This is a genomic window from Clostridium akagii DSM 12554, assembly GCF_000686725.1.
GTDB lineage: Bacteria > Bacillota > Clostridia > Clostridiales > Clostridiaceae > Clostridium_I > Clostridium_I akagii.
This window is the reverse complement of sequence record NZ_JMLK01000008.1, coordinates 1-57,671: the sequence shown is the minus strand read 5'-3', so window position 1 is coordinate 57,671 and position 57,671 is coordinate 1. Positions and strand designations below refer to the sequence as shown.

General features: G+C 30.7%; 58 protein-coding genes and 3 tRNA genes (1 of these 61 running past the window's edge). 47 read left to right on the top strand and 14 right to left on the bottom strand.

Features of this window, described 5'->3' with window-relative positions:
• Window positions 1-24 carry the 5' end (the start) of a spermidine/putrescine ABC transporter ATP-binding protein gene (potA, locus tag BR66_RS0104315; protein ID WP_026881809.1) on the bottom strand. Its footprint begins 1,023 nt before the window's first position, so the window shows 24 of its 1,047 coding nt (coding positions 1-24); the start codon lies at window positions 22-24; the stop codon falls past the left edge of the window.
• Window positions 25-61: 37 nt separating this feature from the next.
• On the bottom strand, window positions 62-601 hold the full coding sequence (locus BR66_RS0104310; protein WP_026881808.1) for a cupin domain-containing protein: 540 nt from the start codon (window positions 599-601) through the stop codon (window positions 62-64).
• A gap of 195 nt (window positions 602-796) precedes the next feature.
• Between BR66_RS0104310 and BR66_RS0104305 the strand changes: the two genes are divergently transcribed.
• From BR66_RS0104305 to BR66_RS0104275, 7 genes are all read left to right on the top strand, one after another.
• Window positions 797-1,486 (top strand): response regulator transcription factor, encoded by a 690-nt coding sequence (locus tag BR66_RS0104305; RefSeq protein WP_026881807.1) that lies wholly within the window; start codon window positions 797-799, stop codon window positions 1,484-1,486.
• Window positions 1,487-1,519: 33 nt separating this feature from the next.
• A complete protein-coding gene (locus tag BR66_RS0104300) occupies window positions 1,520-2,416 on the top strand; it encodes an ABC transporter ATP-binding protein (RefSeq protein ID WP_026881806.1) in 897 nt (298 codons plus the stop codon).
• 21 nt (window positions 2,417-2,437) lie between these two features.
• Window positions 2,438-3,445 carry an ABC transporter permease subunit gene (locus BR66_RS0104295; RefSeq protein WP_341350060.1) on the top strand — a complete coding sequence of 336 codons (1,008 nt, stop codon included), beginning with the start codon at window positions 2,438-2,440 and terminating at the stop codon, window positions 3,443-3,445.
• Window positions 3,446-3,458: 13 nt separating this feature from the next.
• Complete coding sequence (locus BR66_RS0104290; RefSeq protein WP_026881804.1) at window positions 3,459-4,253, top strand: SGNH/GDSL hydrolase family protein; 795 nt, start codon at window positions 3,459-3,461, stop codon at window positions 4,251-4,253.
• 97 nt (window positions 4,254-4,350) lie between these two features.
• Window positions 4,351-5,271: an ABC transporter ATP-binding protein gene (locus BR66_RS0104285; protein ID WP_026881803.1), complete on the top strand. Its 921-nt coding sequence runs from the start codon at window positions 4,351-4,353 to the stop codon at window positions 5,269-5,271.
• Window positions 5,271-6,065 (top strand): ABC transporter permease, encoded by a 795-nt coding sequence (locus tag BR66_RS0104280; RefSeq protein ID WP_026881802.1) that lies wholly within the window; start codon window positions 5,271-5,273, stop codon window positions 6,063-6,065. Before BR66_RS0104285 ends, BR66_RS0104280 begins: the two co-directional genes overlap by 1 nt.
• A 276-nt stretch (window positions 6,066-6,341) precedes the next feature.
• A complete protein-coding gene (locus BR66_RS0104275; RefSeq protein ID WP_278246798.1) occupies window positions 6,342-7,058 on the top strand; it encodes a sensor histidine kinase in 717 nt (238 codons plus the stop codon).
• Between the two features lie 165 nt (window positions 7,059-7,223).
• Here BR66_RS0104275 and asd read toward each other — a convergent pair whose 3' ends face one another.
• The gene (gene asd, locus BR66_RS0104270) at window positions 7,224-8,303 is read right to left on the bottom strand and encodes an aspartate-semialdehyde dehydrogenase (RefSeq protein WP_026881800.1); all 1,080 of its coding nucleotides are present in this window, start codon (window positions 8,301-8,303) and stop codon (window positions 7,224-7,226) included.
• Between the two features lie 169 nt (window positions 8,304-8,472).
• Complete coding sequence (locus BR66_RS0104265) at window positions 8,473-10,560, bottom strand: glutamine synthetase III family protein (protein WP_026881799.1); 2,088 nt, start codon at window positions 10,558-10,560, stop codon at window positions 8,473-8,475.
• A gap of 353 nt (window positions 10,561-10,913) precedes the next feature.
• On the opposite strand from BR66_RS0104265, the gene murI reads away from it, so the two are divergent.
• From murI to BR66_RS0104240, 5 genes are all read left to right on the top strand, one after another.
• On the top strand, window positions 10,914-11,687 hold the full coding sequence (gene murI, locus BR66_RS0104260) for a glutamate racemase (protein ID WP_026881798.1): 774 nt from the start codon (window positions 10,914-10,916) through the stop codon (window positions 11,685-11,687).
• A 116-nt stretch (window positions 11,688-11,803) separates the two neighbouring features.
• The gene (locus BR66_RS0104255; protein WP_026881797.1) at window positions 11,804-12,319 is read left to right on the top strand and encodes a peptidylprolyl isomerase; all 516 of its coding nucleotides are present in this window, start codon (window positions 11,804-11,806) and stop codon (window positions 12,317-12,319) included.
• A 158-nt stretch (window positions 12,320-12,477) separates the two neighbouring features.
• Window positions 12,478-12,858, top strand: a complete 381-nt coding sequence (locus BR66_RS0104250) for a DUF3783 domain-containing protein (protein ID WP_026881796.1) — start codon at window positions 12,478-12,480, stop codon at window positions 12,856-12,858.
• Window positions 12,859-12,884: 26 nt separating this feature from the next.
• Complete coding sequence (locus BR66_RS0104245; RefSeq protein WP_026881795.1) at window positions 12,885-13,568, top strand: helix-turn-helix domain-containing protein; 684 nt, start codon at window positions 12,885-12,887, stop codon at window positions 13,566-13,568.
• Between the two features lie 197 nt (window positions 13,569-13,765).
• Window positions 13,766-15,565, top strand: coding sequence for a heme NO-binding domain-containing protein (locus BR66_RS0104240; RefSeq protein ID WP_026881794.1), 1,800 nt, complete (start codon window positions 13,766-13,768; stop codon window positions 15,563-15,565).
• A 146-nt stretch (window positions 15,566-15,711) separates the two neighbouring features.
• On the opposite strand, the gene BR66_RS0104235 is transcribed toward BR66_RS0104240, so the two are convergent.
• Both BR66_RS0104235 and BR66_RS0104230 read right to left on the bottom strand, forming a co-directional pair.
• Entirely contained in the window at window positions 15,712-16,611 is a 900-nt protein-coding gene (locus BR66_RS0104235; RefSeq protein ID WP_156946228.1) for a radical SAM protein, read from the bottom strand.
• A 64-nt stretch (window positions 16,612-16,675) separates the two neighbouring features.
• Window positions 16,676-17,734 (bottom strand): YkvI family membrane protein, encoded by a 1,059-nt coding sequence (locus tag BR66_RS0104230; protein WP_026881792.1) that lies wholly within the window; start codon window positions 17,732-17,734, stop codon window positions 16,676-16,678.
• 205 nt (window positions 17,735-17,939) lie between these two features.
• Between BR66_RS0104230 and BR66_RS0104225 the strand changes: the two genes are divergently transcribed.
• From BR66_RS0104225 to BR66_RS0104185, 9 genes are all read left to right on the top strand, one after another.
• The gene (locus BR66_RS0104225; protein ID WP_026881791.1) at window positions 17,940-19,079 is read left to right on the top strand and encodes a hypothetical protein; all 1,140 of its coding nucleotides are present in this window, start codon (window positions 17,940-17,942) and stop codon (window positions 19,077-19,079) included.
• Window positions 19,080-19,201: 122 nt separating this feature from the next.
• A complete protein-coding gene (mnmL, locus tag BR66_RS0104220; RefSeq protein WP_026881790.1) occupies window positions 19,202-20,140 on the top strand; it encodes a tRNA modification radical SAM protein MnmL/YtqA in 939 nt (312 codons plus the stop codon).
• Between the two features lie 87 nt (window positions 20,141-20,227).
• Window positions 20,228-21,337 carry an ABC transporter ATP-binding protein gene (locus tag BR66_RS0104215; RefSeq protein WP_026881789.1) on the top strand — a complete coding sequence of 370 codons (1,110 nt, stop codon included), beginning with the start codon at window positions 20,228-20,230 and terminating at the stop codon, window positions 21,335-21,337.
• 10 nt (window positions 21,338-21,347) lie between these two features.
• A complete protein-coding gene (locus tag BR66_RS0104210) occupies window positions 21,348-22,304 on the top strand; it encodes a PucR family transcriptional regulator (RefSeq protein ID WP_026881788.1) in 957 nt (318 codons plus the stop codon).
• A 175-nt stretch (window positions 22,305-22,479) separates the two neighbouring features.
• The gene (locus BR66_RS0104205) at window positions 22,480-23,184 is read left to right on the top strand and encodes a 2-phosphosulfolactate phosphatase family protein (RefSeq protein ID WP_026881787.1); all 705 of its coding nucleotides are present in this window, start codon (window positions 22,480-22,482) and stop codon (window positions 23,182-23,184) included.
• Window positions 23,185-23,242: 58 nt separating this feature from the next.
• Window positions 23,243-23,755: a sigma-70 family RNA polymerase sigma factor gene (locus tag BR66_RS0104200; protein WP_026881786.1), complete on the top strand. Its 513-nt coding sequence runs from the start codon at window positions 23,243-23,245 to the stop codon at window positions 23,753-23,755.
• On the top strand, window positions 23,752-24,210 hold the full coding sequence (locus BR66_RS0104195) for a hypothetical protein (RefSeq protein WP_026881785.1): 459 nt from the start codon (window positions 23,752-23,754) through the stop codon (window positions 24,208-24,210). The genes BR66_RS0104200 and BR66_RS0104195 overlap by 4 nt, the downstream gene beginning before the upstream one ends.
• Window positions 24,191-24,715, top strand: a complete 525-nt coding sequence (locus BR66_RS0104190; protein WP_026881784.1) for a hypothetical protein — start codon at window positions 24,191-24,193, stop codon at window positions 24,713-24,715. Before BR66_RS0104195 ends, BR66_RS0104190 begins: the two co-directional genes overlap by 20 nt.
• Entirely contained in the window at window positions 24,708-25,016 is a 309-nt protein-coding gene (locus BR66_RS0104185) for a LiaF transmembrane domain-containing protein (RefSeq protein WP_026881783.1), read from the top strand. Before BR66_RS0104190 ends, BR66_RS0104185 begins: the two co-directional genes overlap by 8 nt.
• Window positions 25,017-25,432: 416 nt before the next feature.
• On the opposite strand, the gene BR66_RS0104180 is transcribed toward BR66_RS0104185, so the two are convergent.
• On the bottom strand, window positions 25,433-26,986 hold the full coding sequence (locus BR66_RS0104180; RefSeq protein ID WP_026881782.1) for an ABC-F family ATP-binding cassette domain-containing protein: 1,554 nt from the start codon (window positions 26,984-26,986) through the stop codon (window positions 25,433-25,435).
• Between the two features lie 420 nt (window positions 26,987-27,406).
• On the opposite strand from BR66_RS0104180, the gene BR66_RS0104175 reads away from it, so the two are divergent.
• A complete protein-coding gene (locus tag BR66_RS0104175; RefSeq protein WP_026881781.1) occupies window positions 27,407-28,582 on the top strand; it encodes a class I SAM-dependent rRNA methyltransferase in 1,176 nt (391 codons plus the stop codon).
• A 33-nt stretch (window positions 28,583-28,615) separates the two neighbouring features.
• Here BR66_RS0104175 and BR66_RS0104170 read toward each other — a convergent pair whose 3' ends face one another.
• Entirely contained in the window at window positions 28,616-29,734 is a 1,119-nt protein-coding gene (locus BR66_RS0104170; protein ID WP_026881780.1) for a 4-hydroxybutyrate dehydrogenase, read from the bottom strand.
• Between the two features lie 139 nt (window positions 29,735-29,873).
• Here BR66_RS0104170 and BR66_RS0104165 point away from each other — a divergent pair, with 139 nt between their 5' ends.
• Complete coding sequence (locus BR66_RS0104165) at window positions 29,874-30,770, top strand: LysR family transcriptional regulator (protein ID WP_026881779.1); 897 nt, start codon at window positions 29,874-29,876, stop codon at window positions 30,768-30,770.
• Between the two features lie 26 nt (window positions 30,771-30,796).
• Here the strand turns inward: BR66_RS0104165 and BR66_RS0104160 are convergent, their stop codons facing one another.
• From BR66_RS0104160 to BR66_RS0104140, 5 genes are all read right to left on the bottom strand, one after another.
• Window positions 30,797-31,225: an SH3 domain-containing protein gene (locus tag BR66_RS0104160; RefSeq protein ID WP_026881778.1), complete on the bottom strand. Its 429-nt coding sequence runs from the start codon at window positions 31,223-31,225 to the stop codon at window positions 30,797-30,799.
• A gap of 135 nt (window positions 31,226-31,360) precedes the next feature.
• Window positions 31,361-32,014, bottom strand: a complete 654-nt coding sequence (locus tag BR66_RS0104155) for an HAD family hydrolase (protein WP_026881777.1) — start codon at window positions 32,012-32,014, stop codon at window positions 31,361-31,363.
• 57 nt (window positions 32,015-32,071) lie between these two features.
• On the bottom strand, window positions 32,072-32,590 hold the full coding sequence (locus BR66_RS0104150) for a phosphatase PAP2 family protein (RefSeq protein ID WP_026881776.1): 519 nt from the start codon (window positions 32,588-32,590) through the stop codon (window positions 32,072-32,074).
• A 129-nt stretch (window positions 32,591-32,719) separates the two neighbouring features.
• A complete protein-coding gene (locus BR66_RS0104145) occupies window positions 32,720-34,072 on the bottom strand; it encodes a [Fe-Fe] hydrogenase large subunit C-terminal domain-containing protein (RefSeq protein WP_026881775.1) in 1,353 nt (450 codons plus the stop codon).
• A 260-nt stretch (window positions 34,073-34,332) separates the two neighbouring features.
• Window positions 34,333-34,408: transfer RNA gene (locus BR66_RS0104140), tRNA-Pro, on the bottom strand.
• A 217-nt stretch (window positions 34,409-34,625) separates the two neighbouring features.
• Here BR66_RS0104140 and BR66_RS0104135 point away from each other — a divergent pair.
• From BR66_RS0104135 to BR66_RS0104125, 3 genes are read left to right on the top strand one after another with little or no spacing between them, the layout of a single operon-like run.
• Window positions 34,626-35,006 (top strand): GntR family transcriptional regulator, encoded by a 381-nt coding sequence (locus BR66_RS0104135; RefSeq protein ID WP_026881774.1) that lies wholly within the window; start codon window positions 34,626-34,628, stop codon window positions 35,004-35,006.
• Window positions 34,990-35,685, top strand: coding sequence for an ABC transporter ATP-binding protein (locus BR66_RS0104130; RefSeq protein WP_026881773.1), 696 nt, complete (start codon window positions 34,990-34,992; stop codon window positions 35,683-35,685). The genes BR66_RS0104135 and BR66_RS0104130 overlap by 17 nt, the downstream gene beginning before the upstream one ends.
• Entirely contained in the window at window positions 35,685-36,467 is a 783-nt protein-coding gene (locus BR66_RS0104125; RefSeq protein ID WP_026881772.1) for a hypothetical protein, read from the top strand. Before BR66_RS0104130 ends, BR66_RS0104125 begins: the two co-directional genes overlap by 1 nt.
• A gap of 133 nt (window positions 36,468-36,600) precedes the next feature.
• Here BR66_RS0104125 and murC read toward each other — a convergent pair whose 3' ends face one another.
• On the bottom strand, window positions 36,601-37,977 hold the full coding sequence (gene murC / locus BR66_RS0104120; protein ID WP_026881771.1) for a UDP-N-acetylmuramate--L-alanine ligase: 1,377 nt from the start codon (window positions 37,975-37,977) through the stop codon (window positions 36,601-36,603).
• Between the two features lie 252 nt (window positions 37,978-38,229).
• On the opposite strand from murC, the gene purR reads away from it, so the two are divergent.
• The 21 genes from purR to BR66_RS0104015 all read left to right on the top strand — a co-directional run bounded on the left by purR (window position 38,230) and on the right by BR66_RS0104015 (window position 57,671).
• Window positions 38,230-39,048 carry a pur operon repressor gene (gene purR / locus BR66_RS0104115; RefSeq protein WP_026881770.1) on the top strand — a complete coding sequence of 273 codons (819 nt, stop codon included), beginning with the start codon at window positions 38,230-38,232 and terminating at the stop codon, window positions 39,046-39,048.
• A gap of 101 nt (window positions 39,049-39,149) precedes the next feature.
• The gene (gene spoVG / locus BR66_RS0104110; protein WP_026881769.1) at window positions 39,150-39,479 is read left to right on the top strand and encodes a septation regulator SpoVG; all 330 of its coding nucleotides are present in this window, start codon (window positions 39,150-39,152) and stop codon (window positions 39,477-39,479) included.
• A gap of 186 nt (window positions 39,480-39,665) precedes the next feature.
• The gene (gene glmU / locus BR66_RS0104105) at window positions 39,666-41,033 is read left to right on the top strand and encodes a bifunctional UDP-N-acetylglucosamine diphosphorylase/glucosamine-1-phosphate N-acetyltransferase GlmU (RefSeq protein WP_026881768.1); all 1,368 of its coding nucleotides are present in this window, start codon (window positions 39,666-39,668) and stop codon (window positions 41,031-41,033) included.
• A gap of 20 nt (window positions 41,034-41,053) precedes the next feature.
• Window positions 41,054-42,025: a ribose-phosphate diphosphokinase gene (locus tag BR66_RS0104100; RefSeq protein ID WP_026881767.1), complete on the top strand. Its 972-nt coding sequence runs from the start codon at window positions 41,054-41,056 to the stop codon at window positions 42,023-42,025.
• 159 nt (window positions 42,026-42,184) lie between these two features.
• Window positions 42,185-42,871: a response regulator transcription factor gene (locus tag BR66_RS0104095; RefSeq protein WP_026881766.1), complete on the top strand. Its 687-nt coding sequence runs from the start codon at window positions 42,185-42,187 to the stop codon at window positions 42,869-42,871.
• A 3-nt stretch (window positions 42,872-42,874) separates the two neighbouring features.
• Window positions 42,875-44,290 (top strand): HAMP domain-containing sensor histidine kinase, encoded by a 1,416-nt coding sequence (locus BR66_RS0104090; protein ID WP_026881765.1) that lies wholly within the window; start codon window positions 42,875-42,877, stop codon window positions 44,288-44,290.
• A 29-nt stretch (window positions 44,291-44,319) separates the two neighbouring features.
• Window positions 44,320-45,513, top strand: coding sequence for a S1C family serine protease (locus tag BR66_RS0104085; protein ID WP_026881764.1), 1,194 nt, complete (start codon window positions 44,320-44,322; stop codon window positions 45,511-45,513).
• A 143-nt stretch (window positions 45,514-45,656) separates the two neighbouring features.
• Entirely contained in the window at window positions 45,657-46,226 is a 570-nt protein-coding gene (gene pth / locus BR66_RS0104080) for an aminoacyl-tRNA hydrolase (protein WP_026881763.1), read from the top strand.
• Between the two features lie 11 nt (window positions 46,227-46,237).
• Window positions 46,238-49,756, top strand: a complete 3,519-nt coding sequence (gene mfd / locus BR66_RS0104075) for a transcription-repair coupling factor (protein WP_026881762.1) — start codon at window positions 46,238-46,240, stop codon at window positions 49,754-49,756.
• Between the two features lie 60 nt (window positions 49,757-49,816).
• On the top strand, window positions 49,817-50,839 hold the full coding sequence (locus BR66_RS0104070; RefSeq protein ID WP_026881761.1) for a peptidylprolyl isomerase: 1,023 nt from the start codon (window positions 49,817-49,819) through the stop codon (window positions 50,837-50,839).
• A 297-nt stretch (window positions 50,840-51,136) separates the two neighbouring features.
• Window positions 51,137-51,691, top strand: a complete 555-nt coding sequence (gene spoVT / locus BR66_RS0104065) for a stage V sporulation protein T (RefSeq protein ID WP_026881760.1) — start codon at window positions 51,137-51,139, stop codon at window positions 51,689-51,691.
• Between the two features lie 115 nt (window positions 51,692-51,806).
• On the top strand, window positions 51,807-53,345 hold the full coding sequence (locus BR66_RS0104060) for a putative polysaccharide biosynthesis protein (RefSeq protein WP_026881759.1): 1,539 nt from the start codon (window positions 51,807-51,809) through the stop codon (window positions 53,343-53,345).
• Between the two features lie 42 nt (window positions 53,346-53,387).
• On the top strand, window positions 53,388-54,839 hold the full coding sequence (gene yabN / locus BR66_RS0104055; RefSeq protein WP_026881758.1) for a bifunctional methyltransferase/pyrophosphohydrolase YabN: 1,452 nt from the start codon (window positions 53,388-53,390) through the stop codon (window positions 54,837-54,839).
• A 111-nt stretch (window positions 54,840-54,950) separates the two neighbouring features.
• Window positions 54,951-55,226, top strand: a complete 276-nt coding sequence (locus BR66_RS0104050; protein ID WP_026881757.1) for an HU family DNA-binding protein — start codon at window positions 54,951-54,953, stop codon at window positions 55,224-55,226.
• Between the two features lie 94 nt (window positions 55,227-55,320).
• Window positions 55,321-55,581 (top strand): RNA-binding S4 domain-containing protein, encoded by a 261-nt coding sequence (locus tag BR66_RS0104045; RefSeq protein WP_026881756.1) that lies wholly within the window; start codon window positions 55,321-55,323, stop codon window positions 55,579-55,581.
• Between the two features lie 64 nt (window positions 55,582-55,645).
• Window positions 55,646-55,927 (top strand): sporulation protein YabP, encoded by a 282-nt coding sequence (gene yabP, locus BR66_RS0104040; RefSeq protein WP_026881755.1) that lies wholly within the window; start codon window positions 55,646-55,648, stop codon window positions 55,925-55,927.
• A 4-nt stretch (window positions 55,928-55,931) separates the two neighbouring features.
• Window positions 55,932-56,333 carry a spore cortex biosynthesis protein YabQ gene (yabQ, locus tag BR66_RS0104035; protein WP_026881754.1) on the top strand — a complete coding sequence of 134 codons (402 nt, stop codon included), beginning with the start codon at window positions 55,932-55,934 and terminating at the stop codon, window positions 56,331-56,333.
• Between the two features lie 81 nt (window positions 56,334-56,414).
• Window positions 56,415-56,693: an FtsB family cell division protein gene (locus BR66_RS0104030; protein WP_035795482.1), complete on the top strand. Its 279-nt coding sequence runs from the start codon at window positions 56,415-56,417 to the stop codon at window positions 56,691-56,693.
• A 158-nt stretch (window positions 56,694-56,851) separates the two neighbouring features.
• Window positions 56,852-57,349 (top strand): S1 RNA-binding domain-containing protein, encoded by a 498-nt coding sequence (locus BR66_RS0104025; protein ID WP_026881752.1) that lies wholly within the window; start codon window positions 56,852-56,854, stop codon window positions 57,347-57,349.
• A 149-nt stretch (window positions 57,350-57,498) separates the two neighbouring features.
• Window positions 57,499-57,588, top strand: a tRNA-Leu gene (locus BR66_RS0104020).
• 7 nt (window positions 57,589-57,595) lie between these two features.
• Window positions 57,596-57,671, top strand: a tRNA-Met gene (locus BR66_RS0104015).

The window sequence follows — 57,671 nt, the reverse complement described above, 5'->3', positions numbered from 1 at the left end:
TTCTATCAATATATCTTTTTCCATAATTGTAAAGTCACACCTCTCTTATTAAAATTAAAAGTTAGAAGGATGGAGGATTGCTTATCCAAATAATTTTCGCAAGTTTTTTTCCTGCATTGGATATTTGATGGTTAACCTTAGGTTTAAAATAAAAGCTTTCACCAGTTTTAACTTTATACTTCTTATTGCCAAGTCTAAGCTCTATAGTTCCTTTCAAAACATACCCGAATTCTTCACCTTCATGGGGTTCATCTTCGGTATAAGCACCATTTTCTTCTAAAGTAAGTATAATTGGTTCCATGGAATCCTTTTGCGAATTGGAAACAAGCCATATCAAATTGTATTTAAGGTTATCGTCGGAGGTTTCATTAGTATCCTCTTTTGTGAAAACTACTTTTTCTTGATGATTCTCACTAAAAAATTCAGTAAGATTAGTTCCTAGAACATCAAGTAAATCAATAAGAGTGGCAATTGAGGGGGAAGTTAAGTCCCGTTCTACTTGAGATATAAATCCCTTGGACAGTTCGCATCTGTTAGCTAGCTCTTCTTGAGTCAGTTGTTTTTCTATTCTAAGGCTTTTTATTTTTTCTCCAATTTCCATATTTTCACCTGCTAATTAATTTTCATTTTGATAATAGTATATGTAAACTACAAGTTTAAATATACTAAACTTACAAATAGTAATTATACAAAAAAAGTAATAAAAAATCAATAAAAACTTTTTATTTGCTTATAACTATGGGATAATTATATATGTATTAATATAGAAAAAGTGGCTTATAGAGGAGTAATATAAATGTTAGATAATATTAAAATATTAATAGTTGAAGATGATGAAAATATTAATAGACTCTTAGGTGATATGTTGCATAAAAACAAATATATTACTAAAGCAGCCTATTCTGGTACAGAAGCACTTATATATTTAGAAAATAATGAATGGGACATGGTTATTCTTGATTTGATGCTACCAGGAATTAAAGGAGAAGATTTACTAGTAAAAATAAGAAAACATAAACAGATGCCCGTAATAATAATATCTGCCAAAGAAGGAAAAGATGTTAGGATTAACACTTTAAAAATGGGAGCAGATGATTTTATATCAAAACCTTTTGATGTAGATGAGGTTTGTGCTAGGATTGATTCAAGCATTAGAAGATATAAAGAATTTTCTAGTGCCTCAATATTCAATGGTATATTTAAATACAAGGAGATTTCTTTAAATAAAGATAATAGAGAAGTTTTTGTAAATGAAGTAAAAGCACCGCTCACTTCAATAGAATTTGAAATATTAAGTCTTTTAATTACTTATCCAAGGAAAGTTTTCTCTAAGGCAAATGTTTTTGAAAGTGTTTGGAAATCAGAATATTTATGTGATGACAACACAATTAATGTTCATATTAGTAATTTAAGAAGCAAGCTCAATAAAGCAGGAGCCACAAATGATTATATCCAGACAGTTTGGGGAATTGGATATAAAATTTAGAAAGTTAAGATAAATAGAAAAAGAGGGGTTAATATGGAAGAAGTATTATTACTGGATAATGTTCATAAAACAATAAATGGCAGGGAAATTATAAAGGGTATAAGCTTTTCAATTAAAGCAGGAGAGGTTTTGGGATTTCTTGGACCCAATGGATCAGGTAAATCTACCACACTTAGAATGATTGTAGGACTTTCAAAGCCTACTGAAGGCCAGATAAAGATATGTGGTAATTCAATTGTTAAGAACTATGTTAAAGCTATGAGTAATGTGGGCTGCATAATAGAAGGGCCTGATTTATATAATTACATGACGGGCTGGGACAACTTAGAGATGCTTGCAGTGATGAATAAAAATATATCAAAACAAGATATCATAAGCGCTGCTACTATTGTAGGAATGGAAAAACATTTGAAAGAAAAAGTTGGTACATATTCCTTGGGAATGAAACAAAGAATGGGAGTTGCACAAGCCATTATGAATAAGCCAAGGCTTCTTATTTTAGATGAACCAACCAATGGGCTAGACCCATCTGGAATAAATGAATTCAGAAATCTAATAAATAGATTTGCCAAAGAAGAAAATATGGCTGTTCTAATTTCAAGTCATCTTATGTCAGAAATTGAATTGATTTGTGACAATGTTTCTATAATAAAAAATGGCGCCATTTTAAAAAATGCAGTGGTAAAAGAACTTTTAAATAGCCAAGAGGTATTTTGGATATTAGATGATAACAAAAAAGCTATGGACATATTAAATGAATCTTGGGGAATAAATTCAAAAATAGATGGGGATAAACTTGTTGCATCAATGGATAAATCTATTATAAGTGAAATAAATGCTTCATTCATAAGGGAAGGATTAAAATTGAAATTTGTAGATAATAGACATAAGACTTTAGAGGATCTGTTCCTAAATATTACAGAGAACTAAAACATAATTAATGATTAGGGGATGATAGAATTGATAAAGCTTATTTCAAATGAAATAAAAAAAATAATGCTGAAAAAAAAATTACTATTAGTTTTAGCAATACTATTAGTAGAGATAATAGCATTTGCTTATGGGGAAAACAACACAAATAAGAAAACTCAAGCGAATTTTACCAAAAGTCAAAGCGCAAATTATAATTGGAATCCAATTATAAAGCAGCAAATTCAGACTCTTAATAATAAACTTAACTTCAAAAACCTTAAGGATTCAGATAGAAAAAGCATAGAAATACAAATTGATCAATACAACTATTATTTAAAAAATAATATAAATCCACTGGGAACTTCTGCTGCAAAATTTACAGGGACCTTAATGCAGGAGTCGGCTACCATGTTATTACCACTACTCATTATAATATTTGCAGGAGATAGTGTTTCAGGAGAATTTTCAGGAAGAACAATTAAAGTGCTACTAACAAGGGCTGTTCCAAGGTGGAAGATACTTATGAGCAAATTCTTATCAATTATTATAATATCAGCAGTAGTAGTGGTTGAAACTGCGGTGATATCATTGATCGTTTCCAAAATAACATTTCATAACTGGGGTTTTATGGAGCCACTTGCTACAGGATTTAAAGTTTCTGGTGGTAAAATTGATGCCTCGAACATAATGGAGATATATCAATGGCAATATTTATTACTGATTTATTCCTTAGGATTTTTCATAGCAATTGTTATTGCTAGTATATCTTTTTCTATATCAATTTTTGTAAAAAATACAGCTGCCTCTATAAGCATAATGATGGCAGCACTAATAGGGGGAAGTATTTTGCAGTTATTTATAGATGATTGGCCATTTGCAAAATATTTTTTCTCAGTAAACCTTAGATTGCCTCAGTATCTTACAGGATCATTTAAAGTTGTAGATGGTATGAACCTTACATTTTCTATGATTGTGTTATCTGTATGGGCAGTGGTAGCAGTAATAGCAGGGATATTGGTATTTTATAAACAAGATGTACTGGTATAAAGGGGGGAGCTAAATGATAAAAAAATTAATGCTTAGAATCATAACAATAGTTGGGATTATAGTTATAATAACAGCTATCATTGGGATAATAACTTCCATCTATATAACCACAAGACCAATGGATAAAACTGCTGTGAAAGATAAAACAACGAAAGAAACTATAAAACCCACGGGAAAACCTAAAAATAATGTATATAATATTTTATCCATGGGTGATTCTATTGCAAACGGTACTGGGGATGAAACCGGTAGAGGCTTTGCAGATTATTATGCGGATAGTTATAAAAAAGATACAAAACAAACTGTTAATGTTAATAATATTGCGGTTAATGGGGATGTGTCAGATGGACTGAGTCAAATTGTTAGAAATAAAGAGACTTCGCCTATAATTCAAAGCTCTAACCTAATATTTATATCCATAGGTGGAAATGAAATAAAACAATTTGCAACTTCAGATGATATATCTTCACTGGCAGGGATAAAAACTGTAGAGAATCATTACCTAAGTAATTTAGGGAATGTATTAAAAAAAATACGAAGTGAAAATAGTAAATGTATGATTGTGTTCATAGGGTTGTATAATCCATTTGGAGATGACATAACCCAAGATAAATTAGAGTTACTAGATGATTGGAATTATGAAACTCAAAAACTTGTTTCAGATGATAGTAACGCTGTATATATACCAACCTATGATCTATTTAAGTACAATATGAAAAAGTATTTAACCATAGATAACTTTCATCCAAATAGTGAAGGGTATAGGGCTATAGCTAGAAGAATAGGCGAAACTTTGAAAAACAAGTGACAAGTTGAAAATTAAGACTTTCTTAAGGGTTTTCTTTATAATTGCTTATTATTTAGTGATTATAATGAAGATAGGTTAAAGAGAAAGGGGAAAATTAATGAATGAGTTTGCAATTAAAACTATAAATTTAAGTAAAAAGTTTGGTAATGCCTTTGTTGTGGAAAATTTAAGTATTAATATTAAAGTAGGTGAAATCTACGGCTTTATTGGGAAAAATGGAGCTGGAAAAACTACGACTATAAGAATGATAACAGGTGTTGCGGCTCCTAGTAGTGGAGAAATTCAATTGTTCAATAACCATGAGCAATCCAAGAAAGATGCAGCAAGAAAAAGAATAGGGGTTTTAATTGATCAGCCAGCACTTTACCCTAATATGACGTATTATGAAAATCTTGAAGTTAACAGGCTACAACGAGGAATTCCAGGAAGAGAGTGTATAGAAGAAGTATCAGATCTACTAGGACTCGAAGAGTATGAAAATAAGAAAGTGAAAAATTATTCACTTGGCATGAAACAAAAATTAGGAATGGCTATTGCCTTGCTAGGTAATCCTGAATTATTAATACTAGATGAACCTATAAATGGATTAGATCCAGTTGCTATTGTAGAAATTAGAGAGTTATTAAAGACGTTAAGAAAAGAAAGAAATATGACTATATTAATTTCAAGCCATAATCTAGGGGAACTATATCAACTGGCAACATGTTTTGGAATTATACATAAGGGAAGACTTTTGGAGGAACTTACATTAAAAGAACTTGATGAAAAATGTAAAATAAGTTTAAATATTAAGGTGGATGATACAAATAAAGCAGTTTTAATTTTGGAAAATCAGCTTAACACACAAAATTTTAAAGTGCTCCAGGACAACACAATAAAACTCTACGATTATGTAGATGATGTAAAAACAGTATCTAAAATATTAACTAGTAACGGTGTTAATATCGAGCAGCTTGTATCAGCAGGGGATAGTTTAGAAGACTATTTCGTGAATTTGATAGGAGGTGCAAGTAGATAATGTATAACTTAATTAGAGCTGAGTTTTATAAGTTAAAGTGCGATAAAACATACAGAAGTATATTAGTGATAACTGGATTATTAATGGGAGTATGCATAATGTTAATGGTCACCAAAGCTGGGGCAGGAACTATAATTAGTCTTAATGATATTTATGGATTTAATATTAATAAATTTAAAGATATAAATAAACCAACTGTACTGGGTATTTTTAATTCGGCCCAAGGATTTAGTCCAGTGCTTCAGATATTAGTTGTATTTTTCGTGACAAGTTTTGTTTTAAATGAATATAATTATGGAACATTTAAAAATTCAATATCCCTTGGAAGTAGCAGAATAAAAATATATATATCTAAATTAATGATTATATCTTTTGGAATATTAATTATAACTTTTTTTATGTTATTTGGTTCAGCTTTAGCTGGGACTGTTTTTGGCAAAGCATCTGGATTTTTTAATTATAATACAATTTCACAAATGTTTAAATCAATCTTATTAAGTTGGTTTATATTTACGGCTATGGCATCACTTTATATGTGTTTTTCAATAATCGTTAAAAGTAAAGCTATAGTAACAGCAGCTGCGATAGTTATATTGTTTAGTGAACCCTTAATTGTAATAATGACTAATCATATTAATTACGGGGATTACTTGCCTTCATTTTTATTGATGAAGATATGTAGTATGCCATTATATGGACAAGCAGTATATAATATAGTGCTAACTTCTATTATATGGATTATCATTACAAGTATAATTGGAATATTCATATTTAAAAATCAGGATGTGAAGTGAGAAAAATGTAAGGAAGCATGAAAATATATAATAATATGAAATTATTATTATTTTTATGATGCCTAATATAAGAAGGTGAATTAAATAATCCTAATTCCGTTAATTTTAATAATTTGTGCTAACTTTACAATTATATTTTTACTTAAAAGAGAAATAAAAAGTATTACAAGAGAGTTAAATGATTACAACAAGGATATTTCTCATAAAAAGATATCAGTTTGTCTTTTTGACAAAGATATTGAAAGCTTATCTGTTAGTATAAATAAAAACATAGATTTGAATATAGAGGCACAGGCCAGACAAAAGAATATAGAAGAGGATATAAAGAAATCAATTGCAAATATTTCTCATGATTTAAGGACTCCACTCACCTCAGTCATTGGATATATACAGATGATAAAAAAAAATGATTTAACTAAAGATGAGCAAGATAGATATTTGGATATTGCACTTAACAGATCAAAATCACTTCATAGATTGTTGAATGATTTTTTTGAACTTTCAGTTATAGAGTCACCTGAGTATAAACTCCAAAATGAGATTGTAGACATAAATAATGTTCTTTGCGAGATGTTAACTTCATTTTATGAAGACTTTACAAGCAAGGGTATAGTCCCTGAAATAAATATGCCAGATAAAAATGTAGCTGTTATGGCAAATGATGAGGCTATAAGGCGCGTAATAGAAAACTTAATAGTAAACATGATAAAGTATTCAGAAGGCAAGGCTAACATCAATTTGGAGGCTAATGGCGATGATGTAGTACTATACACATCCAATGCAGCATTAAATATTAGAGAAGAAGATGTGAATTCAATCTTTGATAGGTTTTATAATGGAGATATTTCTAGAACAAATAGCAATTCTACAGGCCTTGGTCTAACCATAGTAAAAAGTCTTATGGAAAAAATGGGTGGCAAGATTCACGCAGAGCTAAAGCAGGGTAAACTATATATTTATTGCAAGTGGAAAATATATAGGTTGCCTAAATAGGAACAAAATATAATTATTAGAAATAAAGGGGTAATATGAGTAGATTTATCTACTCATATTACCCCTCATTGATTCTTCGGCGTCAGCCGAAAATCTTCATCAAATTATCACTTGTCACTATCAATATAGTAACCAGATTCCTACTACTTTGAACCATCTACTCGGTTAGTCCAAGTATCCTTCTCTATAAAGCAATTCTGCAGTTAGTAGAGCACCACCTGCTGCGCCTCGAAGTGTATTGTGAGAAAGACACACAAATTTATAATCGAATAGAGAATCTTCTCTTAGACGTCCAACTTCAACGCCCATTCCTTTCTCCATTTCACGGTCAAGTTTTGGTTGAGGTCTAAACTCATCTTCAAAGTAAGTTATGAACTGCCTTGGTGCTGTAGGAAGTTCTAGAAGTTGAGGTTTTCCTTTAAAAGTTTTAAAGCAATTGAGTATTTCCTCTTTGGAAGGTTTTTTCTCAAATGAAACAAATACTGCAGCAAGATGGCCATCAGAGACTGGAACTCTAATGCATTGCGAAGTAATAATTGGAGTTTTAGTGCAAACTATTTTATTACCTTCAATATGACCCCAAATTTTTAGTGGTTCACCCTCGCTTTTCTCTTCCTCCCCAGGAATGAAAGGAATAACATTATCAAGTATCTCAGGCATTTCTTTAAAAGTTTTTCCACTTCCTGATATTGCTTGATAAGTACAGGCAAGAATTTTAGTAGGGTGGAATTTTAAAAGAGCACTTATAGCAGGAACATAACTCTGAATTGAGCAGTTTGGTTTAACTATAATGAAGCCTTTTTTTGTACCTAATCTTTCTCTTTGCTTAGGGATTATTTCAAGATGCTCAGGATTTATTTCTGGAATAACCATAGGCACATCTTCTGTAAATCTATGAGCTGAATTATTAGATACAACAGGAACTTCATGTTTTGCATAAGCTTCTTCTATTTTTTTAATCTCTGTTTTATCCATGTCTACAGCACAAAATACAAAGTCAACTTCTTTGGAGATTGTATCTATTTCATAAACGTTTTTTACAACAAAATCTTTAATATATTCGGGCATAGGGATATTCATTTTCCATCTGTCATTTACCGTACTAAAATAAGTTTTTCCAGCAGAACGTTTACTTGCAGCTACCACTGTAACTTCAAAATATGGATGATCTTTAAGAAGCGTTACAAACCTTTGACCAACAAGACCGGTAGCACCTAAGAGACCTACTTTTAATTTTCTGTTCATTATTGAATCCCTCCAAATCATTTTCTATTAATAATTATACACTAAAATCATAATTTAGTGGTTGCAAAATGTGGTGTTAATATTGTAAATAGTGCTATGGTTTTTTGATAAATTTAAAAAAGGGATTCATACTCGGGGGAGAGTATGAATCCCTTTTGTATATATTATATTAAACTGTGAATAAAAGTTCACCATAAGTTGGTAATGGCCAGAACTCGCTATCAACTATAGTTTCAAGTTCATCAGCAACTTCTCTTACTTTTCCCATCTTTTCGAATACATCAAATTTATAGAAGTGACCTATAGCATAAGTATCTCCAGATAAACTTTCTGCTTTTGCTACTGATTCTTCAAGAAGTCCTATATTATTCTTTAATGAAGCACCTAGCGTTGCTACTTCAGTTAATAATTCAGTTTGAACACTTGTAGTAACTCCAGCGGCTTTTACAGCAGCAATTGATCCAGCAAGGCTAGTTTCAAATTTAATAACAGCAGGTAAAATTTGACGTTTTGCTATTAAAAGTGTTGTAGCAGCTTCTATGCTAATTGTTGTTGAATAGTTTTCAAGTGTAACCTCATAACGTGAATGTAATTCAGCTTTACTTAAAACTCCAAATTTTTCAAATACGGCTACATTTTTATCAGATATTAATGCTTTTGCTGCTTCTACAGTAGTCTTTATATTTGGAAGACCTCTTTTTTCAGCTTCTGCTACCCATTCATCTGAATATCCGTTTCCGTTGAATATGATTTTTTTATGATCTTTAACATTTTCAGTTAATATAGCTTGGATCTCAGCTTTAACATCAGTAGCTTTCTCAAGTCTGTCCGCTATTTCAGAAAGAACCTCAGCAACTACTGTATTTAATGCAATGTTACAGTCAGCAATATTACCTGATGAAGGAACCATTCTAAATTCAAATCTATTACCTGTGAATGCAAATGGTGATGTTCTATTTCTGTCAGTTGGATCTATATGAAGTACTGGAAGTGTAGCTACTCCAAGATTTAAATCAGGTGCAAATTTTGAATCAGTAGCAGTACCTTTCTCAAGTTGTTCTATTATATCTTCTAATTGATCTCCTAAGAATATAGAAACAATTGCAGGAGGAGCTTCATTAGCACCTAGACGATGGTCATTACCAGCATTTGCAGCGGATACTCTTAACAAATCAGAATATTCATCAACAGCTTTTATAACAGCAGTTAAAAATACTAAAAATTGAGTGTTTTCGTTTGGAGTTTTACCTGGTGATAGAAGATTTTCTCCATCGTCAGTACCCATTGACCAGTTGTTGTGTTTACCAGATCCATTTACGCCTGCAAAAGGTTTTTCATGAAGTAAGCAAACTAAACCATGTCTTAAAGCAACTTTTTTCATAACATCCATAGTAACTTGATTGTTATCTGATGCTACATTTGTTGTACCATATATTGGAGCAAGTTCATGTTGTGAAGGAGCAACTTCATTATGTTTTGTTTTAGCAGGAATTCCAAGTGCCCATAATTCTGAATCTAATTCCTTCATGTAAGAGGAAACTCTTTCTTTTAATGAACCAAAATAATGATCATCTAATTCTTGTCCCTTTGGTGGTTTTGCACCAAATAGTGTTCTTCCAGTATAAACAAGATCAGGACGTTTATCATAGACTTTTTTATCAATTAAAAAATATTCCTGTTCAGGTCCAACTGTTGTTGTAACTTTTTTAGTTGTAGTATTTCCTAGCACTTTTAATACACGTACAGCTTCTTTAGAAAGTACTTCCATTGAACGAAGAAGAGGTATCTTCTTATCAAGAGCTTCTCCTGTATAAGAAACGAAAGCTGTAGGAATATACAATGTACCATCTCTTACAAAAGCAGGTGATGTTACATCCCAAGCAGTATAACCTCTTGCACTACATGTTGCACGAAGACCACCAGAAGGGAATGAAGATGCATCTGGTTCGCCTTTAGTTAATTCCTTACCTGAAAACTCTAATAATGCTTTGCCATCTGAAGTTGGTGAAACAAACGCATCATGTTTTTCAGCAGTGGTATCAGTTAGTGGTTGGAACCAATGAGTAAAGTGAGTAGCACCTTTCTCCACAGCCCAATCTTTTAACGAAGAAGCAATTATATTTGCAACCTCTAGATCAAGAATAACACCTTTTTCAATTGTCTTTTTTAAAGATTTGTAAGTAGCCTTAGGAAGACGCTCCTTCATAACTGAATCCGTAAATGAATTTGTACCATAATTTTCAATGAAATTTCCCATTTAAATATCTCCTCTCGTAATAAAAAGCATAGGTTAAATTAACCTTATTTATATAATTAATATTATTAATATCATTAAGCTATGTAGATTTAATTGTGATATTATTCTCGTTTATTATAATACAATTATTAATAATATACAACATTAATTGCAAGACTTCTATTTAAAGTTTGATTAAATTGTGCTTTTATCAAATATAAATAGATATTTAAGAAACTGTGCATATTTAAAAAAGTATATTATTTAAGGATTTATACTATATGCTTTTTTTAGATAAACATGTGGGTTATAATTAAAATGTTATAATTATAATTGTTAATCTTATTTTGATATATGATATTTGAGGTGATATAGTGGAAATACAGAATAGACCCATTGGTGTTTTTGACTCTGGAGTAGGTGGAATAAGTGTCCTTAAGGAAGCTATAAAATTACTTCCCAATGAAAATTTTATTTATTACGGCGATTCTAAAAATGCACCCTATGGAACAAAAGATGTTAATGAAGTTAAAAGTCTCAGTTTTAGTGTCACAGATGAATTAATAGACAGAGGAATTAAGGCTTTGGTAGTTGCATGTAATACAGCTACTAGTGCTGCAATCATTGACCTGAGGAAAAGGTATAAAATTCCCATAGTTGGTATAGAACCAGCCTTAAAACCAGCAGTTTTATTAGGAAGAAAGGGTAAAATATTAATAATGGCTACACCTATGACACTTTCAGAAAAAAAATTTTATAATCTGATGAAAAAATACGAAGATGTAGCAGAAATATTGCCTATGCCATGTCCTGGGCTTGTAGAATTAATAGAAAATGGCATTTTTTCAGGTGAGAAAATAAGCTCATACTTAAAAGAAAAACTATCACCATATATTGAATATGGTATTGCTGCAATAGTTTTAGGATGTACACATTACCCATTTGTTAAAAAAGAAATTGGGATTATAGCTAAAAATGTTCCAATAATTGATGGTAGTAGAGGAACTGCAAAGCAGCTTAAGAAGAAATTAACACTGATTCATCTATTAAATAGCAGTGGGAAAATGGGTTATGTTGAATTACATAATTCCCTTGAGGGAAATAAGATGCTTGATATAAGTAGTAAACTTTTAAATATAGAGCTATAAAAGAAAAAAATTTAATGAATTGTAAGAAGTGTAAGTATAAAATATACAAGCACTTCTTATTTTTTATATTATTCTAGTGTATAATAATGATAGAAAAACACATGGAGGAGATAAATATGAAACCTATAGTTACGATTAAAATGGCAAATGGCGATATAATGAAAGCAGAATTATACAAAGATGAGGTACCGAATACGGTGAAAAATTTTGTAAGTCTTATAAATAAAGGTTTTTATGATGGATTGACATTTCATAGAGTTATACCTGGATTTATGATACAGGGAGGATGCCCTGATGGAAATGGAACAGGCGGTCCTGGATATGCAATAAAGGGAGAATTTAATAGTAATGGATTCAAAAATGAAATAAAACATACTGAGGGAGTTTTATCCATGGCAAGGTCTATGGATAACGATTCTGCAGGAAGTCAATTTTTTCTAATGACATCAGATGCAGGACATTTAGATGGACAGTATGCAGCTTTCGGAAAATTAATTGAAGGTTTGGACATTGCTAAAAAAATAGTTGAAGTAAAAGCAAATCGTAATGACAAACCATTAGAACCAGTAGTAATAGAAAAAGTTACAGTGGACACCTTTGGTGAAGATATTGGAGAACCAGAAACAGTTTAAAATAACTAAGAATTAATCAAGATTTTACTAACATGAAAAAATGAATAAAATGGAATGCAAAAAATATTTGGAAATACGAATATTTTTTGCATTTCCATTAATTAAGAAGGTTTGTAACTTAAAACTTGTAACTTAATGTGTCTGGGGGTTGAGAAAAAATGGGTCTTAATAATGATAAATTAATTTTAATATATGGTTTTAATCAAGAGGAAATAGTTAAAATAGGAGAAATTATATTAAATAATGATTTTGAGAAGTTTAAAGTTATTGATAATTCAATGGCTACTATGAAAATAGGAGATATAATCCAAGGATTGGAGATACCAACACTGGGGAAAACAATACCTGACCAAAAGGTGATTTTATTTAATAATTTAGAAGATGAACAGCTACAGAAAACATTAGTCACTTTAAAAGAAAAAATTGGCAACGATACTATTTTTGCAGTAGTTACACAAACTTCAATTGAATGGACCTTTGATGGCTTACTTGAACATCTTATGGAAGAAAAAAAATGGGCATCTAAAAGAAAAAAATAATATTTTAGGCTAAGGAATGATGTAAAATGACTAGAGTAGGAGAAAAAATTAAATTATTAAGGGAACAAAATGGAATGACACAAAAGGCTTTAGCAAAAAAATTAGGGGTTTCAGAGAGTTTTATTAATGAAATCGAATTAGGAAGAAAAGTTGCTAGCGACGGAGTTATAAGTAGAATTTCTAAAATATTTGGTAAAGAGCTAGATGACGTAAATATGTACACCGAGGAAGATTCAAAAGATCAGGATCAAAAAGAGAAGGATCAGCCTTTTATAAGGACTAAACCCATTAAAAGTGGTGAAGTTAATCAGGTTTGGAATGATGCATTAAGTTCTATTTTGAAAAGTGTACCTGTATACAAAATGGACCTAAAATCTGTTGTTTCAACTAGGCAACTTCCTTTGGTATCAAATAAAATAGATGGGTTTGCTCAAGATAAAGTATTTTTTATAGAAATTGAAAATGATGACATGCTTGGGTTCAGAATTTCAAAGGGTGACATAGCCTTTGCACATACTATTCATGAGGTAGAAAATAACGCAATATGTATTATAAATTATAATAATGAGAATATAATTAGGCAGATAAAGAGGATAGACAACGCCAAATTATTACTGATAAGCAATGCTAGTAGTGTAAAAACTGAGACCGTAAATGTGAAGAATATAAAGATGATTGCAAAACTTGACAGAGTAGAAATTAAGCTCTAAATTAATATGAATTTTATAGTAGGTGTTTTCTTTCAGATGCCTTACAATTAAGAATAACTTTTATCTAAATAAAAGTTATTCTTAATTGATTACTTTTATTAAAAAATAATGTATAATAGTAGATAGAAATATGTAGAAATTTGCAATATAATATAATATTGTATTTTCAAGTGCAATTAATAACAGGAGGCGTATATATGAAAGGGACTGTAGTAGCCACATGGGTTAGAACGTGTCGTAAGCTTTATGGAGATTCTGTAGTTAACGAGGCTATGGACAAGATTGGATATGAAAATAAGAAGATATTTTCACCAGTGGAAGATGTAAAAGACGACAATGTAAACACCTTTATGAAGTATATTTCGGAAAAACAAAATATAGACCTAAAGGAATTATGGAGGACTGTGGGAGAAGATAATATACATGCTTTCCATCATGATTATCCAGCTTTTTTTAAACATGACAATTTATATTCCTTCTTAAGAACCTTGTTTGACATTCATGTTGTAATAACACAAAGGATTCCAGGTGCAAAACCGCCTATTGTATCTATTGAGGCAATTTCAAGTAGAGAAGCAATATTTACATACAGCTCTAAAAGGGGTATGTTTGATTATTTGCAAGGGGTATTAATAGGAGCAGCAAAGTTTTTTAAGGAAGAAATAAAAACTGAAGTTATGGATAAAACTGATAGTTCTGTAAATCTTAAAATAACCTTTGATAAAGATATATATTATAAAAAGGTTTATAGAATTAATAAGTTATTATCTTTGGGTTTTATAAAAAGTGTAGAGGGTAAAGCAGCACTATTAACATTTTTGATTTCCATAATAACATTCATACCAATTTTAGGCACTAATAATAGTCTAAAAGCATTGATTACAGCAGCCATAGGTACAGTTGTTACATATATTGGCGTTAAGGTTCTAATGAGACCTAAAAATTTCATAAAAAATGAGATCGATAAGATTAATAATCATAATTTTACTGTAGATGGACGTATTGTAACTGGAGATTATTTCGAAGATATGTACCAAGGAATTATAAATCATAAAAAGATGATAAGCAAAGATTTTGTTGGATTTAAGGGAATTACAGATGAAATGAACAATTTTGTAAAGAGGATAGAAAAAATATCAACTATAATGAACACTACTTCACAAGAAATATCTGGGGTAGTTGAACAACTTGCCACTACTGCTGTGGATCAGGCTGAAAATACTCAAAATTGTGCAACTACATTAAATGGAAATGTGGAATCGTTAAATAGTGTAGTAAAAAAGGAAAATGAAAATAAAGAGCAACTTGAAAAGGCAATTGAAATTATAAATGCTAGTTACGAAAATGTTGAGACAACAGGAAAAAATATAATGACTAGCTTGACTAAATTTCAAGAAGTTAAGGATAAGGGAATTGAACTAGGATCAAAGGCTAATGATATAAAGGGAATTGTTCAGATAGTATCACAAATATCAGAGCAGATAAACCTTTTAGCACTTAATGCATCTATTGAAGCAGCACGTGCAGGAGAAGCTGGTAAAGGCTTTAGCGTTGTGGCAGAAGAAGTAAGAAAATTAGCTGAACAGACAGGTTCAGCTGTTAAAGATATAAATGGTAGTTTAGAAAACTTTGTTAATGAGTTAGATGGACTTGTTGAAAAAATAGGTACTCAATATGGAGTATTGGATAGTGAAATAGGTACATTAGAAGATGTTAGAAATCTTAGTTATAAGGCAAAAGTTTCTGCTAAAACAGTGGCAGACGCAATGATAGAGTCAGTAAGTAAACTAAGCAAAGAGGCAATTTCTATAGTTAGTATGTCTGAGAATGTTGAATCCTTAGCAGCTATTGCTGAAGAAAATTCAGCTTCATCAGAAGAGGTTAGTGCTAGTGTAATAAATTATACTAGTGAGATTCAAGAATTAAGCGATAATATGGGTGAATTTAAAAAGGTTACAGAAGGATTTAAGAAAGATTTGGATAAATATAAGATATAAGGCATCTTCAAAAAAAATAACTAGTCAGTATGCTAGTTTACTTTGTGTTATACTAGTAGATTGAATTAGATATGGACTTATAAGAATAGCATTCAGCAGGGTAAGAATCCTAGCTGGGTGCTATTTTTTCATGATGATGCATTAGGTTATACACCGCTTAAATCAAAGTGTGGTACAAAACTTTCTTTTGCAGTGCCCTCTTCTTGAATAAAAGCGTTTTTAAACCCTAGATTTCGGCAATAGTCTATTAAACTTTCGTAATGCTTTTTATTTAGAGGTTTGTTTATCTCAGGATATTTCGCTGCATTAAACATTGGGGTATACTGATTCATAAGGCTTAGATAAACATTGTCACCATATTTTTTATAGATGTAATCAACTATTTTCTTTGAATCAAAGAGTAGCCCGGGAAGCATTAAGTGTCTTATTATAACTCCTTTTAACATAATACCATTTTCGTTAAAAACAGGATTAGGTGCTTGAGACACCATTTCATCAATAGCACAAGATGCAAATTTAAAATAGTCCTGGGCCATTGAATATTTTTCAGCAAATTTATTGTTAATATATTTCAGATCAGGTAAGTATATATCAATGTATCCCTCTAGAGATTTTATTGTCTCCACATTCTCATATCCATTGCTATTATATAAAATTGGGATACTTAAACCGTTTCTTCTTGAAAGTTTTATGGATTCTATAATTTGTGGAACAAAATGGGTAGGAGTAACCAGATTTATATTATGAGCTCCATAGTTTTGTTGTTCCATAAATATTTCACTTAATCTTTTTATTGAGATTTCTTTACCTATTTGTTCCTGGCTTATTTCATGATTTTGACAAAATACACATTTTAGATTGCAATTTGAGAAAAATATAGTTCCTGAGCCCTTTGTACCGGAAATGCAAGGTTCTTCCCATTTGTGTAGAGAGACCCTAGCAATACTTAAATTGCTACCGGATTTACAAAAACCTAACTCATCTTTTAATCTATTTACATTGCAATTTCTTGGACAAAGTTTGCAGCTGTTTAACATATTTAGCATAAAAGCACCTTCATTTCATTTAGGCATACTACAAAATAAAATAGAATACTGACTTGCTATTTTTTCATAATGCCTTAGTACTGTTTTTTCTATAAAATATAACACATTGAATTATAAAAATAAAGCTGATAACTCCAAATGCTGGGTATAACAAAGTTATTAATTGTTTGAAACCAACTTGAGATATTGGAATTGCTAATAATAATATATATATCACAGCTTTTTTATATGGAATATTTAATGACTGTTCGATAGTTTTGGAAACACTAAATATATTTGATACTTCTGTAGAAAACATTTCAAGCCATATTATAACAAGTAGCATTACTTGAATAGTTTTCCCAAAACCATGCACGATATAAAGAAGAGGAATGTCATATTTATATATATAAGGTATATTCATTATTAGCATGAAGTTAAGCATAAAACATAATGCTGTTAGAATTAGTGCTCCCAATATAATGCCAACAAACAAATGTTTTTTATTTTTAATGTCTTTAGTAAAAGGAACTAATACACCACTAAATGATATAGTATTAAAACTTGCATAAACAACTGAGGATAAAAGCCAATAATGCTTTTTATAAGGAATATTTTTAATATGATTTATCGTAATCCCATTACCTGAGAAAGATACAAATAATATAAAAATTGTAGTTATTACAATAAGTAGTGAAGGTACTATTATGGAGTTGATTTCAATGATTCCATTGGTGCCTCTTAGTAGCACAATCAAGGTTATTATGGACATTATGATTATTCCTACAAATGCAGGCAAACCAAAATACTGATTTATTAATGCACCGCTACCAGCAAGTATTATTGCTGCACCACTTACCATAAAAAAACTTGTTAACAAGTCGGTTATTTTACCTAAGAAACCAGAGTTTACAAGAATTATTAATTGTTTATATGAACTTAAATTGTAGCTTGTACTCAGATTTATAATTATATAACTTATTGATATATATATAAACATACAGATAAAAATGCCAATAAAACTTTTATAACCAAAGCTTGTGAAAAATTGTGTTATTTCTTGACCAGAAGCTAGGCCAGCTCCAACTATTGTTCCTACAAATACTGCTGATATTTGAAAAATTGTATATAAAGATTTTTTCAAGGTAAACCCCCTATATATCTAGATTTTAATGTTTGCAATAAAATAATAAGGCAAGCTATAAATGTCTTATACTAAAATTATGGAGTTTAGATGGATAATATGCTTAATCAACATAAAAAATATACATAAATTTATAAGAATTTTATAAATGAATTTTATGATTTGTGGGAAACTAATATAAAATTAGTTTATAACGGAGGAAATTATGAAGAAAATATTTTGCATAATATTAATTATATTTCTATTCTTAACCCCAACGGCTTGTAGCAAAGGTATTTCTAGTCCTAGTAGCATACTAAAAAAATTTGATATAGATGATGCTACAAAAACAGTGAATTTTTATATGAATGATATAATGAAAAAGGATATAAGTGCAGCAAGTAAATTGTATGCAAGTGAGTTTAAAAAAAGTAACAGCGAAAAAAACGAACAAGATGTTACAGTTAATGGTTATTTGTTTGACGAAATAACTCAATCCGGAGACATGGGGGTTATTAAGGTAAAAGTTAATAAGATAAATAATAAAACACCTTATGCTTCTTTAGAAACTGAAACATTTAAGGTTGTAAAGGAAAAAAATTTGTATAGAATTAAAAGTATAGATACTGAAAATGAGAAAGAAATATTTGTGGGGGAAAATAACAGTGCCCAAATAAGGATAAGAAGTAAAAATAATATTAAGACAAATTTATTAACAAATTTTGATGGTATGCCTAAATATTATTATGTTCAGGAGGATAAGGCACGGAATAACAAGATTCCCATATCCGTTGGACAATATGGGTTAATAGGAATTAGCTTTGATGGATCCTCAGGATTTGTAACTACAAAAGGAAAAAATCCATATATTGAAGTTATAAATCTTGATGAATCAATGATGACACAAGGTGGTACAGGATCACAGGGTTCAGGTGATTCAGGAGGTGATGCTGGAGGAGCCGGGCAGACCCCGAAAAATGAAATGGCGCCAGAAACACCAGTAGGAAAGGAACTAGTACCACTAGAGGTAATACCAGATGCTGTCATAGAGAACACCATATATTCACAAGATAATAGATATCTAGTGGTGCAGTTTACAAAAAATAATTCAGGGTCAACTTTAAAAATGTATAAATGTAAAGATGGAGAAGGAGCTGGTTTTGATTTTGAAAAAAATTATCCTATGGAAAAAGTAGATGTAAAGATAGTTAATTTTGTAAAAAAAGGTCTTATATATCAAGTAACTCCAAAGCAAGATTATGTTAAGGATAAGAGCATAAAGAGCATAATTGGAACCTGGCAGATTGATCCAGTAAGCTCTAAGACAAAATTAGTAGATGAAAAAAAAGCTAATATTTCAAACTAAGAAAGATGACAAGTTAAAGGGATTTCATAGCTGCAAGTGCAAAATGATTAATTATTTTGCACTTGCAGAAAATCAACACCAATTTATCACTTGTTACTACTTTACAAATTCAGGAGGACATAATGGAACAAAATATAGAGTGGAACGGTAAAAAATATTATAATTTAAATAGTTTTCTTAGAGAAAAATTTGGACAAAAGGTATTTAAAATTTCTCTGGATGGAGGATTTTCATGTCCCAATAGAGATGGTACTATAAGCAGTTTAGGATGTATATTTTGTAGTGAAAGGGGTTCTGGTGATTTTTCAGGAAATAGAAAGGATTCTATAACTAAGCAATTTACTGATATGAAAAAAATGATGAATAAAAAATGGAAAGATGGAAAATACATAGCGTATTTTCAAGCATATACCAATACCTATGGGAAAATAAAAACACTAAAAGCCTTATATGATGAAGCATTAATGCAAGATGATGTGGTAGCTTTAGCCATAGCTACAAGACCAGATTGTTTAAGTGATCAGGTTCTAGATTTACTAGAGGAATATAATAAAAAAACATATCTTTGGGTGGAACTTGGATTACAAACAATAAACGATAATACAGCAGAGATAATTAATAGAGGATACAAACTTAAAGTATTTGAAGATTCCTTAGATAAACTTAGGTCCAGAGGTATAGATGTAGTAGTTCATACTATATTTGGGCTTCCTGGCGAAAGTAAAGAAGACATGCTTAATACTATAGATTATGTAGCCCATAAAGATATTAAAGGCATAAAAATACACTTATTACATCTTTTAAAAAATACGCCATTGGTTTCTCTGCATGAAAAAGGAGAGCTTACTTTTTTAGGGCAACAAGAATATACAGATATAATATGTGAAGCAATTACAAGACTTCCTCCAGAAATAGTAATTCACAGACTTACAGGGGATGCACCAAGCGAACTATTAATTGAACCTAAGTGGAGTCTTAAAAAATGGGAAGTGCTTAATGAGATTGATTACAAGCTTTCGAAAAATAATTTATATCAAGGTTTGTACTTTCATACAAATTAAACAAAATAGTTTTGTCACTTTTACAAATAGCTTTAATAAATGTAATGGTTTAAACTAAGGATATAATAAATTTAGGGGGAAGCAAATATGGCAGGTTTATCATTAAAACATATATATAAAGTATACACAGGGAATGTAACTGCAGTAAAAGATTTCAATTTGGAAATAGAGGACAAGGAGTTTGTTGTGTTCGTAGGGCCTTCAGGTTGTGGTAAATCAACTACACTAAGAATGATAGCAGGTCTTGAAGATATAACAAAAGGAGAACTTTATATTGGAGGAGAACTAAAAAATGATGTTTCTCCTAAGGACAGAGATATAGCTATGGTTTTTCAAAATTATGCATTGTATCCTCATATGACTGTTTATGATAACATGGCATTTGGTTTAAAACTTAGAAAAACACCTAAAAAAGAAATAGATGAAAAGGTTAGGGACGCTGCAAAACTTCTTGATATAGAGCACCTCTTGGATAGAAAACCAAAGGCGCTATCAGGTGGACAAAGACAAAGAGTTGCAATGGGAAGAGCAATAGTTAGAGAACCAAAGGTTTTCTTAATGGATGAACCATTATCAAATCTTGATGCAAAACTTAGAGTACAAATGAGAACTGTAATAGCTAAGCTACATAAAAGATTGGAAACAACCTTTGTATATGTAACACATGACCAAACAGAAGCAATGACACTTGGAACAAAAATAGTAGTTATGAAAGATGGTTTAGTTCAACAGGTTGATTCACCACAACAATTATATAATCATCCTGTTAATTTATTTGTTGCAGGGTTTATCGGAAGTCCTCAAATGAATTTTATTGATTCTAAAATTGAAGATCAAGAAGGCAAGGTGTACGTTACTTTTGAAGATGAAAAAATGCCATTAAGTGATGAAACTAGTAAAATTATTAAAGAAAAAGGCTATGTGGGCAAAGATGTAGTAATGGGAATAAGACCAGAACACCTAGATGATGATCCTGAATTTATAGCAAAACATACAGACGCTATAATTAGTGCAAACGTAGAAGTTACAGAGCTTATGGGTTCAGAAACATTTTTATATTTGAAAAAGGGAAAAGCTGCTTTTACGGCAAAGGTTGCTGGAACATCAAATGCTCAGCCAGATGATGTTATAAAAATAGCATTAAACCCTGATAGGATTCACATTTTTGACAAAGAAACAGAGTTAACTATAGTTTAGGAGATTTGCTATGAAAGATATTATGAATTTTCTGCAGGACCTTAGTAAAAATACAGGAATTAAATTTAGGTTAATTACTGAAGATGGAGCTATTATATTCAGCAGTGAGTCTTTTAAAGAAAATTCTGATATGATATATATATCGGTTAATATGGGTAGTGAAAAAGCTAGAATACATTTGGAAAAAAAGTTTAGGGAATGTGCATCAATATTAAAATATACTATAGAAGATAAATATAGAGATATATACTTTAAAAAAGAGAGAATCATAAGTGATATTTTAGATGGTAAAGATGTATCAGATGAAATGGTCCATAAAAGTATATCATTTTTGGATTCTGGATGTAATTTATTTCTTGTAAAAACAAAAGGAAATATACATGAATCAATAGATGTTATTAAGGAAATTTATAGAAAATATGATGTTATTACAATGATTTATCATGATGATATTATTGTAATAGGCAATTTTGATGAAATAAAGGAGCATGCAAAGGCAATAAAGGAAACAATTAATTCAAATTTATTTTGCAAATGTTATGTAAGTTATGGAAATATTGCTCATAATAAATATGGCATAGAAAGAGCTTTTCATGAAAGCCAGCAAAGTATGATGTTAAGTGAAAAATTTTCTGTTAGAGAAGAAGTATTGGATTATAACAAGCTGCTTTTCGAGAAAATAGTATATAGTTTAGAATCAAAACTTAAACAGGAATTTTTAAACAAATTTGAAGCTAAGTTTAACGACTTTGATTCTGAAATGATATCAACTATAGATGAGTTTATAAATTGTGGATTAAATACAAGTGATGCAGCACGAAAATTATATGTTCACAGGAATACTCTTATATATAGGTTAGATAAAATAAAAAAAGAGACAGGCTTTGACATTAGAAACTTTAGAGAAGCAACAGTATTTACAATAAGCTTCTTGGTATGGAGAGAAAAAAACAAACAAACAAATTAAATTACCCCTTTATTAAAAAATCAGACTGTGGTTCTTCTTTGATGAAACATAGTCTGATTTATTTTTTTGTCTAATATTTTAAGTGTTATAATTATTATATAAGAATTCAAGCATCTTAAATAGACTAGCATACTGACTTGCTATTTTTTTGAAGATGACTTAAGGAGGCATTTAAATGAAGATTGATATAATAATATCTGCTGATGATATTAAAGAAGACAAGATACAGGGAAAATCTGTGGTAGTAATAGATGTGCTTAGAGCCACATCGGTAATAGTTACAGCTATTAGTAATGGTTGCAAAAAAGTTATTCCAGTAGTGGATGTTGACGCAGCACGAGAAATAGCATCAAAAGATAGAAATATGTATTTGCTTGGTGGAGAAAGAAAGGCACTAAAAATTGAGGGGTTTGATTTTTCAAATTCACCACTTGAATATAAAGCGAGTATTGTTAATGGTAAAACAGTTGTTATGACCACTACTAATGGTACTAGAGCAATAAAGGGAAGTACCGCTGCTAAAAACATAATTATAGGTGCTATGATTAATGCTAAGGCAGTTTCAGCTAGGCTTAAAGAACTAAATAATGACGTGGTTATAGTCAATGCTGGAACCTATGGACAATTCTCAATAGATGATTTTATATGTGCCGGGTACATTATAAGTTTATTAAATGAAAAATCTAGTTTAGAATTTACGGATATAGCAACCACTGCGTTATATGTATATGAGCAAAACAAAGATATTACAAGCTTTATAAAATATGCAAGTCATTATAATGTGATTAAAGATCTTGGACTTTATGAAGATCTTAAATATTGTTGTTCTAAAGATATTATAGATGTAGTTCCTGAATATATTGAAGGCATTATAAAATAAATTTTTGAAGTGTTTTTTCTTTCTTACTCGTTATAGTAAGTGTAAGGACAAAAAGGCGGTGATAATTATTGATAAAGAACAGTTTATAAACCATATAAAACAATATGAACGTCTGATTATTAGCATTTGTCTGTCCTTTACAAAAAATTATTTTGATGCTGAGGATTTGGCACAACAAACCTTTTTGTCTGCTTACGAAAACTTAGAAAAATTTGATGGAGAAAATTTTAAAGCTTGGCTTACTAGAATTGCTGCGAATAAATGTAAAGATTTTATTAAAAGTCCAGCAAGAAAAACTGATAATCTATCCCAGGATGATTATGAATGTTTGGAAGGAAACGTTAGGTCACCAGAAGGTGTGTTTATGAAAAAATATACTGATGAGAAAATATATAAGTTGTGTTGTAAACTGAAAGATCCATACAAGACAATATCGGTAAATTATTTTTGTGAAAATATTAAACTTTCATCTATGGCAAAAGATACAGGTCAGAGTCTAAGGACATTGCAAACTCAACTTTATAGGTCGAAAAAACTGCTTAAAGTTTTATGGAAGGAGGAGTCTATGTGAATAATTTATTATTTGATAAAAATGGTCATTTGAATAATATATCACTTTTAAAGCTTAAAGAAAGTTCATTAGAAGATGAGGAGCTATCTTTGGCTATAGAACACATATGTAATTGTGAAAAATGTGCGGATGTTTTTGCTAATAGCTACAATGATAATGAACTTGCAGAAGCTCCTTTAGGTTTTCATAATGAAATACAAGAAAGAATAAAAAAGAAACGAGAAAGTGGCATTAAATTCTTTTTTTACTCCCTTAGAGTTACTGTTGCTGCATGTATAGCCTTGGTGATTGTTTTTTCAAATACACTAAGTTTTGTTGCTAATAAGGCAATAAAACCAGGAGATATAAATCCTCCAAATTTAAGTGTTGTAAGCACTATTAATGCACGGCTTAATAATTTTTCAACAAAAATAATTAGCATGGAGGTTTTTAACAATGAGAAAGAAAAAAAATAACTTTTTAACTTTTATTTTTTCACTTTTACCTGGAGCAGGACATATGTATATGGGATTTATGAAAAAAGGTGTCTCACTTATGTCGGCGTTTTTCATTATAATATTTATATCTTCTTTTCTTGATATAGGTCAACTACTTTATATTGTACCAGTTTTATGGTTTTATTCTTTCTTTGATTCCATAAATACAGGGTATTCAACGGATGAAGAATTTTTAAAAGTAGAGGATAATTATTTGTTTACATTTGATAAATTTATGGAAATAGATAAAAATATGGTTATAAAGAGCAGATTTTTCGTAGGGATATTATTATTGATATTTGGTATATTCCTAATATGGAAAAACACTATGGTTCAGCTAAGCAGCGTTATTCCTCAGCCTATTTTTGATATCATGAGCAACATAATTAGTAATCTTCCAAGATTTATTATTGGTATTGCAATAATTGTTGTTGGCATTAAACTTATTATAGGCAAGAAAAAGGAGGACGATTTGAATGCTTAAAGGTCGCAGGGTAGGCACTTTTACAGCAGGGTTAGTTTTGATTGTTTTCGGAATATTATTTTTACTTAGACTAGCATTTCCAGCTATTAAATTTTCAAACATATTATCACTTTGGCCACTTATTTTAGTGCTTTTAGGGGTTGAGATTCTTGTATCCTATATGATAAATAAGGATGAAAAAATGAGGTATGATGCTGGTGCCATATTTTTAGTCATAGTATTATCATTTTTCTCAATGGGCATGGCGGTAGTGGAGCTTGCAATTAAATATCATGTACAAGGCAGGTATATAACATTTTAAATTGAAATATTTGGTAACTGAGCTTTTAAAATTAGAAGACTATTTAAAAATAAATCATATATTAATTGTAATACAACATAAATATTTTATCGGTGTTAATACTATAGCTAAATACTCAAATTTCAGCAATTTGAAATAGTTTAAGGATTTTTTCTTTCGCCTAGATAATAAGGGCTTAATGAACTATGAGAAAAAGCATTGCAAGGCACGTGAAAGAGGCTATTCGAGCTAGAATTTAGAAGGACTTAGGTTCCTGGTTGTTGAATCCCGTTAAGAAACCTTTACTGTCTGAGCGCAGCGAGTTTAAAGGTTTTAGGGATTTGACAAACGGGAATCTTAGTCTTTCTTAAGTCTAGCGAGTAGCCTCTGAACGTGCCTTGCAATGCTTCCCTCATTTCATGAAGGTTTTATACTCATTACATTTTGGTTGACCAATCTTCGCAGTTCCAAACATCAGTTACAATATCTTCATAGAATTCAGGTTCATGACAAACTAGAAGTATGCTTCCTTTATATGCTTTAAGTGCTCTCTTTAATTCATTTTTTGCATCAACATCAAGATGATTTGTTGGTTCGTCAAGTATAAGTATATTTGTTTCTACATTTATTAGTTTACAAAGTCTAACCTTTGCTTGCTCTCCACCACTTAGAACCTTAACCTTACTTTCAATATGTTTTGTTGTAAGTCCACATCGCGCAAGGGCTGCTCTTGCTTCATATTGACTATAAGATTGAAAGTCATTCCAAAACTCTTCTAAGCAAGTATTATAATTAGCTTTTTTTATCTCCTGCTCAAAATATCCTATATGTTGATATTCACCCAAAGTTACTTCACCTGAAAGTGCAGGTATTTGGCCAATAAGACTTTTTAGAAGTGTTGTTTTACCAAGTCCATTTGATCCTACAAGTGCAATCTTTTGTCCTCTCTCCATTTTCAAATTCAGAGACCGTGAGAGTGGATCATTATAACCAATTACTAAATGGTCAGTTTCAAATACCAGTTTGCTTGTAGCTCGTGCTGCTTTAAAATTGAATTGAGGTTTTGGTGCATCTTGACTTATCTCAAGTCTTTCAATTTTATTTAATTGTTTTTGTCTTGATTTTGCCATGCCAGTTGTTGAAGCTCTTGCCATATTTTTTGCAACAAAAGTTTCCAGTCTTGAAATCTCAGCTTTTTGTTTTTCGAAAGCTGCTTCGTGTAACTTTTTATTAACTTCATACATTCTCAAAAAATTGTCATAATCCCCAACATATCTTGTTAGTTGTTTATTTTCAAGATGGTATATTAAAGTTGTTACACTGTTTAAAAACGGGATATCATGGGATATCAATATAAACGCATTTTCATAAGATTGCAAGTATCTTTTTAGCCACTCAACATGTTCTACATCTAAATAATTTGTAGGTTCATCCAAAAGTAAAATATCTGGATTTTCAAGTAAAAGTTTTCCAAGGAGTACCTTTGTTCTCTGACCACCACTTAATTCAGTTACGTCCTTATCTAGACCTACATCAGTAAGTCCAAGTCCTTTAGCAACTTCTTCAACTTTTGAATCAATTATATAAAATCCATTATTATCTAGTGCATCTTGGATTGTACCCATTCTATCTAGAAGTTTTTCTAAAGCATCTGGGTCTGCATCTGTCATTTTATCGGCTACACTCATAAGTTCTTTTTCAAGGTCAAGTAAATATTTAAATGCATTTTTCAGCACATCTCTTATGCTTTGGCCTTTTATAAGTTCGGCATGCTGATCCATATAGCCAACTCTAATATTATTAGACCATTCAACCTTGCCTTCATCAGGCATGATTTTTCCTGTGATTATATTCATAAATGTAGATTTACCTTCACCATTAGCTCCGATAAGGCCTACATGTTCTCCCTTTAATAACCTAAAAGAAACATCATCAAAAATTGGTCTTTCTCCGAAACCGTGACTAATATTTTTTACTGTAAGTATACTCATTTTATCCTGATTTTAATATATTAAACAAATTTGCTTATAATATATTTTCACTTTATCCTTTGATAAGTTGGTAGTATTATATGATTTAAGTACTAAGGTTAATACTAAACTAGTAATAACAAGAGTTCTATCATATTTACTATCCCAAACCAGGACTTCTCACCTCAACTTTCGTTTATATATTTTTATATATTATTATTATACCATTATTCAACTTATTATAATTTTCTGAAAACCATTGCAATGTAAAACTTTATATTTATATCAATTAATAGTTTATGTTAGGCTAATGGCTATGTCAAAGGAAACTTTATAAAAAGGTGAAAAATTATTTTAAAGATATGTTATAATTCTTTAGATATTAGAAATTATAATAATAAAATTCAGTAATTTATAAAGATAATTACAGGGGGAAAAATAATGGCGTGTAAATTTTATTTGACAAAACGAAAAAATATATTAGCTGAGAATGGTCATTCATGGATATTTTCTAATGAAATTGAAGGTTACGATGGGGAATACAAAAATGGTGATATTGTAGAGGCTTATACATATGACGATAGATTTTTAGGTAAGGGTTATATAAATGATAAGTCACAGATTACAATTAGGATACTTACAAGGGATATAGAAGAAGAAATCAATAAAGATTTTTTCAAAAAACGGCTGAAGAATGCTTGGGATTATAGAAAAAAAGTAATTGATACAAGTAGCTGTAGATTTGTTTTTGGGGAAGCAGACTTTCTTCCAGGACTAACAATTGATAAATTTGAAGATTATTATGTAATTCAGTCTTCAGCGCTTGGAATTGAAAAATACAAGAGTATTATAGCTGATATACTTGTTGAAGAATATAAAGCTAAAGGTGTTTACGAAAGAAGCGATGCAAAAGTTAGAGAAAAAGAAGGATTGGAGTCTATAACAGGCTTCTTAACTGAACCTTTTGATACAATGATTGAAATTATAGAAAATGGTGTCAAATATTATGTGGATATTGCTGAAGGACAGAAAACTGGATTTTTTTTGGATCAAAAAGGAAATCGAAAGGCAATACATAAAATATGTAAGGATGCTGAGGTACTAGACGTCTTTACTCACACAGGTTCATTTGCTTTAAATGCTGGGGTTGCCGGAGCGAAAAGTGTTACAGGAATAGATATTTCCCAGATTGCCATAGACTTATGTAGAAAAAACTCAGAGCTTAATGGTCTTTCAGATGTAGTGAAATTTCAATGTGAGAATGCTTTCGATATACTTAAAAAGTGGTCTGATGAAGGCAAAACATATGACGTTGTGATTCTTGATCCACCTGCATTTACTAAGGCTAAAGATACAATAAAAAATGCGTCAAGAGGATATAAAGAAATTAATCTTAGAGGAATAAAACTTGTACGGGAAAATGGATTCCTTGTGACTTGCTCATGTTCCCATTTTATGAATCCTGAGCTTTTTAAACAAACTATTGCAGCAGCTGCAAAAGATGCAGGAAGAATGTTAAGGCAGGTAGAATTTAGAACTCAAGGAGCAGACCATCCTATTTTATGGACTTCGGATGAGTCTTACTACTTAAAATTTTATATATTCCAAGTAATCTAGAAAAAAGTGACAAGTAAAACTTGTCACTTTTTTCTAATATAGTTTTTTATAGATTGTTAGAATCTCTTCCCTATCAAGGTGAGCATAGTTGTTTACTAAAAGCCTCTGTTGCCCTTCTATAACATTGTCAGTGAAACTTTCAATTTCCTCAATTTTCATTCCATATTCTCTAAGTGGTTTTCTAACCAGTAGAGTATCTAGAACTTTTGAAAGTTCATCATATATGTTATCATCATTTGGCACACATAGTATTTCGGCTAAAATGCTATTAATCTTTTTTATTTTTCCATTGGGGTTCTTAATGTTATAGGCCTTAAATACCTCAGTAAAAAATTGATAGTTAGCTTCTCCGTGAGGAACGTGATAACTTCCGCCTAAAGGATAAGATAAGGCATGTACGGCACCTACACCGGCATTTGAGAAAGCTATTCCTGCAAGATTACTGCCAATCAGAAAATCATCTATAATTTCTAATCTATGTTCAGGTCCTTTTTTTACTATTGAAATATAGCCATTTAGTATTAATTCTATGGCTTTTATACTAAATAATTCTGTAGATGTATTTGATTTTGGTGAAACATAAGATTCCACCGCATGAATTAAAGCATCCACTGAACTTGTAACAAAAAATTTATAGGGAAGCACTTTTACAAGTTCTGGAATTAGTATTGCATAGTCAGCGAATAATTCATCGGTGGCAAGGCCCATTTTTGTATGTTTTGCTTTAAATTCCACTATTGAGATATTTGTAACTTCACTACCAGTGCCACAAGTGGTTGGAACTATGATAAGTTCTTTTCCTTTAACTATAGGAATCTTTTTTTCAAATAGATCTAAAGTTTTAGTAACATTGTTTATAACTAGAAGTTTAGCTATATCTACTATTGAACCGCCACCAATAGCGATTATTCGCTTATAATCTTTAGGATTCACATCTTTCATTATTGCATCAATCATCTCATCGGATGGCTCACCCCTGCCGTACTTTTCTCTTAGAAGAAAATCAGCGGTTAGGTTTAGTTCTTTCATAAATGGAGTATACAAGAATTCGTTAGTTAATATTAAATCTCCTGACCCTATATTAAAGAACTCAGAGAAACTTTTAATATTATCAAATTTGTAGATCTCAGGTTTAACTTGAAGTAATCTCATTGTTATTCTCCTCGTAATATATAATTTGTATTGTGTTATTGCTGTAGCAGTAAATTTATGATAGCATATAATTTACAATTAATATAATTGATAGTTTAGAATACTTAATTCGATTTTTTTGATAAAGGAGGTCTGCATTTTGGAAATTAGAAATTTAAAAACCTTTAGTACTATTGCAAAGGTTGGAAGTTTTACTAGGGCAGCAGATATTTTAGGGTATGCACAGTCCACAATTACTACTCAGATAAAGGTATTGGAAGTACAGTTAAATACAAAACTTTTTGATCGTTTGGGCCGCAATATATTTTTAACATCTGATGGAGAAAAACTTTTGAAATATGCAGAACAAATTTTGAAACTATCATCTGAGGCTGAAGATGTAGTAGGCGGGAGTGAAATAACAAAGGGAACCTTAACTATTGGAGCAGTAGAATCATTGTGTGTTATAAGGTTACCTGGAATATTAAAAAAATATCATGAATTATATCCTAAGGTGGATATTATTATAAAGCTGGCAACAGATAGTAATTTACGTAGCTATTTAAAAAACAACACAATTGATGTTGCCATATTTTTGGGTAAGGAAGTTTATGACGAAGACCTTATTTCTAAGACAAAATTTTACGAACCTATGATAGTTTTATCATCACCAAGCCACCCAATATCAAAGTTAAAGTCTATAACAGCTGATAATCTAAGTTCAGAGTCACTCATATTGAACGAGAAGGGTTGTAGTTATTGTACAATGTTCGAGGCTATGTTAAATAAAGCAGGGGTATATCCAAAATCTATTCTAGAGGTTGGGAGCATACAAGCTATAAAACAATTTACAATGAGCAATTTAGGTATAACATTTTTGCCACGTATGGCAGTAGAAAAGGAACTTCAGGAGGGGCAATTAGCAGAACTTAATTGGCATGGACCAGATATTAATGTTATGTCACAGGTTATGTATCACAAGGATAGGTGGATATCACCTGCTATGAAAGCTTTTTTAGATTTAATCCATGGTCTACAAGATGAAAAATTAAATTGAAGCACATATAATTTGGGGATTTTTTACTAGACGGAGTCTTCAATAAAAGTATTTTTAAAAATTGATATATCATTGCCAAGAATCCAACCCTTATTATTCACATTATTTTTTGTGTTGAAGCGTACTTCATACCAAATTTCATGAAATACTTCAGCGCAGTCAAGTATTTGGATTTCAAGGTTTTTATTTAAGGTGGCAATAACCGCGTATTTTCTTATGGGAGCAATATAAAGATTGCAAGAATTTCCGAGGACTCCAGATGTATACTTGTAAGGTCTATATAACAAAGTTATATCTTCAATTTTTAATGTTTCACTATCTAATTTTTCCTTCAGTGAATTATTTTGCCTTGATAAAAGCATTATTTGTTTTTTTTCAGCATAAACCATATTGTTGTAATGATATATGATACCTAAAGAAATTAAAATGAAAACTATAAATAAAATAAATATCAAAACTATCTCTCCCTATAATATTGTTACTAAGGCACTATTTATAATATATGAATAATAATTTCAATTAATGTATGCAAAAAATATATATTAGTGTAAAAAAAATGAAGGGGTTAATTACTACTCTCCCTTCTTAGTTTAAACAACTTCAGTTAACTCATCATATCCACGTATAAATACATCAGCTTTATCCATTATAGCATCCATTTGATATTCTGAGTATGAATCGTGAACTCCAATAACCTTCATTCCAGCAGATTTAGCACCTAATACTGCAGGTAGAATATCTTCAAAAACAATGCACTGTTCTGGTTCAACGTGAAGCTTTTTAGCAGATAATAAATAAATGTCAGGAAAATCTTTACCACGTGCTACTTCATCGGTTGTAGTAATGGAATCAAATAAATCATATATATCATGCTTTTTGAGAACTGTCTCTAAGAGCATAGTACAATTACTAGTTGCTATTGATAATTTTATTCCTTTGTTTTTAAGTTGTAGCAAATACTCTTTGGCATATGGTTTTAATTTTACATTGTTTGCATACTCGAAATAAGCTAAGTTATTCCATTCATCTTGTATTTCTTCAATGGAATCTATTAAATTAAATTTGTTTTTAAAGTATAAAGCTGTTTCTTGAAAACTAAGATGGATTATATCAGATCTAAGGTCTGGTGGAACTGAAAAACCCCTTTTCTCTAAATATATATTATCTATAGAATCCCATACCCACATTGAATCGATTAACGTTCCATCCATATCAAATATTGCAGCTTGAATGTTTTTTAACATACTATCACCTCAAGCTAAAGTATAACATAGAATATGAAAGATATGAAAATAATTATACTAAAATAATCCAGACATCATGAATGAAGTTGCTGACCCAATTAAAATACCAGCAAAGACATCAGTAGGATAATGAACGCCAAGATACATCCTAGATATTCCTACGCAACCAGCTATCAAGAGACTGATAAGAGTAAAGAATGGCAAATTCAGTGATACCATAACTGCAATACAAAAAGCGCAGGTAGTATGTCCTGATGGAAAAGAGTAATTATCAATCCCTATTTTTTTAATATTAAGGTTTTGTAATATCAAGTACGGACGAAGCCTATTTACGCTGGTTTTTATTATTCTTACAATAATCGAACTTACTATAAGTGCTGATGCTGTTTTAATAGATAAGGACTTAGTAAATCCATCAAAAAATGTAACTGTGCAAAACAACACTGCAAAAATCCCAGATCCAATATATGTCACCATGGGCATAATAAAGTTTAAAATTTTACATCTTATTGAATTATTAAATAACATCAATATGGCAGTATCTCTTTTCTGAATACGGTTCAGAAATGAATTCATAAATTCACCACCTAGCAAATATATATTATATATTATGAGGATACACATGATATGTAATCATATTTTACAGTAAAGATGTTACGAGCCTTTTAAATTTACGTTAAAATTTAAAGTTCATATCTAAAAACATCAAAAACGTCTTTCAAAGATTCCCATTTTATCTTCAGCCATAAAATCATCTTTGGAATTTATTCCTAACTTTTTTAATATCTTATTCATTTGAGAGTTATTTAAGGAAATTTTTACATTAGAGCTTTCAGCAAACTTGTTTACTTCAACTCGGCCCTGTTCTTTAGGGATTAAGGCCTTAGGGCCACCAACACAACCACCAACGCAACCCATACCTTCTATAAAATTAACATCAATTTCTTTGTTTTTAGCCTTTTCGAGTATATCTTTACATTCTCTAACTCCATTTGCTTGTGCACTTTTGAATAGATGATCTTTTTTTGGAAATAACACTGCAACAGCTTCGTGAACTGCTATAGACACACCTCCAGTTCGAGCGTAAAGTCTACCTTCTCTTGAGGCATAGTCTAAAGATGGGTCTTCTGGTAACTCACTAGGAATTATATTTAATGATTGAAATATATCTTTAACCTCTGCAAAAGTTAATACAAAATCTATAGCTCCAATTAAGTCTTTATCCTTTCGTTCTGCTTTTTTAGCAATACATGGACCTATAAAAACTACTTTGCAATTATTATTTAATGTTTTAATGACTCTTCCTGCAGCAATCATTGGAGAAACAGAAGGTGAAACGTATTTAACCATTTCATTATATGATTTTTTTAGCATACCAACCCACATAGGGCAACAACAAGAAGTAATCATAAGGTCTTCTTTGGAATTAACTTTTGCATCAAATTCACAAGCTTCTTTTAAAGTCAGCATATCTGCAAAAAAAGCTACCTCAACCATATCGCTAAAACCTAATTTTTTAAATGCACTTCGTAAATTATCCATAGTTACATTGTCACCAAATTGACCAATTATTGCAGGAGCCACAGCAGCAATTATTGGTGTGTTGCTACGAAGAAGCTCAACAAGAGGGATAAACTCAACTTTATCCAAAATAGATCCTGAAGGACATGCTTCAATGCAAAGACCACAATCAATGCACCTCTCTTCAGAAATTTTAGTAGACAAAGTGTCTCCATCAACATAAATAGCGTCAAATGGACAGGATTTTTGACAGGGGGTAATTCCATTTTCATCTGCACATTCCATTTTGCATTGATTAACCTTATTAACAATTTTGTGATTAGAATTATATGATTTGATTGCTCCTTTTAAACTTTTAATATAATCTTCACTATCACTATATTTAAGTTGTACTCCACACAATGAAGAAATAGAACTGCTTAATGCATCTTTATCAATACTAGAATCCGAAAGCAATTGTGATATGTATTGTTCAAATGTATTGTTATAATACGAGTCTACTAAACCTTTGAATATATTATTCAAGTTAGATTTCATAAGCGCCACGCCCCTTAAAATTTAATCAATTATAATTTTAACCATTGATAGTATAATATATACTTGAGATGTTTTTATTAAAAAATTGTGAGCATAGGTACAGTATATACTGTATACGTTATCAAAGATACTTAAATAGTTAAAAGTTAAGATAGTTTTGTCATGGCTAGCCCAAGTAGCTTAATTCATTTAAATAACTTTAAAGCTTGCAATAAAAAAGAGATAACAGACAAGAAGTCTGTTATCTCTTTTAATAAATTTGGTCGGGGTGACAGGGATTGAACCTGCGACCTCATGGTCCCAAACCACGCGCGCTCCCATCTGCGCTACACCCCGAAGAACATTTACTAGTATATACAATAAATAAGAAAAAAGCAATGCTTTTTTTGTATAAGGGAGTATAACGCAGAATACACTAGTATATTGGTCGGTTACTTTTTTAGTATGCTTTATTATTTGTTTTAAATGAATTATTTATTGCACAAAAAGTGTTTACAAATAGACATGATTAGTGTATTATTCATATATAACAGTAAAAATGCGAGGTGATAAAATGAAATTTGTTGATAACATGCCAATCTATATTCAAATTATGAATTATATTAAGAGAAAAATTATCACTGAAGAGCTTAAACGAGGGGATAAACTTCCATCTGTAAGGGAACTTGCTGAAACTATAAAAGTAAACCCCAATACAGTTCAAAGAGCATATCAAGAACTGGAAAGAGAGGAGGTTGCATATAGCAAAAGAGGACTCGGAAGATATATAACTGAAGATGAAGAAAAAATAAAGCTACTTAGAAGTGAAATGGCAGATGAAATTATGCATTCATTCATTGAAGGAATGTATAGTTTGGGATATAATGACAAAGAAATAATAGAAGTTCTGCAGGTTAGATTAGAGAAGGGGTGTAATAATGGAGACAATGCTTAAGACCACAAACCTTACAAAACAATATTCTAAGAACAGAGGTTTAAATGGACTAAACATGGAAATCAAAACAGGAAGGATAGTTGGACTTTTAGGACCAAATGGTAGTGGAAAAACGACCCTATTAAAAATAGCTGCGGGTATACTAAGGAAGGAGTCAGGGGAAATAGAGATAGATGGGAAAGAACCAGGTATGTATACAAAATCAATTGTTTCATACCTTCCAGACACTAATTATTTATACAAATGGATGAAAATAAAGGATGCAGTAAAATTTTATAGTGATATGTTTAAGGATTTTGACAGACAAAAGTGTGAAGAACTTCTTAAATTCATGAATTTGAATGAAGAAGATAAGGTGACTAGTTTATCAAAAGGCATGCTTGAAAAACTAAATTTATCACTTACTATTTCAAGAAAAGCAAAACTTTATATATTAGATGAACCTTTAGGCGGAGTAGATCCAACTGCAAGAGAAAAAATAATCGATGCTATATTAAATAACTACAGAGAAGATAGTTCCATGATAGTTACAACACATTTAGTAAATGACATAGAAAGACTTTTTGATGATGTGTTTTTTATTTCTGAAGGTAAAATAGTACTTGAAGGAAATGCTGAGGAACTCCGAATATCAAAAGGAAAATCTATAGATGAATTGTACAGGGAGGTATTCCAATAATGGCCAATCTTATAAAATATGAAATCATAGGTAGATATAAATCAGTTGCCATGTTAATTATAATAAGTGTCCTTGCAAATTTACTGCTTTTGATAAGACCATTTAATTGGCCAGATACAGGATTGTTTGTTATTTCAATATTAATAGCTGTTGTAGTATCAGTGGTACTTTTTATATGGAGTATAAGTATATTTTCACAAGATATATATGATGATAAAGGATACCTTACCTTTACACTACCTAAAAGTGGATACTCAATTATAGCATCAAAACTTATTGTTACATGTATTTTTTATATCATAATAGAGATAATTTCAGTTTTGTCTATGTATTATTATGGATCAAGGCTCGGGGACATAGGGAAGGCTTTAGACACATCTGGGATCAGAATAAATGTAGGAGCTTGCATTTTAATTATATTATGGTCTGTTTTAATTGGGACTGCATTAAATTTTATAAAAATTTATTTTGCAATAACCATAACAAGGCTTTCTATATTAAAGAAAAAACTTGGAAAGTTTATGGCGTTTGTGTCATATGTAATATTATCAATTATATATGGAATTATTACTTGGGGACTAGAAAAAATATTTCCACAAGACTTTTATATAAAATTATTTACAAGTGTTTCAGGAAGTATTGGAACATTGCAATCAGGCAATACAGATGTAATTACTAAGGGATTTCCTGTAAATACAGCAAATTTTGTATTTAGTATAATATTATGTGTGGTATTATTTATAGCAACTTCATATTTAGTTGAAAAGAAAATAGACCTATAACAAGTGACAAGTTAAAATATTTCTTAATTGTAAAAAATAAAAGGGAAAGCAGGTGGATTTTTAAATATCCTCCTGCTTTCCCTTTTTATTGATTTTTTAGGTTTATGGGAAAACCTTCATCAACTTGTTACACTTAACTTTTTAAGAAGTCTTCTCCAATTTGAAATACATCTCCTGCACCTACAGTTAGGAGTAAGTCACCATCTTTTAAATTTTCATGGAGATAAGTTACAATATCTTTGAAATTATGAATATTATTGCACTTAATCCCATTGCTGTTTACAGCTTCTGCTAGCATTTGTGAACTAACAACTCCTGTGTCTTTTTCTCTTGCTGCATATATATCAGCAATAATAAGTTCATCAATGCCAGAAAATGCCGTTGTAAACTCATTAAAAAGAGAAAGAGTTCTTGAATAAGTATGTGGCTGAAAAACACAAAACACTCTTTTGTGAGGGTAATTTTTTACTGCTGCTAAAGTTGCTTTAATTTCTGTAGGATGATGAGCATAATCGTCTATCACTACTACGCCATCCATAATGCCTTTATATTCAAATCGCCTATGAGTTCCTCCAAAATTTTTAAGACCGATAATAATAGATTCAGCACTAATATTAAGAATTAGAGAACTTGCAATGGCACCTAAAGCATTTAATACATTATGTTTTCCTGGTACACTTAGATTTATACTAAAAAGAAATTTATCTTTATTATATGCATCAAAAGATGCACAAGCTAAATCATTAAATTCTATATTTTTAGCCCTTATATCACCGTTTTCTATACCAAAGGATAATACATTACAAGAAACTTTTTTTGCAACTGCGGCAGTTCTTTCGTCATCAGCATTAGATACAAGATATCCATCTTTAGGTATAAGGTTAGTGAATTTTTCAAAGGCATCTTGTATTGCATTTATATCTTTATAAAAATCCAAATGATCTGCATCAATATTAAGTACCACACCTATATATGGATAAAAACTTAAAAATGAAGCCTTATATTCGCATGCTTCAGTTATAAAGTATTCGCTTTTCCCTGTTTTAACATTTCCACCTATGACATCTAGCTCTCCACCAACTAATATTGTTGGATCAAGATTTTCTGAAAGGGTTATGTGAGCAATCATTGATGTAGTTGTAGTTTTACCATGTGTGCCTGAAATAGCAACATTGTATTTGTGATCTTTCATAATTGCACCTAAAAACTGCGCTCTTGTAAACATTTGGATATTCAAAGCTTTTGACTCTATTATCTCTGGGTTTGTAGATGGGATTGCAGCTGTGTACACTATAATATCTACATCTTTCAAATTATTTTTATCATGTCCAATATAAATATCTGCACCACTCTTAGAAAGTTTTTCTGTTAGAGGTGAGGATTTCATATCAGAGCCAGAAACTTTATAGCCTCTTAATAATAAAATCTCAGCAAGGCCGCTCATGCTTACTCCGCCGATACCAATAAAGTGGACTTTTTTATTAAAATCATTATTTAAATCAAATTGCACAAAATCAACTCCTTAAGCTTATTTAAGCTATTAATATATAATTATAAAAATTTATAGTACATTTGTCCATTATTAATTATATACAAATATAAAAAAAAACAACACCTATATAAAAAAACAACATATAAAATTGAAAAACACATACATCAAATGAATATTTATATTGATAAAGGCTATAATAAAGCATAAAATATGAATAACAAGGATAAAAAATAAAAAATGATTCGGAATCTAATGTAAATAGGTGGTAGTATGGAAAAATTTAGTAGAAATCAAAGAATTGCTGCGATTACAAAACTTTTAGTTGAAAATCCTAGCAAAATGGTTAATTTAAATAAATTCACAGAAGTATTTAATGCGGCAAAATCTACAATAAGTGAAGATGTAGTTATAATACGAGATATATTTAATAAGTTAGAAGTAGGTAATATAGAAACAATAGCTGGTGCTTCTGGTGGAATTAAATATGTGTGTAATAGTTCACAAGAGGAAAAAAATAAATTCGCTGAAGGTCTTTGTGCTATTTTAGCGGAAAAAGATAGAATAATACCGGGCAATTTTATTTATATGACCGATATTATGTACAACCCAGAGATTGTGCATAAAGCAGCTGTTATTCTTGCTTCAAATTTTAATAATTTAGGAGTACAATATGTAGTTACAGTTGAAACAAAAGGTATTCCACTTGCTTATGAGGTAGCAAAAATGCTTTGTGTTGAGTTGATTATAGTGAGAAGGGACAACAGGGTTACTGAAGGACCAACTGTTAGTATAAATTATGTAAGTGGGTCTGGAAGGCGAATTCAGAGTATGTCATTATCAAGAAAATCTATAAAAAGAGGAAGCAAATGTATTTTCGTAGATGATTTTATGAAGGCCGGGGGTACAGCACTTGGTATAATCGAGATGCTTAGGGAATTTAATAGTGAGCTTGTAGGAATAGGTGTTCTAGTGGAGAGCACAGAAAATAAGTCAAAATTACTTAATAATTATATATCAATTATCCAATTTAATGGAATATCAGAAAATGGTTCAGCAATTTTAGTACCTTCAAATAATGTAAAAAAGTAGATTTTTTAAAATAGTTGATAATTTTTTGAAAAATAAGAAGGAAAATTACAACATATGGAGAATTATTAATGTATAAAGCATCTTGGAGGTGGATTTAGATAATGCAGATTACAGATGTAAGAATTAGAAAAATCACTACAGAAGGAAAAATGAAAGCCATAGTTTCAGTAACTTTTGATAATGAATTTGTCGTTCACGACATAAAAGTTATCGAAGGTCAAAATGGTCTTTTTATTGCAATGCCAAGTAGAAAAACACCAGATGGTGAATTCAAGGACATAGCACATCCAATAAACACAATCACTAGGGAAAAAATCCAAACAGCAATTTTAGACGAATATGAAAAAGTTAAGAGTGAAGAAATTAAAAGTGAAGAAGTAGTAAAAACAGAGTCTGAAGAAGAAATAGTAAAAACAGAAACTGAAGAATAAAATAAAAAGGAGTTGTACTCCTTTTTATTTTGCGTAAAATTAAATTAATTAAAATAAAAATACTTGTTGCTGTTGAAAATATATCAATAATAAAATATAATATAATAGGTTAATTGTCGTAAAATGTTGTTAAAGAATATTACCATGCAATTAAAGGTAAATATTAACAAATAAAGAGGTGTTAGTGTGTTTAAGTGTGCATTGGTTCTAGCCGGTGGTAAAGGTAAAAGGATGAAATCTGATTTACCAAAGGTTATACATAAAGTTTGCGGTAAAGAAATGGTAAATTATGTAATAGATTTAATGAGAAATTCAGATATTCAAGATGTCAATGTGATAATTGGAAAAGGAGCAGAACAATTAAAAGAGGCTACAGCTACTAGAAATGTAAGCTATTCACTACAAGCTGAGCAATTTGGAACAGGCCATGCTGTAATATGTGCTAAGGATTACTTGCAAGGTAAAGATGGTGTTGTAATTATTTTAAATGGTGATGCACCATTAATGGTTAAAGAAACCATTGATAAATGTATAAAATTTCATCAAGAAGGTAAATTTAAAGCTACATTGATAACTTCTAGACTTGAAGACCCAAGTGGGTATGGTAGGATAGTAAGAGATGCAAGTGGCTGTGTGGAAAAAATAGTTGAGCATAAGGATTGTAGCAAAGAGGAACTTAAAATAACTGAAATTAATTCAGGAATGTATTGTTTTGACATAAAGGCGCTTTTGGATGGTATTGATAAATTAAATAATACTAATGCGCAGGGTGAATATTATCTAACTGATATGGTTCAAATACTAAAGGATTCAGGAAAAAATGTAGGAGCCATAGCAGTGGAGTTTCAAGAGACTTTAGGAGTTAATTCAAGGGTACAATTAGCTAATGTGGAACACATCATGAGGCAAAGGATTAATAAAAGACATATGGAAAATGGTGTTACCATTATAGATCCTAATGCCACATATATTGGTGATGATGTTGAAATAGAAAGAGATACAATAATATATCCTGGAAATTTTATTGAAGGAAAAACTATTATAAAAGAAGGATGTATACTATATCCTAATTCAAGAATTTCAGATACTATTATAAATGAAAGAGTAACAATTCAAAGTTCTGTAATTTTGGAAAGTTCAATTGGAAGGGATACTACAGTAGGTCCTTTTGCTTATATACGTCCCGAAAGTAATATTGGTAAAGAAGTTAAAATTGGTGATTTTGTTGAAATTAAAAAATCTACAATCGGAAATAAAACTAAGGTAGCCCATCTAACATATATAGGTGATGCAGAAGTTGGAGAAGGATGTAATTTTGGTTGTGGTACGGTAGTTGTAAATTATGATGGAAAGACTAAGCACAAAACCATAATTGGCAATAATTCATTTATAGGATGTAATACAAATTTAGTTTCACCAGTAGAGGTTGAAGATAACACATATATAGCAGCAGGTTCAACAATAACAGAAAAAGTCAAAGAGGGCAGTCTTGCAATAGCAAGAGCCAAGCAGGTTAACAAAGAAGGTTGGGTATCAAAAAACAGGATTAAATAAATTTAGGAGGATTTATCTATATGATTTGTCATGGAAAAAGCATTAAAATATTTACAGGTAACTCAAATCCAGAACTTGCAGTAAACATTGCTAAAATATTAGGTGTTGAAGTTGGTGACTCAAAGGTAGGAAAATTTAGTAATGGTGAAACTTCTGTGGATATTAATGAAACTGTAAGGGGAGCAGATGTATTTTTAGTTCAGACACTTTGTGAGCCTGTTAATGATAGCCTTATGGAGCTTTTAATTATGCTTGATGCATTTAAAAGAGCTTCCGCTGGTAGAATAACAGCTGTAATACCACATTATGCTTATGCAAGACAGGACAGAAAAGCTAAGGCTAGACAGCCAATAACTGCAAAACTCGTAGCTGATTTAATACATACAGCTGGCGCAGATAGAGTGCTTACAATGGATTTACATGCTGCTCAGATACAAGGATTCTTTGATATACCAGTAGATCATTTAGAAGGAGTTCCTATACTAGCTAAATATTTTAAAACGCTAAATTTTGATAAAGACGAATTAGTATTGGTATCACCTGATATTGGTGGAATTAAAAGAACAAGACAATTCTCCGAAAAACTTGGAGCACCAATGGCCATAGTAGATAAAAGAAGACCTAGACCAAATGTTTCAGAAGTAGTTAATATAATCGGAGATATAAAAGGTAAAAAAGTCATTTTAGTTGATGATTTAATTGATACTGCTGGATCTATTACCAATGCAGCTGACGCCCTTATGAAATTGGGAGCAACAGAAATTTATGCTTGCTGTACTCATGGTGTGTTGTCAGGACCAGCTTTGGAAAGAATTGAAAATTCAGTAATAAAGCAAGTTGTGATTTTAGATACAATACCAGTTCCAGATAATAAAATTTGTAGCAAAATAAAGGTTTTAACTGTGGCAAATCTTTTCGCAGAAGCTATAAGAAGAATTTATGAGGATATTGCGGTAAGCAAAATATTTGAAGAAGAATTCGAAGACAGATAAATAAGCTACAGCAAAACATCGCAAACTATTACTGTAGCTTGCGATGTTTTGCTATATATTTTAAATTATAATTAACAATTTGTAACATTAACGATTATGTTACAAAAATATGATAGATTATAATAGTATGGTTTTACGATCCAATAGGAGGGTGTAAAAATGGAAGGAACATTAGGAAACATCTTAATTGTTGATGATGATGAAAATATTGCAGATATTATAAAAATATATCTTGAAAACTCAGGGTACTCTACAAGGCTTTCTTACGATGGTAAAGAAGCAGTAAGTGTATTTGCTGATTATAAACCAGACTTAGTGCTTTTGGATGTAATGCTTCCACATATGGATGGAATTGATGTACTAAAAGCTATAAGAAAAGAATCAGATACTCCTGTAATTATGCTTACAGCTAAAGGAGAAACTTTCGATAAGGTTTTAGCCTTGGAGCTTGGAGCTGATGATTATGTTGTTAAGCCATTTGAGCCAAAGGAATTAATAGCTAGGGTAAAAGCAGTGCTAAGAAGATATAGTGCTGATAGTCAAAGCAAAGAAGAACTAAAATTTGACAACCTTGTAATTGATATGAATTCTTACACGGTGGTTTACAATGGAGAAGAAATAAAAATGCCGCCTAAGGAGTTTGAACTTTTACATTACCTTGCAAACAGCAAAAATAGAGTATTCACTAGAGAACAACTTTTATGTGAAGTTTGGGGTTACGACTATCCAGGTGATTCTAGAACTGTAGATGTACATGTAAAAAGGTTAAGAGAGAAACTTCAGGGAGGCTCAAATTGGCAAATTGAGACTGTTTGGGGCGTTGGATATAAATTTGAGGTGAAATAGCTTATGAAAAAAGGGCTATTTGCCAAAATGATAGCAGCTTATACAATTATTATAGCTATATGTTTTGTAACTGTCTCCCTTGTGCTATCAATTTGGTTTCAATCATATTTTTTTCAAGATATAACAAACCAATTTGATAAAGATGCAAAAGTTATTGCCGCTTGGGCTGTAAATTATGCAGAAAAAAATATGACACTAAGCACTTTAGATTATTATTTAAAAAACTATGGTGAAAATTTTAATTCTAATATAATACTTTTGGACAATAATGGATACGTATATGAAGCGTCAGACATAAAAAATAATAAACTTATTGGTAAGCAGATAAGTAGTGATGATATAGAAAAATTAAGAAACAATAAGGTTGTGACAAAAAACGGAAAATATGATGGACTTATTAGTGTATCAAGTCATATATATATAGTACCTATTAGCAGCATTTATAATGTAAAATTTGCAGGTGCTATAATGATGAATACTCCTTTATCTGAAATAACAAGGCCACTGGCTAAGGTATATGTAATAATATGGGCATTGGCTATATTAGCAATAATAATAGCATCTATTGTTATATATTATTTGTCACAGAAAATACTTATAAAACCACTTTCAAACATAAATGATGTAGCTAAAAAAATATCAAAAGGCGATGTTGGAATAAGGGTAGCAGTTAACTCAGATGATGAAATTGGAGAACTTGCCAAGTCATTTAATGACATGGCGGATTCTATTGCAAAGGTTGAAGATAACAGAAGAGAATTTATTTCAAATGTCTCTCATGAAATAAGGTCACCTATAACATCAATAAAGGGTTTTATAGGTGGAATAATTGATGGGGTTATTCCAAAGGAAAAAGAAAATTATTATTTAACTTTGGCCTATGAAGAGACTCAAAGATTAACAAGACTTGTAAATGATCTTTTGGATTTGTCTACAATTGAATCAGGACGATATACACTTAATATGGTTAGATTTGACATTAATGAAATTATAAGACGTACAGTAATAAAATTTGAGACAAAGATAAATGAAAAAAATTTATTGGTGGATGTTGTTTTTGATAAAGAAGTATTGAATGTAAAAGGAGATTTAGACAGAATAATGCAAGTTGCTACAAATTTAATAGATAATGCTATAAAATATGTAGATGATAAAGGAAAGGTAAGAATATCAACTAAGATAAAGGGTGATAAGGTATTAGTTTCCATATTTAATCAGAGTAAACCTTTATCAGAGGAAGATTTAAAGTACATGTGGGAGCGGTTTTATAAGAGTGATAAATCAAGGACTTCAAAGGTAAGTACTGGACTTGGGCTTCCTATAGTCAGAAGTATACTTACTCAACATGGAGAAGATATATATGTTAAAAACACTAAGGATGGAGAAGTTGAATTTACCTTCTCATTAAAAAAGGCTTAAATATAAATATTCCTGAAGGAGGTGTTACTTTGAAAGAGGATGAAAAGGGTATAAGAGATGTTGAATGGGAAGATGTGGAGCATAAGAAAGAGAGCTCTGGCGGTGAGATAAAATTTAGAAAAAAAAATAGAAAAACTATATTTATAAAGATTTCTAAAGGAATAGTTTTTATACTAGTAGCTGCTTTTTCTGGTGGAATATCAGCTACATATATTGCAGACAAAAAATACTCCCAGTTTGAAAAAGAAAATAATAATAAATCTGTTATTCAAGGTAATAGCATTTCTAAGAACTATGAAGGTGATACTTCAAATTCAGTAGCTGAGGTTGCGCAATCAGTAAGTCAATCTGTTGTAGAAGTAAGTAATAGTGATGATAATACTGATAGTAATAGTTCTAATACTGGATCAGGAATTATATTTAAGTCAGACGGTTATATTGTGACAAATTATCATTTAATTCGAGGTGCAAATAAATATTTTGTAAGATTGTCTAATGTTACAACACCATTAAAGGCCACTCTAATAGGGTACGATACTTTGACCGATTTAGCTGTTCTAAAAGTTAATAGAAAAAATTTGCAAGCAGTAGTATTTGGCGATTCAACAACAGTTCAACTTGGAGATTATGTTGTGGCAATCGGAAGCCCATTTGGGGGTGATACCACCACTGGAATAATAAGCTCTACAAATAAAAAACTGCATGATACCATAACAGGAGCAAGTACACCATACAATGTATTACAAACAGAGGCAACTATAAATCCAGGAAATAATGGTGGAGCTCTTTGTAATATGAATGGTGAAGTTATAGGTATTAATAATCTTAAAATTACAGAAAGTGATAATGAAGATGGAATGGGTGTGGCTATTTCCATAAATGATGCTAAGGTTATAATAAACTCTATAGTGAAAAACGGACATGTACTAAGACCATCTTTAGGAATAAATTCAGAAGATTACATAACGGGAGATAATGGAGAGCCAAATGGCGTATTAGTAAAGGATATTATATCAGGAACCCAGGCAGCAAAGTCTGGAATTAAACCTAAAGATATAATAGTTGAATTTGATAGCATGAAACTGGTATCAACAGGAGAATTACAAGATATTTTAGTAACCCATAAAGTTGGTGATTCAGTGCCAATTATTGTTAGTAGGAATGGGAAATCAATTAAACTTAATATTGTTCTTTCAGAGCAAACAGTTAATGAAAAACCCTAGATTTTGTAGTGATATAAATATATTTATTAAAATGACACTCAGGTGGTGATTTAAAAGCCATCTGAGTGAAGTTTCATTTCATTTTTAATTTTTCTTTAGTATAATAAGAATGTTGTGATAAAATTAAAAGGGAGTGGAAAATAGTGTATCTAATAGTTGGTCTTGGAAATCCTGGCCATGAATATAAAAATTCTAGACATAATGTTGGTTTTGATGTTATGGATTTAATTAGTAGTAAGTATAATATTGCTATTAATAGGATAAAATTTAAAGGTACATATGGTGAAGGAAAAATTGGAGATGAAAAAGTTATTTTTTTAAAACCCAGCACTTACATGAATTTAAGTGGTGAAAGTGTAAGAGAAGCTTGTAATTTCTATAAAATATCAAATGAAAACATAATAGTTATTTATGATGATATTAGCCTTGAAGTTGGAAGAATGAGAATTAGAAAATCTGGGAGTGCAGGGGGCCATAACGGTATTAAAAATATTATACTGAATTTATCCAGTGACATATTTCCAAGAATTAAAATTGGAGTAGGCGGACCAAAAGGAAACCTTGTTTCTCATGTTTTAGGAAAAATTAGTGGGGAAGACAAAATCATTATTGATAGGGTATTTAATGCAGCTAGCGAAGCGGTAAATATCATAATAACTGAAGGCATAACGGAAGCTATGAATAAATTTAATGGCTTTCAAGGACTAGATTAAGAGGTGTTTATATGAGATTTAGGGGGTTTATACAGCCTTTAAGAGAAAATAGGGAATTTATTAATGTAATTGATAGCGTAAATGCGCATAAGTATCCTATAGGTGTTGTTGGATTGGCAGAATCAGCAAGAAGTTATTTTATTTACAGCGCATATGAAGAAATGAATAATCCTTTTGTTGTTGTTACAGATAATGATGTGGAAGCGAAAAAAATATACGAAGATTTATCATTGTATATACCTAACGTTTATTATTTTCCTACAAGAGAAGTTGCTTTTTATAGCATTGATGCTATATCAGGGGATTTGAGATGGGAAAGAATTAAGGTATTAAAGGAAATGCTAAAGAAAGGTAGAAGGATTATAGTTACTTCCATGGAGGCCTTTGCTGCACAGTATGCACCAATAGAATTATTTAAAAAATATTCTTATAAAGTTGGAATTGGTGACACAATTGAACTCAAGGAATTTAGGAACAAACTTGTATGTTCAGGTTATGAAATGGTGGAGACGGTAGAAAACAAAGGTCAGTATTCTATAAGAGGGGGGATAGTTGATATTTTCATACCAACCTCAAGTTTGCCATATAGAATTGAATTGTTTGGAGATGAAGTTGACTCTATAAGAACTTTTAATACAAGTTCACAGAGAAGTATCGAAAAAGTAAACAAAATAGATATATTCCCTGCAAAAGAAATGATTTTAGAGCAACATAATATAGAAAGTGGATATGAAAAGATAAAACAAGAACTTGAAGTGGTTGTGAAAAATCTAAATGAAAAACATGACACTGAGGCAGCGGAAAAAATAACTGGAATAATTAATAGAAATCTTGAAACCTTAAAGGAGACCTCAGGGTTTCCAACTATAGATAGTTATTTACCATTTTTTTATGAGTCACCATCTACATTTTTTGATTATGTAAAAGATTCCACAATAATAATGGCTGACGACGTACGATGCAAAGGAAAATTAGATAGTGTATATTTTGAGTTTAGAGATAGCTATGAATCATTTCTCAAAAAGGGAGATATACTACCAAGTCAAGGAAAACTTCTTATAGACGAACAGGAAGTATATGAAAGGTTTAAAGAAAGTAACATAATAAATATGGTGGGAATTGAAAAATCAAATGGTTTTTTAACTGCTAGCACAAGTTCAAATTTCAGATCAATTACATTAAGTGGATTTGGTGGAGTCATGGACTTGCTTTTAGATGAAATAGTAAAGAAAAAACATGCTGGTTATAAAACTATAATCCTCTGCGGAAGCAAACCAAGGGGTGAAAGGCTTGTAAATACTATCAAGGATAGAGGCATTGAGGCCACTTATAAAAATGAATTACAAAGTATAGAATTTGGCGAAGTTGTTGTAACATTTGGTAGCCAAAGTAATAGCTTTGAGTATCCTGACCTTAAGATTTGTGCTATTTCAGATAAAGAATTATTTGGTGAAACAAAAAGAAAAACAAAAAAGAAAGTTAAAAAGGGCGCTAATAAGCTAAAGAGTTTTACAGAGCTTAAACCAGGAGATTATGTTGTTCATTTAAATCATGGAATAGGTGTTTATAAGGGTATAAAACAACTGGAAGTAGATGGTCACAAGAAGGATTATCTTGAAGTTAGCTATTCTAGTGATGATAAATTATTTGTGCCTGTTGAGCAGCTTGATTTAGTGCAAAAGTACATTGGTAGTGAAGGTAATTCCCCAAAGGTCAACAAGCTTGGGGGCAATGAATGGAATAAGGCTAAAACTAAAGTAAAAAAAGCTATTAATGAGATAGCAGAAGAATTAGTTAAATTATATGCCATAAGGTCTGCTACAACTGGATATACCTATTCAAAGGATACCGTATGGCAAAAACAATTTGAAGAGGAATTTCCATTTGATGAAACTCCAGACCAATTAAGTGCAATACAGGACATAAAGAACGACATGGAAAGCGGAAAAGTTATGGACAGATTATTATGTGGAGATGTTGGTTTCGGTAAGACTGAAGTTGCAGTAAGGGCTGCATTTAAAGCAGTTATGGATGGCAAACAGGTTGCATTTTTAGTACCAACAACTATTTTGGCAGAACAACACTATAATAATTTCATAAAAAGATTTTCTGATTTTCCAATAAAAGTTGATATGCTAAGTAGATTTAGAAGTCCAGCTCAGCAGAAAGCCACAATCCAGTCATTAAAGGAAGGCAATGTAGATATACTTATTGGAACACATAGGATACTTCAAAAGGACATACAGTTTAAAGACTTAGGAGCTCTAGTTGTGGATGAAGAACAGAGATTTGGTGTAACACATAAGGAAAAGATTAAAAACCTTAAAAAGAATGTAGATGTACTTACGCTGACAGCGACACCTATACCAAGGACGCTCCATATGTCCCTTACAGGTGTTAGAGATATTAGTGTTATTGAAACTCCGCCAGAGGAAAGATATCCTGTTCAGACATATGTAGTAGAGTATAACGATCAACTAATTAGAGATGCTATAATGAGAGAAATCAATAGAGACGGTCAGATATTTTTTGTATATAATAGAGTTGAGACTATAAACGAAATGTCCGCAAGAATTTCTAGTTTAGTACCAGAGATAAAAATTGCAGTGGCACATGGGCAAATGACTGAAAGAGAATTAGAAACTGTTATGCATGGATTTATGAACAAGGATTATGATTTACTACTATGCACAACTATAATTGAAACTGGTATAGATATTCAGAATGTAAATACTATGATTATATATGATGCAGATAGAATGGGCTTATCGCAGCTATACCAATTGCGAGGACGGGTTGGAAGAACAAACAGGATAGCTTATGCTTATTTTACATATAGAAAAGACAAAATATTAGCAGAAGTTGCAGAAAAAAGACTGAAAGCTATAAAGGAATTCACAGCACTTGGTTCAGGCTTTAAGATTGCTATGCGAGATCTTGAAATAAGAGGGGCAGGAAATATGATGGGTTCCGCTCAACATGGTCATATGGCAGCAATTGGATATGATTTGTATTGTAGGATGCTTGATGATGCTATTAGGCAGTATAAAGGGGATGAAGATTTCCATCTCATAGAAACTACAATAGAAATTAAGGTAGATGCTTATATTCCAAATTCTTATATAGAGGATGAACTTCAAAAGATTGAAGTATATAAGAAGATTGCGGCTATAGAAACCAAAGATGAGTTCTATGATGTACAAGAAGAGCTAGAAGATCGATTCTCAAATATACCTAAATCCGTTGATAATCTTATGATTATAGCCTATGTTAAAGCAATTGCTAAATCAATAGGAATTATTGAAATAAAGGACAAAATAGAATTCGTAAACATTAAGTTTGAAAGTAAAGAAAGAATAAGTGAAAAATTAGTAACATCTTTAATAAAAAATTACAGTAAAAGCATAATATTCAAAACTGCCGAAAATCCTATGATAGTGTATAGTTTGAAAGATTTAAAAAGAGACGATATACTTGAAAATTTAATAAAGCTTTTTGAATATATGAAATCAACATATGAAACAGATTAAATATATGATAAAATTAATCACATGTGACTAAAATATCATGAAATTTTAGGGGGAATAACATTGAAAAACGTAAAAAAAATTATGGCATTAGCTGTAGTTGGAATACTTACAGTAGCATTAAGTGGTTGTAACTTAGTACAAAAAACTCAAGCGGGTATTAATAACACAGTATTAGCTAGTGTAAATAGTGATAAGATAACAAGAGCTGACCTAGAAAGCAGAATGAAAAGTACAGAAAATCAGTTGATACAGCAATATGGTACAAATTATGCAACTAATGCTGATGCTAAAACTCAATTAGATCAAGCAAAAACAAAAATGCTTCAACAAATGGAAACAGAAAAATTATTACTTCAAAAAGCCACAACTCTTAAGCTAGTACCAACAGAAGCAACTATAAATGCTGCTGTAAAAAAACAGTACGATGCAATGCGAGCTCAAGATCAGTATAAGAAAGACAGTGATTGGAAAGCTGCATTAACTCAAAATGGATACACGGAAGCTTCACTAAAAGCTCAAATGAGAAATAGCGTTATAATTGAAAAAGTTACTGATTATATGACTAAAAATGTAAAAGTAACTGATAAGCAGATTACAGATTATTATAATAAAAATCCACTTTTATATACTGAAAAGCCTAATACAATACATCTAGCACACATTTTAGTTGCAACAAAAGCAGCTGCAGATAGCATTGAGGCTCAACTTACTAAAGGAGCAGATTTCGGTACACTTGCAAAACAAAATTCTACTGATACAGGTAGTAAAGATGGTGGTGGAGATCTAGGAGATCATGATCAGACTAATTCAGATTCTACTAATGCTTTTGATCCTACATTTATGGCAGCCGCTTTGAAACTTAAAGCTGGAGAAGTTTCACAACCGGTTCAAACTCAATATGGATTTCATATAATCAAGTGTGTTTCAAGAATGGACTACGCAGTGAAAAAACTTGATGCTGTTAAGGATACAGTAAAAGCTACAGTTTTAACTAATTCAAAACAGACTCAATATGAAAAAACTCTTGATCAATGGAAAAAAGAAGCAAAAATCACTGAGAATTCTTCAGAAATAAGTAAATAACCCAATTGATAAGCTAATAAAGATTTTTTGCAAAAACTCAAAAATTCAATGAAATAGGGATGCAAATAGATTTGTGTGTAAACAAATTTATTTGCATCCCTAAAATTTCATCATGCCAAGGATTTTTTTACTCATCTATTCAAATTAATCACTTATTTTTTTCATAATTCACTGATATTATGAAAAAAATAAATTTTCTTGTGACATATATATAAAGTATGCATTTATGCATAAAATTTCATAACTAGTAAGATACTATAGATATAAATATTTACATTATCTTAGGAGGTAATATACATGAAAGCAACTGGTATAGTTAGAAGAATAGACGATCTTGGTAGGGTTGTTATACCAAAGGAAATAAGGAGAACTTTGAGGATTAGAGAAGGAGATCCACTAGAAATATTTACTGATAGAGAAGGAGGTGTTATTCTTAAAAAATATTCACCAATAGGGGAACTAGGAGATTTTGCAAAAGAATATGCAGAATCAATAAATAGCTCAATTGGAAATATAGTAGCTATTTGCGATAAAGATACTATTATAGCTGTAAGTGGGGGAGTGAAGAAAGAATATTTTGAAAAACGTGTTAGTAATGAACTTGAAAAAATAATGAACGATAGAAAAACATATACTTTAAGTGATAGTAGCAACAAAGCAGTTCCTGTATATGATGATGAAGATGTAAGTGAAAAATATTCATCAGAAGTAATTGCACCTATAATTTCCGAAGGAGATTCTATTGGAGCTGTAGTTATAGTATCTAAAGATACTGGAGTAACATTTGGGGAAACGGAGACAAAATTAAGTGAAACTGCTGCTATGTTTTTAGGAAAGCAGATGGAACAATAATGTAATAATATTTAGCTTTAAAACTAACATGAAATTGTAAGTAAAATTAAAGAGTAATAATACCTTTGAAACTGAAATATTAATATTTATAGAGGTTTTGGAGGTATTATTTATTATGAGAAAACAATCGCTTATCAAAGGAACATTTATTTTAGGATTGGCAGGTATTTTTACAAGGTTTTTAGGTATATTTTTTAGATGGCCATTAATAATGTTAATTGGAGATGAAGGAATAGGATATTATCAGATGTCATATCCGTTATATATGTTTTTTATAGCTATTGCGTCAGGAATGCCTGTAGCTATATCAAAAATGGTATCAGAGAGGAATGCTACTGGTGACACTGAAGCAGCCGCATTGGTACTTAAAAAGGCGCTTATACTTATGTTTATAATGGGAGGAAGCTTCACAGGGTTTATTTTATTATTTAGCCATCAAATAATATCAGCACTTAATTGGGACAAGAAGTCTTACTACTCTTTAATAGCTATTGCAGGAGCTCCCCTTTGCATATCTATAGTAAGTGCGCTTAGAGGATATTTTCAGGGATTTCAGAATATGATTCCAACTGCAATATCACAGATATTAGAGCAATGTGGTAGGGTAATCGTTGGGGTTGGTCTTGCATATTTATTAATTTCAAAGGGAATAGAGTATTCCGCAGGTGGAGCAGCTTTTGGAGCATCATTTGGAGCAATAGTGGCTGGTATTTATTTAACAATAAAATATTTGAAAACTCAAACAAAAGTTAAAACAAAAACTACCCATAAAGAAAGCAATATTATGTTTAAACTTTTATATATTGCTATTCCAATTTCAATTGGAGCAGCTGTTAGTAGCGTTATGAGCCTACTGGATTCCATAATTGTTCCTCAAAAGCTTTTATTAGCAGGGCTTACTTATAAAGAAGCTACAGTACTTTATGGGCAACTTACAGGCAAAGCATTTGTTTTAATTAATGTACCATTAACGTTATCAATAGCATTATGCTCATCTTTAGTTCCCATAATTTCTGAGGCTTATATTCTAAATAAAAAGAGTCAGGTTATTAATAAAGTTCATTTGGCAATGAGGGCATCGATGGTAATTGGAATACCATCTTTCTGTGGTCTTTTTTTCATGTCAAGACCTATATTAAACTTGATTTTTCCAGGCAATGGTGGAGGAGATAATATTTTAAGATTCTTGAGTATTTCAATACCATTTATAACTTTAACTCAGACAAGTACTGCAATATTGCAAGGAATTGGTAAGTATACTTTGCCAGTAAGAAATATTTTGGTGGCCTGCATTGTAAAAGTAATTATAACTATGATTTTAGTACCAATACCTAGTATTAATGTATATGGTGCTGTAATTGGAACAATAACTGGTTATGTACTTGTAGCATTGCTGAATTTATGGAATGTTAAAAGTGAATTAGGTATAAAAATAAATATTTATGATATTATAATAAAACCAGCTTATGCATCAGTAATAATGACTATCGTAGTTGTATTTATTTATTTAAATGTCTATAATAGTACAATGAGTAGCAGTATAGCATGTTTCTCTGCTGTATTTATAGGCATTATTATATACTCAATTTTAGTTTTATCCTTTGGCATATTTAGCTATAGTCAAATAAAAAATAAAATACGGAAAAAACATTAAATTAATTTGATAATGCCAATAAGATTTGAAGGAGATAGAGTTATGATTAGCGTAGTTGGCTTAGGGCCTGGAGATTTAAGTGCATTAACTATGGGGACGGTAGAAATTTTAAAAACCAGTAAGAATATATTTCTTAGAACAATCAAACACCCTACAGTTAAATATCTGGAAGATGAAAAAATAAATTTTAAAACTTATGATAATGTTTACGATAAATCACAAAGTTTTGATGACGTATATGTTTCTATTGCTGAAGATTTGATAAAACAACAGAAAATATTAGGAGATATAGTATATGCGGTTCCAGGACATCCTCTAGTAGCTGAAAAGTCAGTCAGCATACTTTTGAGGCTTTGCACGGATAAGAATATAGATATTAAAATACTACCAGCAGTAAGCTTTATTGATGCTATAATGGAGGCGCTTAAGATTGATCCTATAAATGGGGTTAAAATAATTGATGCCTTTGATATAAAAAACCAAATTATGGATAAGAGATCAGGATTAATAATTACTCAAGTTTATAATAAGCTTATAGCATCGGAAGTAAAACTGACCTTACTTGAGTATTATAAAGATAACACTGAAATATATTTTGTAAGAGCAGCTGGAATAAAAGGATTAGAAAGTATAAGAAAAATGGAACTATATGAGCTTGACAGGCAGGAAGATATAGATTATTTAACATCTATTTACATACCTAAATGCCTAGATAATACAACGGACTTTTATGACTTATTGGGAATAATTGAGACATTACGCGGAGAAAATGGTTGCCCTTGGGATAGAGAACAAACCCATGAATCCATAAAGAGATGTCTTATAGAGGAAAGTTATGAAGTATTAGAAGCACTTGGGAAAAACAATGAAGATATGGTTGTTGAGGAACTTGGAGATGTACTACTACAGGTTGTATTTCATGCTCAAATAGGAAAAGAAGAAGGATATTATAACATAAATGATATTATAAAGGCAATATCAAATAAAATGATTAAAAGGCATCCTCATGTCTTTGGTAATGAAAATACAAGTGAAAATACATCAGAAATAGTCATAGATAATTGGGAAAAAAATAAAATGAAAGAACAAAAATTGCAGAGCTATACAGATGCTTTAAATCATGTTCCTAAAAATTTACCAGCACTTATGAGAGCAGAAAAAGTACAAAAAAAAGCAGCAAAATTTGGTTTGGATTTTGAAAAAATAGAAGATTCTATGTATAAAGTTTCAGAAAAAATAAACGAAGTAAAAGATGTATATAAAGGCATAAATAGGGAAAAGATATTAGAAGAAGTGGGTAATTTAGCATTTAGAGTAGTAAATGTTGCTAGATTCCTTGACATCGACCCAGAAAATGCTTTAAATTATACTATAGATAAATTCATTAAACGTTTTGAGTTCATGGAACTAAAGGCAAAAGCCATGAATACTAATTTAGATGAGATGTCCCTGAAGGACATGGATATATTATGGAATGAAGTCAAAAGTTTGTGAATTTATTAAATTTCTATAAAATACTTCAAAAAAGAAGGATTTTAAAAACGTATGAAGAATATGCTATAAAGGGTTATAACGTATTCTTAATTATTTAAGGAGGTAACAAAAGTGAATAAAGCAGAATTAATTAGTAGCATAGCAGAAAAAAGTAATTTAACAAAGAAAGATGCAGAATCAGCTCTAAAGGGATTTGTTGAAAGTATAGAGGAAGCTCTAGAAAAACGTGAAAAAGTTCAACTAGTAGGATTTGGAACTTTTGAAACAAGAGACAGAGCTGAAAGAAAAGGTAGAAATCCAAGATCTAAAGAAGAAATAACTATACCAGCATCAACTGTTCCTGTATTTAAAGCAGGGAAAGAATTTAAAGAACGAGTAAATAAATAGTTTTATTAAATTTTTATGAAAAACCTGGATTTTATCCAGGTTTTTTGTTAATATGACAATAAATACTATATCATATGAATTGTGGGAGGCTGTTATGAGATTAGACAGATATTTAAAAGTATCAAGGATTATAAAAAGAAGAACGGTGGCAAAAGAAGCATGTGAAAGTGGCAGAGTTTCAATTAATGAAAAAGTAGCAAAACCAAGCACGGATGTTATAGAGGGCGACATAATAGAAATAAGGTACGCAGAAAAAGTATTAAAGGCTAGAATATTAAATATATCAAATTATGTTCATAAGGAAGATGCAAAACAAATGTATGAAATTTTATTAGGTGTGGAAGATAAAGAATAACACATAGTAATATAAGTATTCTATTTTACATATATATTTTATAAGTGGAATAGGAGGGAAAACTATGGAAGCAAAGATTGAGGATAAAAAAAGTAATTTAGTGCTTGAAAGTAGAAAGAAGTTAGCTATTACTGGAGTAAATGAAGTAATAAGTTTTAATGAACAAATCATTATTTTAACTACTAGTTTAGGGAGTTTAACATTAAAAGGTAATAATTTAAAAATGAATAAACTTGATGTGCAAAATGGAGATATTATGATAACCGGAAAAATAAATTCCTTTGAATATTCAGAAAAAGAAAATACAAAAAATAAAGATAGTATTTTAAATAGGCTGTTTAGGTGAAAGTATGGTATTGTCAAATTATTTGCAGTTCAACTTGCTTTTTTTTAGTCTAATTGGAGGATTTATTACCGGTGTATCATTTGATATATATAGAGCTATACGGGGAAATCAAATTGAAAATAAAATAATTATATTTGTTGAGGACATATTGTTCTGGGTATTAATAAGCATAATAGTTTTTGTTTTTTTGTTTTACAAGGATGGAGCCATTATTAACACATATTCATATGCTTTTATTATTATTGGAATTTATATATACTTTAAGTTTTTTAGTAGCAAACTCATAATTTTCGAAATTAGGTTATTTGATATTATTTCACGAAATTTGAGGATAACATTCAATATAATAATGTATCCGTTTAGGCTAGTAATTAATCATTTTTTCCCTAATGAAAAAAATAAATAATAAAAAACTTGAATATATCTAGTAAAAAATTTAAAATATAGGTATACTTACTGTGAGGTTAAATGTTGAGAGGTATGTGGTATGATAAAAGGAGCTAAAATAAAATTCTTAATAATTGGTATTTTTGTTATTAATATGTGCTATGTGGCAGTAAACCAGCAGATAACTATGAACAAAATACAGGCGCAGATTGACAGCAAAGCTACAGAAACCAAAGAACTTAAAAGTTCAAATCAGAAATTACAGGATGAACTTAAGATGGCACGCTCTGATCAATATAGCGAAAAGCTAGCTAGGGAAAAGTTGGGTCTTATTAAGCAGGGAGAGATTACTGTAATCAATGGAAGTAATAATAAATAAATACTATGATTACATCACAGTTAAATTTATTTATATTATGCATGTTTTGCATGAATAAATATATTAGATATATATACTTAGGGATTTTCTCTAAAGTTTGTTGTGAGGTAAGCATATTATAAAAATATAAAACATAATCAAGGAGGAATCTTTTTAATATGACCTTAAAGGCAGGAACAATTCTAGAAGGAACAATAATTAACATTACAAATTTTGGTGCATTTGTTGACGTGGACGGTAAAACAGGTCTAGTTCATATTTCCGAGGTAGCTGATACTTTTGTAAAAGATATCAAAGATTATTTAAAAGAACAAGATAAAGTGAAAGTTAAAGTTTTGTCAGTTGATGAAGGTGGAAAAATAAGTTTATCTATAAAGCAAGCTTCTGTTCCTCAGAAAACATCTAAACCAATCGATATCGATTGGACTAAAAGTCCTAAACCAAAACAAAATGGATATGGAAATGATAATGGATATAGCAATCGTAATAGTAATAGTAATAATAGCAGCAGTAATAATAACGGCGGTAATGGAATCGGAGTTGAGTTTGAAGATAGATTATCTAAGTTTTTAAAAGATAGCGAAGAAAGATTTCAAGATTTAAAAAGGCATCAAGAAGCAAAGGGCCATGGTGGTTATAAAAAAGGCTCCTATTAAGGTAAATAAAGAGGCTATTTAGCCTCTTCTGTTTGTATAAAGGATTAATGAACAAACAATAAATTGCTATTTATTATGAGAACAAAATTTTTTTGTTGACATGTATTAAAATATATTATATAATAAATCTTGTTGCTTAGCAATGACATGCCGAAGTGGCGGAACTGGCAGACGCACAGGACTTAAAATCCTGCGATGCTTAAACCATCGTACCGGTTCAATTCCGGTCTTCGGCACCAATAATATCGCGGGGTGGAGCAGTTGGTAGCTCGTCGGGCTCATAACCCGAAGGTCGTAGGTTCAAGTCCTGCCCCCGCAACCA

What these genes read in the sequence shown, in the direction of transcription:
- BR66_RS0104310 (WP_026881808.1), bottom strand. Translation starts at nt 601, where the DNA reads ATGGAAATTGGAGAAAAAATAAAAAGCCTTAGAATAGAAAAACAACTG.
- BR66_RS0104305 (WP_026881807.1), top strand. Translation starts at nt 797, where the DNA reads ATGTTAGATAATATTAAAATATTAATAGTTGAAGATGATGAAAATATT.
- BR66_RS0104300 (WP_026881806.1), top strand. Translation starts at nt 1,520, where the DNA reads ATGGAAGAAGTATTATTACTGGATAATGTTCATAAAACAATAAATGGC.
- BR66_RS0104295 (WP_341350060.1), top strand. Translation starts at nt 2,438, where the DNA reads ATGATAGAATTGATAAAGCTTATTTCAAATGAAATAAAAAAAATAATG.
- BR66_RS0104290 (WP_026881804.1), top strand. Translation starts at nt 3,459, where the DNA reads ATGATAAAAAAATTAATGCTTAGAATCATAACAATAGTTGGGATTATA.
- BR66_RS0104285 (WP_026881803.1), top strand. Translation starts at nt 4,351, where the DNA reads ATGAATGAGTTTGCAATTAAAACTATAAATTTAAGTAAAAAGTTTGGT.
- BR66_RS0104280 (WP_026881802.1), top strand. Translation starts at nt 5,271, where the DNA reads ATGTATAACTTAATTAGAGCTGAGTTTTATAAGTTAAAGTGCGATAAA.
- asd (WP_026881800.1), bottom strand. Translation starts at nt 8,303, where the DNA reads ATGAACAGAAAATTAAAAGTAGGTCTCTTAGGTGCTACCGGTCTTGTT.
- BR66_RS0104265 (WP_026881799.1), bottom strand. Translation starts at nt 10,560, where the DNA reads ATGGGAAATTTCATTGAAAATTATGGTACAAATTCATTTACGGATTCA.
- BR66_RS0104255 (WP_026881797.1), top strand. Translation starts at nt 11,804, where the DNA reads ATGAAACCTATAGTTACGATTAAAATGGCAAATGGCGATATAATGAAA.
- BR66_RS0104250 (WP_026881796.1), top strand. Translation starts at nt 12,478, where the DNA reads ATGGGTCTTAATAATGATAAATTAATTTTAATATATGGTTTTAATCAA.
- BR66_RS0104245 (WP_026881795.1), top strand. Translation starts at nt 12,885, where the DNA reads ATGACTAGAGTAGGAGAAAAAATTAAATTATTAAGGGAACAAAATGGA.
- BR66_RS0104240 (WP_026881794.1), top strand. Translation starts at nt 13,766, where the DNA reads ATGAAAGGGACTGTAGTAGCCACATGGGTTAGAACGTGTCGTAAGCTT.
- BR66_RS0104235 (WP_156946228.1), bottom strand. Translation starts at nt 16,611, where the DNA reads ATGCTAAATATGTTAAACAGCTGCAAACTTTGTCCAAGAAATTGCAAT.
- BR66_RS0104225 (WP_026881791.1), top strand. Translation starts at nt 17,940, where the DNA reads ATGAAGAAAATATTTTGCATAATATTAATTATATTTCTATTCTTAACC.
- mnmL (WP_026881790.1), top strand. Translation starts at nt 19,202, where the DNA reads ATGGAACAAAATATAGAGTGGAACGGTAAAAAATATTATAATTTAAAT.
- BR66_RS0104215 (WP_026881789.1), top strand. Translation starts at nt 20,228, where the DNA reads ATGGCAGGTTTATCATTAAAACATATATATAAAGTATACACAGGGAAT.
- BR66_RS0104210 (WP_026881788.1), top strand. Translation starts at nt 21,348, where the DNA reads ATGAAAGATATTATGAATTTTCTGCAGGACCTTAGTAAAAATACAGGA.
- BR66_RS0104205 (WP_026881787.1), top strand. Translation starts at nt 22,480, where the DNA reads ATGAAGATTGATATAATAATATCTGCTGATGATATTAAAGAAGACAAG.
- BR66_RS0104190 (WP_026881784.1), top strand. Translation starts at nt 24,191, where the DNA reads ATGAGAAAGAAAAAAAATAACTTTTTAACTTTTATTTTTTCACTTTTA.
- BR66_RS0104185 (WP_026881783.1), top strand. Translation starts at nt 24,708, where the DNA reads ATGCTTAAAGGTCGCAGGGTAGGCACTTTTACAGCAGGGTTAGTTTTG.
- BR66_RS0104180 (WP_026881782.1), bottom strand. Translation starts at nt 26,986, where the DNA reads ATGAGTATACTTACAGTAAAAAATATTAGTCACGGTTTCGGAGAAAGA.
- BR66_RS0104175 (WP_026881781.1), top strand. Translation starts at nt 27,407, where the DNA reads ATGGCGTGTAAATTTTATTTGACAAAACGAAAAAATATATTAGCTGAG.
- BR66_RS0104170 (WP_026881780.1), bottom strand. Translation starts at nt 29,734, where the DNA reads ATGAGATTACTTCAAGTTAAACCTGAGATCTACAAATTTGATAATATT.
- BR66_RS0104155 (WP_026881777.1), bottom strand. Translation starts at nt 32,014, where the DNA reads ATGTTAAAAAACATTCAAGCTGCAATATTTGATATGGATGGAACGTTA.
- BR66_RS0104150 (WP_026881776.1), bottom strand. Translation starts at nt 32,590, where the DNA reads ATGAATTCATTTCTGAACCGTATTCAGAAAAGAGATACTGCCATATTG.
- BR66_RS0104145 (WP_026881775.1), bottom strand. Translation starts at nt 34,072, where the DNA reads ATGAAATCTAACTTGAATAATATATTCAAAGGTTTAGTAGACTCGTAT.
- BR66_RS0104135 (WP_026881774.1), top strand. Translation starts at nt 34,626, where the DNA reads ATGAAATTTGTTGATAACATGCCAATCTATATTCAAATTATGAATTAT.
- BR66_RS0104130 (WP_026881773.1), top strand. Translation starts at nt 34,990, where the DNA reads ATGGAGACAATGCTTAAGACCACAAACCTTACAAAACAATATTCTAAG.
- BR66_RS0104125 (WP_026881772.1), top strand. Translation starts at nt 35,685, where the DNA reads ATGGCCAATCTTATAAAATATGAAATCATAGGTAGATATAAATCAGTT.
- purR (WP_026881770.1), top strand. Translation starts at nt 38,230, where the DNA reads ATGGAAAAATTTAGTAGAAATCAAAGAATTGCTGCGATTACAAAACTT.
- spoVG (WP_026881769.1), top strand. Translation starts at nt 39,150, where the DNA reads ATGCAGATTACAGATGTAAGAATTAGAAAAATCACTACAGAAGGAAAA.
- BR66_RS0104100 (WP_026881767.1), top strand. Translation starts at nt 41,054, where the DNA reads ATGATTTGTCATGGAAAAAGCATTAAAATATTTACAGGTAACTCAAAT.
- BR66_RS0104095 (WP_026881766.1), top strand. Translation starts at nt 42,185, where the DNA reads ATGGAAGGAACATTAGGAAACATCTTAATTGTTGATGATGATGAAAAT.
- BR66_RS0104090 (WP_026881765.1), top strand. Translation starts at nt 42,875, where the DNA reads ATGAAAAAAGGGCTATTTGCCAAAATGATAGCAGCTTATACAATTATT.
- mfd (WP_026881762.1), top strand. Translation starts at nt 46,238, where the DNA reads ATGAGATTTAGGGGGTTTATACAGCCTTTAAGAGAAAATAGGGAATTT.
- spoVT (WP_026881760.1), top strand. Translation starts at nt 51,137, where the DNA reads ATGAAAGCAACTGGTATAGTTAGAAGAATAGACGATCTTGGTAGGGTT.
- BR66_RS0104060 (WP_026881759.1), top strand. Translation starts at nt 51,807, where the DNA reads ATGAGAAAACAATCGCTTATCAAAGGAACATTTATTTTAGGATTGGCA.
- yabN (WP_026881758.1), top strand. Translation starts at nt 53,388, where the DNA reads ATGATTAGCGTAGTTGGCTTAGGGCCTGGAGATTTAAGTGCATTAACT.
- BR66_RS0104045 (WP_026881756.1), top strand. Translation starts at nt 55,321, where the DNA reads ATGAGATTAGACAGATATTTAAAAGTATCAAGGATTATAAAAAGAAGA.
- yabP (WP_026881755.1), top strand. Translation starts at nt 55,646, where the DNA reads ATGGAAGCAAAGATTGAGGATAAAAAAAGTAATTTAGTGCTTGAAAGT.
- yabQ (WP_026881754.1), top strand. Translation starts at nt 55,932, where the DNA reads ATGGTATTGTCAAATTATTTGCAGTTCAACTTGCTTTTTTTTAGTCTA.
- BR66_RS0104030 (WP_035795482.1), top strand. Translation starts at nt 56,415, where the DNA reads ATGATAAAAGGAGCTAAAATAAAATTCTTAATAATTGGTATTTTTGTT.
- BR66_RS0104025 (WP_026881752.1), top strand. Translation starts at nt 56,852, where the DNA reads ATGACCTTAAAGGCAGGAACAATTCTAGAAGGAACAATAATTAACATT.